Here is a 57,671-nt window from a genome sequence, read left to right as displayed (position 1 = left end):
TGAAAACGCCTTTAAGGAGGTGGGAGCATGAGTGCATCAAATCCAGCCTTTGACCTGAACGAGCAGCAGGTATTCCTGAGCAAACTGAAGATGATAACCTATTTCTTGTGGGGAGTGGGGGAGCTTGCCGAGGGAATCACCCTTGACGGCCCGGCTTTTGAAGCCATGGGGAATGTTGCTCAGGATATGAAAAAGCAGTTTGCGGCATTCGTGAAGGCCAACGAAGCCCTTGAGGGGTGAGACGAGGCCCCAGCCACCAACAAAAAACGGCCCGTCAAGGCCAAGGAGTAAATAAACATGGCAATGGGCCGACCCAAAATAATGCCTCCGGAAAACGCTGTTGAAATCATCGAGAAGACTGCAAGCCACGGGTGCAGCGAGAAAACCATAGCCCGTGCCCTGGGCGTCTCTTTCGATACATGGATGCGATTCAGAGAAGACCACCCAGAACTCAAGGAAGCATACGACCAGGCCCGGGCCGTTGAGCATGACGCACTGGTAGGGGTTTTGTTCGAGAAAGCTATGAAGGGAGACGCCACGGCGGCAATGTTTCTTTTGAAGTGCCGGCACAATTACCGAGACGGCGGCGTCACCATCGAAGACAACCGGCGCGTACAGATGGCTGTTGTTCTCCCCACCTCGTTGAATGCGGATCAGTATAAGCAACTGATTGAAGGAGTCACCGACGATGAATGAAATGAAGTTCAGCGATTTCCAAACCAAAGTCCTCTGCATTCCGGAACAGTATGACATTTTCCTTGGGGGCGGTCGCGGTGGGGCGAAATCGTATTGCATGACGCTTGCTGCATTGAAACACGCCGAGCAGTACCGGGAGAAAGCAAGAATCCTGTATATTCGGCAAACCTACAAAGGGCTCTCTGATTTTGAGAACCTGACTAGGGAGGTGTTCGGTAGTGTCTATGGTCAAGCGGCAAGATACAACGGCTCAGAGCATGTATGGCGGTTCCCGAATGGCGCCTATATGGAGTTGGGGCAGCTCGAGACACCGAGCGACTACCAGAAGTATCAAGGCCGGTCTTTCACCCTGCTTTTGGTGGATGAGGCCGGGCATTATGCAGATCCTTCTCTACTTGACCGTTTACGTTCAAACCTGCGCGGCCCGAAGGATATGCCCATTCGTCAAATCATGGCAGCAAACCCCGGCGACCCCGGCCACCATTGGCTTGCTCAGAGGTATGTATTCAAAAACGCCCCATGGATGCCCTTTGATGAGGAAAAATCAAAAAGACAATGGGTGTACGCTCCCAGCACTTTCCTTGATAACCCTTTCATCGACGTTGAAGAGTATCACAGCCAATTGGAGGCGAGCTGTCCGACTGACCCGGAACTTCTCAGGGCATGGCTTGAGGGAGATTGGGCGATTGCCCGTGGCGCCTTTTTCAGCTCTGTAATAGAGGAGAAAAGAAACGCGGTCGATCCCTGGGAGGAAAAACCCGCCAACAGTTACCGGGATCGGTGGGAATATTTTCTTGCCCATGACTTTGGTTCAAGTGCCCCCTCTGTAACCTTCTTGGTTGCCAAAAGTCCGGGGATAGAGGGACTAGACGGAAAATATTACTCCAAGGACTCTCTTGTCCTGATTGATGAGGTCGCTACCAATGAGCCAGGTAGCCTTTCAAAGGGGATGGGGTACACAGTGCCGGTACTTGCCGAGGAAATACGCCAAATGGCCGATAGGTGGAAGATTAGGCCCGAAGGCGTAGCTGATGACGCATGTTTCAGTAATCAAGGCCACGGGGCTGGAAGCATTGCGGATGAGTTCAGGAAAACAGGTGTCTATTTCATTCCTGCCAGGAAAGGAGACCGGCGCACCGGCTGGGAGATCATGCGGCGTATGTTGCAGGACGCGGGGAAACCGGACAAGCCAGGACTCTATATTGCCCGGAACTGTGAATACTTTTGGCAAACGGTTCCTTACCTGGGGCGAGATCCACGAAAAGCTGAAGACGTTGACACCAAAGGCCCGGACCATGCTGCCGACGCTTGCCGTTATGGGTGCATGTTCCAGAAACATACCGCAAGAACTGGAAACGCCTGGTGATGCGAGAACCAACAACACGAAAATAGGAGTTTCACCTTGGCACAAATTCAAAGAAGTCTGTTCGACCTGCTACTCAAACGCCAGATCAATGTCAGCCGATACGGAGAGCGAAAGGTTCACGATATTATCAAACTGTTGAACCAGGCCGATAAAGAGATCCTGGCAAAAATCGCGGATCGTGGAGAGGTAAAATCATTCACTGGCGCACGGCTTAAAAGGTTCCTGAAAGAGATCAGGGAAATGATTGATGCAGCATACAAAGAAATCGGCGAAACGCTTCATACTGAAATGGTTCCCTTCTCAGAGCATTCAGCCGACTTTGCCAGTTCTACTTTATCATCACAGTTGCCGGTCAAGTGGTCGCCGGTCGCCATAAGTAAAGAGCAGCTTATTGCCGTGGTCGATGATACCCTAATTGCTATTGGGCCAGAAAAGCGGCTGTTGTTTGGCGAACTATTCCCCAGCCTTGCCAGGCACAAAGAAGAGGCCATACGCGGCGCAATTCGTCTTGGAATAGTTCAAGGGGAAACTGTTTCGGAAATGATAACCCGGCTTAGAGGGACACGCACCAGCCAATACAGGGATGGTGTTTTAGAGGCAGACAGGAGAAGCCTTGCGGGGATTGTCCGAACCGTGGTCCAGGCCGTGAACAATAACGCAGTCCATGAGGTGTACAAGAAAAAAGCGGATGTTCTCGACGGCTGGGTATGATGCAGCACCCTCGATTCGAGAACGTGCATTTCTTGCGGCGCATTCAGTGGGAAAGAAACTCAGGTGGAGCTCTTGGGACCAGCCAGAGCTAAACTGTTCAACTCTGGCAAGTTAACCTTGAGTAAGTTAGTTGATGCTTCAGGGCAGCTTTATACGCTTGAGGAGTTGAAAGCTCGTTTTTAGCCTGTCAGTTCTTAATGAAAAAAAGTAAATTTTACGGAAAGTAAATGCTATGCATGGTATTTGACGACATATTGAAATAAATTCTGTCTCTATTTGAAAATCTAACAAACAGGACTGTTATGAATTTAAAATTTCAACCAATAGAAATATACACTGATGACCCATTTGAAAATGACTTGTTAGATAGAGAAAACGAAGTTAAAAATCTTTCCGTTCTTTTGAAAAATCTTAACTCTCCAGCTGTTTTAGCAATAAACTCTCGTTGGGGGACGGGGAAAACAACATTCATAAAAATGTGGGAAAGCTATCTTAAGGGGATAGGTGCACAATCATTATATTTTAATGCTTGGGAAACAGATTTTTCAGAGGAACCTCTGGTGTCATTTTTAGGGGAAATGAATGAAGGCCTTGAAAGCTTAATCGGTACATCTGAAAAGTCGAGAGATGCATGGAAAAAGACGAAGGATATTGGTAAAAAAATTGCAAAAAGGGCTATTCCTGTAGCTGTTAAGTTGACAACACAAGGAATAGTCGATCTTGACAAGAGTATAGAAGACGAGTTGGCGGAAACTACATCCTTAATAGCTGGAGATGCATTTGAAGATTATACAAAAGCGAAGAACTCTATAAAGGAGTTTCATAATTCATTGACAAAATTGATAAAAGAATCATCCGAGGGCAATCCAGTCATATTTTTTATTGACGAATTAGATAGGTGTCGGCCTACATATGCAATCAAACTACTTGAACGTATAAAACACCTATTCAATATTAACGGTTTAATATTCGTTTTAGCGATAGATAAAAAACAACTCGGCCATTCTATCAGTTCAATATATGGGGGCGGTATAGATTCAGCTGGATATTTGAGAAGATTTATCGACTTTGAATATGAAATAAAACAACCTGACAAAGAAACATACATTAGATCATTATTTTCTTCCTTGTCGATGGATGATTATTTTAAAAAAAGAGAAAAATATAGGGATCTTGTTAATGACAAAGGGCATCTGTTAAAAGCGTTTTCCCTGCTTTGTGAGTGTCACCAGTTTTCGTTAAGGGAAATAGAGCAAATGCTCGCAAGTATTAATCTTGCCTTAAGGTCAGCGGCAGAAAATGAATACATTCATCCAGCCCTTTTGGCATTCTTAGTTGTAACAAAAAATGTCGATCCAGAGGAATATCAAAGATATATTTCTAACTCTGAAAAAGAAACTGAAACCATAAATTATCTCTACAGCATCATTCCTGAAAAAAGACGTTTAGAAGATTTTGAATGTGCACGCATTGAAGGCTTTCTTATTGCTGCAAAGTATGGGCGATATAGTGAAGGAGCAAATGAAAGCTTAGTTCGGCATAAAGAAATCACCGAAAACGAAGAGCTTTCGAGAAAAATGCGTGAATATTCGAGAAGGGTTCTACTTGTAGCTTCCGACCCGGTGGGGATGGGGCGGACAATTGATCTTGAATGTCTTGTTGCAAGAATTGAAATGCTCAGTCAGTTTAAATTTTCCGATGAGAAAGAGGGGTGAAACCAGTTGCCGGTTTATTCTTTCCCAAATTCCTGACCACTTAAAAAAAGACCTCCCTTGACCTTAACCGGCAGGGGATTTTTTTGTTGAGAAGTAAATAGGCGGGACAGGGGCGGGACAATGCATTTGAAAATGAAAAAGCACTTAACCCGAAACGAGCTAAGTGCTTGATATAAATGGTGGGCCGTTAGGGATTCGAACCCCAGACCAATTGATTAAGAGTCAACTGCTCTACCAGCTGAGCTAACGGCCCAAAAGCGAAAATGCATATGAGATTGAAGCCGAGACGGCAACATAAACGCTTCTTTTATCATGTCTTCAGGTTGGCGTCAAGAAAAAGTCTTGTGAAATATGATCTGCGCTTTCTCGCACCAGTCACAGAATGAAATGCGGAGAAAAATAGCCTGAGTGGAGGGTGGAATAGTCCTTGACTTTGGCCGTTATGAGCCTAATTTCAGACTAATCTTTTTTGAGGGTGTATAAAATAATATATTCCTGTAAATAAGAATATGATCGTCAATGTCCTCGATACTACGAGGATGGCGATGCATGCAGTTCCCTCTTGTTCACGTAAGGAGATGTGTACAGTACATGGAAAAAGTTGATCCCTCGTCGACAGGATTGGTCCCGTCAGATGAGGAGCCCCCTGGTAAGACGTTTTTTCACAAATTTAAATCTGCTTTAGGTTTTCGTGGCGGCCCTGATACCACAGAGGCACTTGAGCTCGAAATTCAGGAACTCCTGGAAGAGGGCGAAGAACAGGGCTTGATCTCTGTTCACGAAGAGCAGTTAATCAATTCCATATTTGATTTTCGGGAGACCATCGCTTCTGAAATCATGACTCCGTCGGCGGAGATGGTTTGCGCCGATCTGCATTCCTCGATTCCTGAGCTTGTCCGTTTGATCAGCGAGGAAGGCTATACCCGTATTCCCATCTATGAAGAAACCTTTGATCAAATCGTTGGTATTCTCCATGCCAAGGATCTCTTGCGCATTTGTGTGCAGGATTCTGAAACCGAGATTGATCTGAAGCAGGCGCTGAATCCTGCTGTCTTTATTCCCGAATCCAAGCCCATTACCGAGTTGTTGCGTGAGTTTCAGCTCAAGAAAATGCACATGGTCATCGTGGTTGATGAGTTTGGCAGTGTGCGCGGTCTGGTGACGCTGGAAGATGTTATTGAGGAAATCGTTGGCGAGATCGATGACGAACACGACGACGAGGCCAGTGAGCTGCGTATAGTCGATGAGCGTACGGTCATTGTTGATGCCAAGATCGATGTCGAAGAGGTTGAAAACCACTTTCAGGTGAGTCTGCCCGAGGGACCGTACGAGTCTGTGGGCGGGTTTATTATTCACCGCTTAGGAAAGGTGCCTGGCTCCGGTACCCTGGTGCAGGAAAGTGGCCTCTCGTTCAAGGTGCTCGGAGCCGATCCGCGCCGAATCAAGAGTATCCGCATTGTCCGCAATGATGAAACCGCGCCGCAATCCTGATTCTCTTCTTACCCTGATCCCCGCCAGTCTCGCCTCAGCCCTTCTGCTTGCCCTGGCTATGCCGGGCAAGATCGGGTGGTGGCCTCTGCTTTTTGTCGCCCTGGTGCCGCTTTTGTGGGTGGCGCTGTTTGCCCGGCCGGGGCGCAGTGCGCTTGCCGGTCTTGTTTTTGGCGTGTCTTACCATCTGGCGCTGATGTACTGGATTCTTATTGTCCTGGGGCGCTATGGTGGTTTACCCCTGTGGATATCTCTGCCTGCTCTCCTGCTACTCTCCTTGTACATGGCACTCTATCCTGCATTTTTTTGCTGGTTGCTATCCCGGGTGGCGGGGCGCTCCTGGCATCGGGAGCGATCCATAGCCCCCTTAGTCTGGGTGGCGCCGGTGATCTGGGTTGGGCTGGAATATATCAAGGGCGTCGCGTTCAGCGGTTTTCCCTGGATGGATCTGGGATATGGCCTCTTTTCTCAGCCTCAGCTGATTCAGGCGGCTGATATAGGGGGGCATCATCTCATCTCCTTTGTCCTGGTGTTATGCAACACCCTGCTGGTTGCTCTGATTGACCGGCAACGACGGACCGTGCGCTGGGGGGTAAACCTGGAGCGTCGGCTCTTGATCGCAGCCATGGCCTTCCTTGTTTTTGTCGGGGGCTACTCCACGGTGCGTTACCAGGTGGTGCGCACCATAGCCAATCGGTCTTTGCAGGCACAGGTAGCTGTGGTCCAGGGGAATATCGATCAGGCGCTGAAGTGGTCGCCCAGGCGAAAGGCCTCGACTGTCGACACCTATATCGATCGCTCCCGGCAGGCTACTGGAGAGAACAATACTGAGCTTGTCGTCTGGCCGGAAACCGCTTTGCCTTTTTACCCGCAGGATGATCCCCTGATGTTCAAGGTGGCCGATTTTGCCAGCCAAAACAACCTCTGGCTGCTTACAGGGGCCCCGCTTTACACGCTCAAGCCCGATACGGCTGGGGGGCCGCAAATACAGTATTACAATGGGGCGCTCCTGCTTGGTCCGGATGGGAAACTCCATGGCTCGCATGCCAAGCAACATCTGGTCCCCTTTGGTGAATATGTGCCTTTCAGGAAATATCTGCCTTTTCTTGAGCCACTGGTGGAGACCGCTGGGAACTTTACCGCCGGAACCGATAAAAAACCGTTGCAGCTCGGGGCGATGCATCTTGGCATTCTGATCTGCTACGAGTCCATCTTTCCAGAGATTGCCCATGCAAGCGTGCTGGCGGGTGCCAATCTCCTGGTTAATATCACCAACGATGCCTGGTATGGTCGCTCCAGCGCGCCCTATCAATCCCTGGCCATGGCTGTCTTTCGAGCGGTGGAAAATAAGCGCAGCCTGATCCGCTCTGCCAATACCGGAATCAGCGGTTTTATCGATCCTTTGGGGCGTGTGATCAATCAAACCGAAATTTTCAAAGAAGATGCCCGTGTGGCTCGAGTTCCCATGGTGGATATTGTCACGGTGTTTAATCGTCAGGGATTTCGCTTTGGCTCTGCCTGCGCTCTGGCTCTGGCCTTTTTAGTCGTCCTGCGCGGACGTCAAGAAAGGTAAGGGCGTTCCAACAACCAGCGAACGCATGGTTTTTCACCCGTTTCCTGCCTTTCTCTCTTGAGTCTTGGTGCGAATCTGTTTAGTATGAAACCCTTTTTTAGGCGAAGCTCCATCCACGCCAAGGATATTGCACCTCAGCCGCTAAACGGTTTGAGGTTGAACCAATACAGTGGACAACAGCGAGGCGCCACAGGCGTGCTCGTTTCTTTTTTGTTTTTTGTACGAGGTAACCATGGTGGATACAACTGATTCCACAGAAGCACGACAGATGCTCACGCGTCTCCGGGACAAAATGCTTGTCCTGAAGGAGCATCTTTGACTTAGATGGCAAGCGTGAACAGATAGAAATACTGGAAAGACAGACCCTGAGTCCCGATTTCTGGAACGATCAGGGAGAGGCCAAGAAGGTACAACGGCAGCTTGGACAGCTGCAGGACCTAGTTGGTGTCTGGGAGAAGAATTTCGGTGAGATCGAAGATGCCGAAATGCTTCTTGATATGGCCAAGGAAGAGGGCGACGAGGAAACCTGCCAAGAGGTGGTCTCCGGGTTGGATGACCTCAATAACCGGGTCGACCTGGTTGAGCTCGAGTGCATGTTCAGTGGGGAGCATGACACGAATAACGCCATCCTTACCATCCATGCCGGTGCTGGCGGAACCGAGGCTCAGGACTGGGTCAGTATCCTTACCCGGATGTACCTGCGCTGGGGGGAGCTTAAAGGCTTTTCCACCGATATCCTTGACCTCTTACCAGGTGACGAGGCTGGAACCAAAAGTGTGACGATCCTCCTGAAAGGCAAGTATGCCTACGGCTATCTCCGCTCGGAAGTTGGAATTCACCGGCTGGTGCGGATTTCGCCCTTTGATGCCAGTGGGCGTCGGCATACCTCTTTTGCCTCGGTCATGGTCATGCCGGAGCTGGATGACGATGTGGATGTGGAAATCAATGATAAGGATATCCGCATCGATACCTACCGTGCCAGCGGCGCGGGTGGGCAGCACGTCAACAAGACCGACTCGGCCATCCGTATCACCCATTTTCCCACCGGGATCGTGGTGCAGTGTCAGAATGAGCGCAGTCAGCATCGCAATAAAGATATGGCCATGAAGATGCTCGTGGCTCAGCTTTATGAACGGGAGCAGGAAGAAAAACTCAAGAGTCAGGAAAATCTCCAGGGGGATAAAAAAGAAATCGCCTGGGGCAGCCAGATTCGCTCCTATGTGCTTCAGCCCTATCGCCTGATCAAAGACCATCGCACCAACACGGAAGAGGGGAATGTGGATGCGGTGCTTGATGGTCGCCTGGATCCGTTTATCAAGGCCTATCTGCTCTGGCAGCCCTGATAGGTTGTAGGTGGTGTAATGATGGAGACAATCAGGGAGCAGCTCGAGGAACAGGAACGCAAAACCCTCTCGCCCCATGCTTGTCTCAGCAGTCGTTCAAGAGGGCGGCTGTTCGGTGAGCAGGATCCCTGCTGTTTGCGCACGGTGTTTCAGCGGGATCGTGACCGTATCATCCACTCCAAGACCTTTCGCCGGCTTAAGCATAAGACCCAGGTTTTTCTTGCACCGGCCGGGGACCATTACCGTACCCGTCTGACCCATGTGCTGGAGGTCTCGCAGATCGCCCGAACCATGGCGGCCTGCCTGCGGCTGAACGAATACCTTACCGAGGCCATTGCTCTGGGCCATGATCTGGGGCATACCCCCTTTGGTCATGCGGGTGAATACAGTCTGAATCTGCTGCATCCCAAGGGGTTTAAGCATTATCGCCAGAGTCTGCGTATTGTTGATTTTCTTGAGCATGACGGTCAGGGGCTCAATCTGAGCTGGGAAGTGCGCAACGGCATTCTCAAGCATTCCAAGGGCTACGGTGAGATCCTCCCGGATGATACCACCGAGCTGGCAGCTACCCTGGAGGGGCAGTTGGTGCGGGTGGCAGACATTATGGCCTATGTCAACCACGACATGGACGATGCCCTGCGTGCCGACATGCTGGAAAGCACGGATTTGCCCGAGCACCTGCGAGCTGTTTTGGGCGATCGCGCTTCCCAGCGGATCAACAGTATGGTTGTGGATCTGGTGAAAACGACCCTGGAACGGGATGATGGTCGTCTGCACCTCAGTGCGCAAATGAACGAGACCATCACCGAGTTGCGAGGCTTTTTGTATGATCATGTCTACCGCAACTGCCGAGTGCACCGAGAATTTGAAAAGGCTCAGCGTGTCATTCGTGATCTCTATGGTTTTTTCCTGGAGCATGAGTTTCCTGAAAAAGGGATCACGACCTGTTGCCTTTGCCGGGAACCCTCCCAGTCGGTGGAAGAGGAGCAGAAGCGGCACCGCCAGGTCTGTGATTTTATCGCCGGAATGACGGATCGTTATGCTATGGCATTGTATTCACAGATATTTATGCCGAAGCCATGGAGTATGCTCTAACCTTGTATACTGTGAACATTCATCAGCACGCCATTTTCATTACCTGGAACAAACCGATACAGGGTACTGTAATCGGCCTGTCCCAGGCAATGAAACTGACGCACTGCTGAACGCTCATGGGCTGGATAACATTATTCTTTTTTTTTAAACAATTACAATTTCTCCGCTTGAAGCGGCACTTGAACAATCCCTATGAACGAGACTGAGAGCAAACGTCCTGAGAAATACGATCTGCCCAAGGCCTATGAGTTTAATGAGGTCGAGCAGCGTTGGTATACCCACTGGCTGGAAGAAAAAACCTTCAGTGCCCAAATGGAAGAGGGCAAGGATTCCTTTTCCATCGTGATTCCGCCGCCCAATGTCACCGGTGTGCTCCATATCGGTCATGCCCTGAATAACACCCTGCAGGATCTGCTGGTTCGCTATCACCGCATGAAGGGGGATAACACCCTCTGGGTGCCCGGAACCGACCATGCGGGTATCGCCACCCAGAACGTGGTCGAGCGCCAGCTGGCCTCCGAGAAGCTCACCCGGCATGACCTCGGTCGCGAGAAGTTCATCGAGCGTGTCTGGAGTTGGCGGGAAGAGAAGGGCGGCACCATCATCAATCAGCTTAAACGCATGGGAGCCTCCTGCGATTGGGACCGTGAGCGGTTCACCATGGACGAGGGGCTGTCCAAGGCGGTGCGTGAGGTCTTTGTTCGTCTTTATAAAGAGGGGCTCATCTATAAAGGCGACTATATCGTCAACTGGTGTCCGCGTTGTCATACCGCTCTGGCCGATGACGAGGTCGAGCATGATCCCACCGACGGCAAGCTCTATCACATTCGCTATCCCTACGCCGATGGTTCCGGCTATGTGGTGGTGGCCACCACCCGTCCTGAGACCATGCTTGGCGATACCGCGGTTGCGGTTCATCCCGAGGACGAGCGCTACCAGCATTTGAAGGAAATCGGTATCAACCTACCCCTGACAGAGCGCACCATCCCCGTGGTTTTTGATCACCATGTTCAGCGCGAGTTCGGTACCGGTGCCCTTAAGGTCACCCCGGCACATGATCGTGACGACTATGAGATCGGTCTGCGCCATGACCTGCCACGGCTCAAGGTTATGGATGATAAGGGTGTGATGAACGCGGAGGCAGGCAAGTACGCTGGCCTGGATCGATTTGTCTGCCGTAAACAGATCGTCAAAGACCTGGAAGAGCAGGGCTTTCTCGATAAAATCGAGGACTACCAGCACGCGGTGGGTAAATGTTACCGCTGTGCCACCGTGGTCGAGCCCACCACCTCCAAGCAGTGGTTTGTTTCTGTGCGTCCGCTGGCCGATAAGGCCGTGGCCGCTGTTCAGGAAGGGCGGGTCAATCTCTACCCCAACACCTGGTACCGCACCTTTTATTCCTGGATGGAGAATATTCGCGACTGGTGTATCTCCCGCCAGATCTGGTGGGGCCATCGAATCCCCGCCTGGACCTGTGCAAGCTGCGGCGAGGTGATTGTCGAGGTGGACGATCCCGCCACCTGTCCCAAGTGTGGGGCCTCTGAACTCACCCAGGAAACCGATGTGCTCGATACCTGGTTCAGTTCAGCGCTCTGGCCCTTTTCGACTCTGGGGTGGCCGGACCAAACTAAGGAACTGGCGACCTTCTACCCCACCTCGGTGCTGATCACCAGTTTTGACATTCTCTTCTTCTGGGTCGCGCGCATGATGATGATGGGCCTCCATTTCATGGATGAGGTTCCCTTTCATGATGTCTATCTCCACGCGCTGGTGCGGGATAAGCACGGTAAAAAGATGTCCAAATCGACCGGCAACGTCATCGATCCGCTGGTGATGATAGAGCAGTACGGTACCGATGCCTTCCGCTTCACCTTGACCGCCTTTGCTGCACAGGGACGTGAGATCCGCATGGATGAGGAGCGGGTGGACGGCTATCGACGCTTTATCAACAAGCTGTGGAATGCGGCCCGTTTTGCCCAGATGCACCTTAAGGATGTTGAGCCCTCTATTGTTGAGCTGGCCAAAGAGCCTGCTAAGCTGGGGCTCGCCCACCGTTGGATTTTGAGCCGCATCAACGCCACCATCAAGGATGTACGGGCGGCACTCGATGGCTACAACTTCAATGAGGTCGCCTCCGCCTCCTATCAGTTTGTCTGGCACGAGTTCTGTGACTGGTATCTGGAGTGGATCAAGGCGGATCTCTTCAGTGATGATGCCACGGCCCGCGATCAGGCCAAGGCCGTGCTGCTGACCGTGCTTGAGCAGGTCCTGAAACTGATGCACCCGATCACCCCCTTTGTGACCGAAGAAATTTGGAGTCAGCTGCCGGGAACCCGTTCGACCATCATGCTGGAAGCCTTTCCCGAGGAGAATGCTGCCTGGAATGATGCAGAGGCTGAAGAGTCGATGAACCTGCTCATGGGCGTGATCTCCGGCCTGCGGACTATCCGTACCGAGGCGGAGGTGCATCCCAGTGCCAAGATCGAGGCTATGCTCATCTGCCCGGATCAGGCAAAGCGCAACCTGCTCACCGAGTTCGCCGGAGGGGTGCAGGCCATGGTTCGCGCGTCCAACTTTTCCATCGTTGCTGAAGGGACTGTACCCGATGATGCCGGACATGCCCTTGTGCAGGATGTAGAGCTGGTGGTGCCGCTCAAGGGGCTGATCGATGTGGAGGGTGAGCTTGAAAAGCTGGCCCGTGAGAAGGGCAAGCTGGATAAGGAGCTGGCCCGTATCGTTGGTAAGCTGGGGAACGAGAAGTTTATCAACAACGCTCCTGCCGAAGTCGTTGCCAAGGAGCGGGATAAAGAGGCTGAAATCCGTGCCCGCCTGGGGAAAAATGCAGAATCAACCGAACGTCTGAGCAAGCTGCGCTGCTGATATGGATACCTTTTTACTCGATACGCTGCTGCGTGGCTTTTTAAACGAAGACCTCGAGCACGGCGACATCACCACCGAGTCTATCTTTTCCAAAGAAGATCAGTCCGAGGCCTGCTTTGTGGCCCGCCATCCGATGACCGTGGTTGGTATGGGTACGGTGGCCACTCGCGTGTTTCAGCTTCTTGATGGCAATGTTGTCTGTGACAATGCCATTCCCGATGGTATGCGGGTGGAAAAGGGCGAGGTCATGCTTCATTTTCAGGGGGCAACCCGGACGCTGCTGCGTGGTGAACGGGTGGCGCTCAACCTGGTGCAGAGGCTCTGCGGCATTGCCACCCTGACCTCGGTCTTTGCCGATCAGGTCAAGCATACCAAGGCCAAAGTTGTGGATACCCGCAAAACTACCCCCGGATTGCGTATGCTGGAGAAATATGCGGTGCGATCCAGCGGTGGGCATAATCACCGGTATTCATTAAGTGACGGTGTGCTGATTAAAGATAATCACATAGCTGCTTGCGGTTCCATCACCGAGGCGGTTCGGCGGGTACGGCAACGGGTGCCGCATACCATCAATGTCGAGGTTGAGACCGATACCCTCACGCAGGTCGAAGAATGTCTGCTCTGCGGTGTGGGAGTGATCATGCTGGATAATATGGACCTGCCTACTATGCGCGAGGCGGTGCAGCTCATTGATGGTCGAGCTGTGGTCGAGGCTTCGGGTGGGGTGAATTTGGAGACAGTTCGTGGCATCGCGGAAACCGGGGTAGACATTATCTCCGTGGGCGCGTTGACCCATTCGGCCAAGGCCTGTGATATTGGCATGGATTGGCGGGGGTAAGGGGAGGCGTCCTTTACCATTCGAAGGTAACTCGTGATAGGCCACTCCTGTAACTGCCTAACATTTGAGGGCTGTAGGAGCGGGCCATGCCCGCGACCCTCTCTATGTGGGGAAGTGATGGTGATGGATATTGACATCTAACTCGGCCTCCTGCCGGAGGGGCCCCTCTTTTCTTTGTTTGCCCAAAGAAATGACACCGTGTGTGGGCTGCCACACCGCAAAAAAAAGTCCCTCTTCCTCCGGTTTCTTCAAACCCCATTGCCCGGCTTAGCACTTCGTGTACAAGGGTGGGCAGGGCTGTTTCTGCCCACCGTTTACGCATCCAGGTCGAAAACGATCAACTCGCTAACCTTCGTGATTTCCCTACCCCCATGAACAAGCGCCTCTTCATTGCCATCGATCCTCCCCAGGAAGTCTGCGAACAACTCGCCACCCTTTGCTGTGGGCTGCCCGAAGCACGTTGGACCCCTATAGAGCAATTCCATCTCACCCTCAGCTTCATCGGCGAGGTCGACGGCACCACCTTCCTTGATATCCGAGAGAGCCTGGCTGAGCTAGCCCAGCCTTCCTTTGATCTCCGATTCAAAGGTGTTGGTTTCTTCCCTCCTCGTGGTGCCCCCCGTGTTGTCTGGGCCGGCGTTGAAGCAAGCGAACCGCTGATGCAACTGCAGCGCAAAATCACCACCCACCTCCGCCAGCAGGGCATCGAGCTGGAAAAACGGAAATACTCCCCCCATATCACCCTTGCCCGTTTGCGTCAGACAGCGGAAAGCAAGATCGGCAAGTACCTCGCCCTCAACAACCTGTTCAGCTCCTCCCTCTTCCCTGTCAATCAGTTCACTCTCTACTCCAGCATCCTTGGCCGCAAAAGGGCCAGCCATATTTCAGAGCATGAGTATCCACTCACACTCTAAACTGTTCGTTTTGTGTGGCACTCCCTGTGGCTAATTCCGATAGTCGCTGAATTTTTGATAGAAAAAAACGAAAATATTCGGTTTTCTGGAAAAAGTTGCTGGCGTTGTCGGTGATTCTCCTTCAATGTGGTTTTTTGCTAAAGAGTAATATGCCGCATCATTCCCCAATGTACCATTGGTTTGCAAAGATTTCCGATTGGTTGCATTCCTGCTGCGAAGAGAAGGGAAAAATCTGAGGAGAAATAAAAAAAACAGAAATCCGGAAAATTAGGTTTTGAGCGGTTGGGGCTGCTTTTTCGAAGGAAACACTTATCCGGTAAAAAAACTTTTTAAAACATAGTGTTGTGTTTGGCATGACGATATTTTTTTTCTGAGCCTCAAAATTATTCTTTGCCCAAATTTCAGGAAACCGTTCTGGAAAAGGAATGAAAGGGAGGAATCCTTTTATGGTTTTGGATGAAAATGATGTGAGAGGGACAGGAGAACTGGAATTTTATGGTCGTTGATTTTTTGTTAACTAATTGAATTTATAGTAAGACGAACGTTATTAAATTCATAATTTTATATTGATAAACTTTATATGGAGAGTTTTTTGCATGGATCTGGTAAAAGATTGTGGTGTGTGAAAAAAACATAGGGAGGGGGGCATGAAAAGGCTAAGCTCTATTCTAATATTGGTTTCTGGGATTTTCATTTTAACGTCTACTGTACCTGCATATGCTGATTCTCAAGAGTTTTTATTTGGTTACAGCAATGTATTTGGGGCGTGGTCAGGTGATCCGGCGGAAGGGTATGGTTCGGTGACTATTACAGAATATAGTAATTATTTGAATGTATCCATTGCTGCCAATACGGATTATTTTGCTAATGTAAACAATATGGCCTGGGATAAGTTTTTATTCAATTTGTATGAAAATCTTAGCGTTACCACAAATGACATTGAACTCCTGAATGGTGCTGATGGAAACTGGACGATAGTCTACAATAAATCGGATGGTGGGTTTGGGGCCTTTGAATTTTTATACAAGGGGACTGCGATCAATGAAACTGTCAATCCGCTAGAATTTAATATCCTGATTACTGGGCTTACTATTGAAGATATAGCTGTAGAGAATGCTGATGGATGGACCTTTGTAGGGCACCTAAGGGACTTTGAGGCAATGGAGGGTGAAACGAGCACTTTTCTTGCGGTTGGAGAGTATAATCCTGTTCCCGAACCAGCCACAATGCTTCTCCTCGGCACCGGCATCGCAGGTCTAGCAGGAATCGCCCGGCGTAAAAGAAGCTGATTACCTGATTCCAGAAGCAAATACACAAAAGGCAGGCCCCAAGGGCCTGCCTTTTTTTATTCCCAATCCCACCTTACCTTGACCCCGAAGGAGCTATCAGGTAAACTTGTGGGCTTCACACAACAAAAAAGCGGTCACAAAGCATTGCTTTGTGACCGCTTACATGTTTGCTGGAGGCGACGAGCGGATTTGAACCGCTGAATAATGGTTTTGCAGACCACTGCCTTACCACTTGGCTACGTCGCCTTCGATGTGCGGCTTTATACCATAGATTTATTTTTTGACAAGGGGAAATCAAACCCATGGGAACCACTATTTCTAACCTGATCCAGGATAACGAGGAAGGGTTGCACGAGTTGCAGGTCCAAATCGGATATCAGTTCAATGACCTGCGACTGCTGCAACTCTCCCTCGTACATAGTTCTTTTGCTTTTGAGCGGCTTGACGACGGACGCCATAATGAAACCCAGGAGTTTTTGGGGGATGCGGTTTTAGACCTGACGGTCGGGTATATTTTATTTGTTCGCTTTCCGGAAATGCGCGAGGGCAAGCTCACCCGCATACGTTCTGCTCTGGTCAATGAGCAGGGACTGGCTGAACGTGCCCGCGAAATCGACCTGGGCAAGTATCTTCTGCTTGGAAAGGGGGAAGATGCCTCCAACGGGCGGGACAAATCCTCAATCCTCTCCTGCGCCTATGAGGCCCTGGTGGGGGCACTCTTTCTGGACGGAGGCTATGATGAGGCTTTAACCTTTGTTCGCCGCTTTTTTGAGCCGCATATCGATCAGCACCAGGAGCGGCTGGTCTCGGCCGATGCCAAGAGTGCTCTGCAGGAGCTCCTCCAGGAGCGCTACAACGAAGGACCTGAGTATGTGCTGGTCAGTGAAGAGGGCCCTGCGCATGCCCGCTTGTTTTCCATCTCGGTCAACTTTCGGGGAGAATCCCTTGGTAGTGGTCAGGCCTCCAGTAAAAAAGAGGCGGAGCAGCAGGCTGCTCGTTCAGCGCTTGATTCCCTCCAGTCAAACGAGGCCTGATTGCGCACCTCAGTCAGGAGAGAGGCTGCGGCCCCAGCCCATGGTCGATCTCTGCAAAAAAAGCTGCTGGTTATCCCTGTCTTTATCCCCCACGAAGGCTGTCCGTACTGTTGCAGCTTTTGTAATCAACATCAAATCAGCGGACAATCCGCAGACCCAATTGATGCAACCGGGGTAGGGCAGATCGTTGAAACCTGGCTAGACCGCAGCGGAGCAGGGGCTCGTCAGGTTCAGGTTGCTTTTTACGGGGGCAGCTTCACCGGCTTGCCGCTCCAGCGGCAACGTTCGCTTCTGGGAGCGGTTCAGCCCTATCTTCGCCAGGGCAGGGTACAGGAGATTCGCCTTTCCACCCGCCCGGATTATATTGATAGCGAACGCCTGACCCTGCTCAAAGAGTTTGGTGTCGGCGTTGTTGAACTGGGCGTCCAGTCCCTGGATGATCTGGTACTCTGGCAGGCCGGTCGCGGTCATAGCGCAGAGGCGACCATGAAGGCAGCTGAGTTGATCAAATCCTATCAGTTTACGTTGGGTATTCAACTGATGCTTGGCCTGCCTGGCCAGAGTTTTGCCTCCCTGCGACGTACCCTTGCCCAGGTTATTGCCCTCAGGCCGAATCTGATCCGTCTGTATCCGGTGTTGGTGCTTCAGGGGAGCAGACTTGAGAGCATCTATCGCCAGGGACAATTTCAGCCTTTGAGTCTTCATCGGGCAGTGCTTCAGGCGTCCTTCATGAAAAAACGGTTTGACGATCACGGGATCAGGGTGGTACGCATGGGCCTGCAACCGGGGCCGGAGCTTGAAGCATCCCTGGTGGCGGGGCCTTATCACCCGGCCTTTGGGGAGATGGTTCAAGCGCGACTGATGTTCCATGCCACGCGCAGGCTATTAGCCTCTGTATCGGCAGGACAACCGGTACATCTAGTTATAAACGAGCGTGACCAATCGGTATTTCGAGGGCTGCATTCAGCAAACATAAAGCGACTGCGCCAACTCGGCTTGCATAATCGTTTTACCTTGCAGACCGATCCCGACCAGCCGCGGGGTACGGTCCGCTTGACGGAGTAAGAGGATCTTTGGTGGGCAAGCAAACAGCCGCTTGCGCCACCCTACCAGCTCAGCATTTGGTTTATTCCCTGGGGAGAGTAGGGTGGGCACGTAGTTTGTGCCCACCGTCGAGGTGGGGTAACTGGTGTACCGTTAACCCCATAAACGCAAAACAATCCAGGTCATAGACAATGCCCAATTATCGTCGTTCAGATGCAACGGGTGGGACCTTTTTCTTCACCGTAGTAACGTATCGACGTAGGCGTCTGTTTGACTCTCTTGAAGCGCGAAACATCCTGGGAAAGGTGGTACGGGAGACTCGAGAGGCCTGTCCCTTTGTCATTGATGCCTGGGTGTTGCTTCCTGATCATCTGCATTGTATATGGACGTTACCTCCAGGGGATTCTGATTTTTCAATGCGCTGGAGTCGAATAAAATCCACGTTTTCCAAACGCTGCAAACACCTCTTTCATGTAGAAGCCTGGATGAACGCCTCCAGGAAAAAAACGCGAGAATTAACCATCTGGCAACGGCGCTTCTGGGAACACCAGATCACATGCGACCGAGATTACAGAATATATATGGATTATATCCATTACAACCCTGTGAAACATGGTTGGGTAAAGCAGGTGGTGGATTGGCCTTTCTCAACCTTCCATCGGCAAGTTCGCCTGGGGAATTATTCGCCTGATTGGGGCGGGCAGAATCTTGATGCATCCAGTCCTTGCTTTGGTGAATAAAGAGATTGCTGGAGAGGGGGATTCATCGGTGGGCAAGCAAACAGCCGCTTGCGCCACCCTACAGGCTCAGAGGTATATTGTATCTCGGAGTAGGGTGGGCACGTAGTTTGTGCCCACCGGTTACGTGGAATTATGGACGAAAAAACATTTCAACAGCTCAAATACAGACAACATTTTCATGCTCAGTATTAACGATCTCAACCTGCAATACGGCAGTAAACATATCTTTCGCAACGTTTCGGTGCAGATCCATACCGGCGACAAGGTCGGTCTGGCCGGTGTCAATGGTGCGGGGAAATCCACGCTTCTGAAAATCATGTGCGGCCAGCAGGAGGTGGACCCGGGGATCGTCAATCGGGCCTCCTGGTTTTCCGTGGCCTATCTGCCCCAGGAGGTGAGCATTGAGTTGGGCAGCCGTTCACTCTTTGCCGAGGCCGAATCCGCCTTTGACGATGTGCTTGCCCAGCAGGAAGAGCTGGATCAGGTGAGCGCCGAGCTGGCTCTGCTGGATGCGGACAGCCCGGAGATCGAATCGCTCTTGAACCGCCAGGGCGAGTTGCAGCATCAGTTGGAGGGCAGCGATGTCTTTCGCATTCGCCCTCAGGTGGAGCAGGTACTTTTTGGTCTGGGTTTTTCATCCGAGGACCTGGAAAAGGAGGTCAAGAGTTTTTCCGGTGGCTGGATTATGCGTCTGCTACTTGCCAAGCTGCTGCTCAAGCGTCCCTCGTTGCTCCTGTTGGATGAGCCCACCAACCATCTGGATCTAGACTCGCTCACCTGGCTGGAGGATTTTCTTTTAAGTTACCAGGGATCCATGGTGATCATTTCCCATGACCGCTCCTTTCTGGACCGGATCACTTCCACAACCTGGGAGTTGAGTTTGGGCAAGTTGTCCGTCTTTCGCGGTAACTACTCCCATTACCTGGTGGAAAAGGAACAGCGCCTGGAGCTTGAGCGGGCTGCCTACGAAAATCAACAAGCCCAGATTCGGCAGAGTGAGCGCTTTATTACCCGTTTTCGCGCGAAATCCACCAAGGCCAAGCAGGTGCAGAGCCGGGTGAAACAGTTGGAAAAGATGGAGCGGATCGAGCTTTCGGAAACCGATCGTTCTATCCATTTTTCCTTTCCCCCTGCCGCACCTTCCGGGCGCGACGTGCTTAAGCTCGACAATGTCTGCAAGAGTTTTAATGGAGTCAAAGTCTTTGACGGGGTCAAACTCGATCTGCAGCGAGGTGATAAGCTGGCGGTGGTTGGTGTCAATGGTGCCGGTAAAACGACCCTGATGAAGATTATCGCCGGACTGGAGCCAGCCGAGGGGGAGATCAAACCCGGTCATAATGTGATCCTCTCCTACTTTGGTCAGCACCAGGCCCAAGAGTTGCCCGGTGAATTGAGCATTGTCGACACGGTCTATCATACGGCAACCGACATGAGTATTACCCAGGTCCGCTCGCTTCTGGGGGCCTTCCTCTTTACCGGCGATGAGGTGGAAAAGCAGGTGCGGGTTCTTTCCGGTGGCGAGAAATCCCGTGTGGCCCTGGCCAAGATGCTGGTGCGCCCGGCCAATATGCTGTTGTTGGATGAGCCCACCAACCACCTGGACATGAGCTCCCAGGAGATTTTGCAGGAGGCCATGGCCCAGTACGAGGGGACCATTGTCGTGGTCTCCCATAACCGTTTTTTCGTGAACTCCTTTGTCAACAAGGTCCTTGAGATCAGAGACGGCAAGGCAACCATCCATGAAGGGAATGTGGATGATTACCTGGAGTGGCGCAAAAAGATGGAGGCGGGAAAGGCCGAGCAGGCGGTTGCGGCCAAAAAGACCGGTCCCGGTAAAGAGGAAGTTTCTGCAAATCCGGGCTCTGTGGATAAAAAAGCCGAGCGCAAGCGCCGCGCTCAAGAACGTCAGCTTCTTAACAAAAAGATTGGCCCCTGGAAGAAAAAGAGCGATCAGGCCGAGCAGGAGATTGAAAAGCATGAAGGCCGCAAAGCAGAGCTTGAAGCTCTGATGGCCGATCCGGAGCTGTACAACGATCAGGAGCAGTGGAGCGCGACCTCCAAAGAGTACGCCCAGGTGGAGCGCCATCTGGAGCGGGCCTACCAGCGGTGGGAAGAGGCGCAGCAAGCCATTGAAGCAATCGAAGAGGAATTGGCCGCTTCCGAAAACTGATGAACCATAAACCGGAGAAGGCACGGACAATTATGCAGAAACTAATAATCATTCGAAGAAAATGGTTGATGCTGGTGCTTGTCGCCGTCTTTGTCGTCGCTGGCGTGTATTTGAGTTGGTTCGCTCAGGTAGTAGACAATGAGTATGCCCGGTATCTTCCGGACACGACCGTGGCAACGGTCAACCTGCTTCACCTCGCCCGGATGAGTGCGGCCTTTCCAGATACACCCCTTGGCCATTTTTTTTCCAAGGAAAACATGCATGCGGTCATTAAGGATCTGGGAGGAAGCAGGCAGGACCAGCAAGAATACGATCGCATGGCTAATACAGCGGCCGCAGTGTTTTCCACCCCCTCCATTCGGGCGGTCTTTGGCCATGATCTCACGCTGGCCCTGGTGCCTCCATCCGACCAGGGTAGTCCCTCCGCATTCGTGCCCGTGTTTCGCCAATCTCTGGTCGTCCTTGCCCGTACCACTGTGGCCGGTGCTTTGGATCTTTTTAGTCGCATTGTCAAGACAGAGGGGCTAAGCCGTGAGGAGGTCGATGGGCTCGAGTTGGTGCGGGTGGAATTTGAACCGGGCCAGGTTCTCTATGGGTACACCGAGGGGAAGATGCTTTTCTTGGCCTATAACCCGGATACAATTAAACGCTGCCTCCTGGCTGCCGACAAAGAAGGCCGCCCTCTTGCACAGTCATCACCCTTTATTCGCGTCCTTGGCCTCTGGCACAGAGTTGCCCAGGAGCAGTCCTTTTTGCGTGTTTTTGTCAATCCCGTGCATTTACGCGCGTTTATGCAAAACATTCCCGCGCTCGTCCCTTCTGCCCCGTTGCTTGCGGGGGTGCGTGATTTTTCCCTCCTGAGCTACGCGGACAAACATTCCCTGGAAACTGGTGCGCAAGCGACCTACGAGTACCAAAAACTGCATCCCCTGTTGCAAAGCGCGGTTGATTCGGCCTCTTCTCCCAACCAGAGCCTGAGGCTGCTGGAAAACTCCACCCTTGCCTATGGATGGTCATCTTCGCTCAGGCCGGAGTTGATAGAGCATATTCTCCACACGAACAACCTGGATCCTGAGCAGGTGGACGCCCGCCTGCGTGCACAGTTCGGTTTTGATCTCGCCACCCTGCATCGGGCACTCGGCCCCCAATATGGATTTATCCTGGATGATATGGTGCGTGCGGCTCTTTTTCCCGCCCCCAAGATGAGTTTTTTTGCCTCCCTGCGGGATAAAGCCGCGGCAGTGAATATGGTGAAGGGACTGCGTCAGGCCATGAAGACAAATGAGCTTATCCATGAGCAGCAGGAGCAGATACATGGGGTATCCGTCTTCTCCTGGCCACTGCTTGCCGACAAGGATGCTCAGCCAGCCCTGGCCTTGATCGACTCCCTGCTTCTTCTTTCCACCAGTAAGGCCGGAATGGTTTCGCGGCTGCAGGCAGCACGGCAGCCTCCTGGGCTCAACTCTGATGTTGCGACCCAACTGGGAGAAGAGTTGAGCATGCGTCTGAGCAGTGCCAACAGCAGCGCCCTGTTGGTCTATCCGCAGAAAATGGCTCCCAAAATTCGACCGACACTGCACTGGCTTGGAGGTATCTTGTCCAGTACCAGAAATATTTCCCTGACCCGGATCAACCAAGCACTATTTAAGTTGATGGAATCGAGCCCGCTGGTGTTGGCGACAGTTAACCTGGATCAACACCAGGCAACCTGGACTCTGTCTTTACAACAAGCAGCACAAGCCGCTCCGGAAAAACATTGAATGAGCAAAGCCGCATACCTTTGGAAGACAAGGATCTAAGGGAAAAGCAGGGGAAAAAGCACTTGCCTTTGAGGCTTGATTCAAGGTAAGGATGGGGCCTGAAAAATAATCATATCTGATTTTAATCGTTTTCGAGGATGCCTTGAAAACACATCAATAGGGTGACGCGAGCGATCCACTGGGAGGACTCTGTCTGTCCGTCCCGGTCCACTTGCCCTCACCGCATTGTGACAACAGCATTTCGACCCGCCCGTGCAAGGGCGTGCAGAGGAGGAATGACGTGGGGTTTGACAAGGAGAACAAGATGTGGCTTTCCGGTAACGAGGCGATCGCCTTGGGTGCCTGGGAAGCAGGTGTGCGGGTGGCTTCCGGCTATCCGGGAACACCGTCGACCGAGGTCATGGGGAATCTCTCCCGTTATGAGGGCGTGTATACCGAGTGGGCGCCCAACGAGAAGGTAGGACTTGAGGTTGCCATCGGTGCGTCTTTTGCCGGTGCCCGAGCCCTGGCGACCATGAAACATGTCGGCCTCAACGTGGCAGCAGACCCGTTGTTTACTGCGGCCTATACCGGCGTTCGTGGTGGTCTGGTGGTGCTTAATGCAGATGATCCCCAGATGCATAGCTCCCAGAACGAGCAGGATAACCGCAACTACGCCTATGCCGCCAAGTTGCCCCTGATGGAGCCTTCTGACCCGGCTGAGGCCAAAGAGATGATGGCCACCGCTTACCGGCTCAGTGAAGAACTCGATACCCCGGTGATGATGCGTATCACCACCCGTATCGCCCATGTAAAGGGCGTGGTGGAAAAGGGCACGAAACTTGAGCTGCCTGAACCATCGCTGGAAAAAGCTCCGGCCAAAATGGTTATGCTCCCCGGGAACGCCCGCGTTCGTCGCGTGGCCGTGGAAAAACGGATGCAGGCGGCTCGCGAGCTGGCGGAGACCCTCCCCGAAAACCGGATTGAACCTGGAAGCGGCAAGCGCGGCTTTATCACCTCCGGTGTCCCTTACAACTACGTCAAAGAAGCCTTCCCAGACGCCCCGGTGCTGAAGCTAGGCATGGTCTGGCCGCTTCCGGAGCAGATGATCCGCGACTTTGCAGCCAACCTTGATGAGCTGATCGTGGTCGAGGAACTCGATCCCTTCATCGAAACCCATCTCAAAGCCATGGGCATTGCCTGTCGCGGTAAGGATTTGATCCCCAATCAGGGCGAGCTGAACTCTTTTATTGTGCGCAAGGCCATCGAGCCGGATTCCATCGGCGAACTCTTTGAGCCAATCGAGTTGCCCATGCGGCCACCGAACATGTGTGCCGGTTGTCCCCATCGCGGCCTTTTCTTTGGCCTCTCCAAAATAAAAGATGTCTTCATCTCCGGTGATATCGGCTGTTATACCCTGGGATTTCTGCCGCCGCTTTCCGCCATGGATGCCTGTGTCTGTATGGGGGCTTCCATCACCATGGCCCATGGTCTTTCCAAGGCAATGGGCAAAGAGGGCGAGGGCAAGGTCGTCGCCGTTTTGGGCGATTCCACCTTTATGCATTCGGGCATCACCGGTCTTTTGAACCTGGTTTATAATAATTCCTATGCGACGGTGATCATTCTTGATAACCGCACCACCGCCATGACCGGTCACCAGGATAACCCGGCCTCTGGTCATAATATTCGTGGTGAGGCCGCACCGGCACTCAACTTGGAGATGCTTTGCCAGGCTGTGGGCGTCAAACGCGTTACAGTGGTCAATCCCCACGATGTCGAGGCTACTCGCAAGGTGCTCAAGGAAGAGATCGCCGTTGCCGAGCCCTCGGTGATCATCAGTCGGGCTCCCTGTGTGCTGCTGCCTGAAGAGGTGAAACGCAAGAAACCTGTCTACTCCACCAATCTGGATAACTGTACCGGTTGCACCCAGTGTGTGCAGATGGGCTGCCCGGCTATCAGCTGGACACCGCTCACCCCAGAAGAGGCGGTGGCGCGCGGCTACCGTGAAAAACAAAAAGGCGTTGCCCAGATTACCGAGGTGCAGTGTAACGGCTGCGGCCAGTGTGCGTCGGTGTGCAAGTTCGATGCGATCACCAGAAAGGAGGCGAAGTAATGAAACAGAGCGGCAATATTCTCTTTTCCGGTGTGGGCGGGCAGGGCATCCTGCTGGCCAGCGAGTTGACCGCCCATGCCCAGTTGGCAGCCGGGTACGACTGCAAAAAAAGCGAGGTCCACGGTATGGCCCAACGTGGTGGCTCGGTTGAAGCCCACCTGCGCTACGGCCAGAAGGTCTACTCGCCCCTGATCGAACCGGGCAGCGCCGATATTCTGGTCGCCTTTGAGATCCTGGAGGCGGTGCGCTATCTGCCCTACCTGCATAAAGACAGCGCCGTGGTGGTGAACACCCAGAAAATACTGCCGCCTGCGGTTGCTCTGGGCAAGGCCAAGTATCCGGAAAATATTCTGGATGAGCTCAAATCCCGCCAGATCAACGTGGTTGCCATCGATGCTTTTGCCGTGGCTGAATCCGTGGGTGAGCTGCGTACCGCCAATGTGGCCATGGTCGGGGCGATGTCCAACTTCCTGGCGGTCGATCCCAATGTCTTTATCGAGGTGATCGATACCACGGTCAAGGAGCAGTTCCGCGAGGTCAATAAAAAAGCATTCTCCGCCGGACGCGCGGCAGTCTACGCCTGATTGTGTATGCAGGCCAGAAAATAGAGAGGTAATTGAATGATGTGGGTGGAAGAAATCGAATCGTTGCCACGGGCCGGGCTGGAGTCAATTCAGCTCAAACGACTGCAGGCCCTGGTGCACCGCATGTACGACAATGTCCTGCCGTACAAGAAAAAAATGGATCAGGCTGGAGTGAAACCCGGTGATATTCAGTCGCTCAAGGATCTGAGCAAACTGCCTTTTACCACCAAGGATGATCTGCGGGAAAACTATCCCTTTGGGCTCTTCGCCACGCCCATGGATGATGTTATCCGTATCCATGCTACCTCGGGAACCACCGGAAAACCGGCGGTTGTCGGCTATACCCAGGCGGATATCAACCTCTGGGCATCCGTCATAAAGCGTTGTCTGACCATGGCAGGGGTGACCCGGGGCGATATGGTGCACAACGCCTATGGCTACGGGCTCTTCACTGGCGGGCTTGGTGCGCATTACGGCATTGAGGCTCTGGGGGCGACAGTTATTCCTGTCTCCGGCGGTAATTCCAAACGCCAAATTTCGATCATGCGCGATTTTGGTTCAACCGTCCTGCTCTCTACCCCCTCCTACGCCTTGAACCTCGCTGATGCCATTGCCGATGTCGGCGTCGACCCCGAGGAGTTGAAACTGCGGGTGGGCATTTTCGGTGCCGAGGCCTGGAGTGAGAACATGCGCGAAGAGGTTGAGAGAAAACTTGGTCTCAAAGCCCTGGATATTTATGGCCTTTCCGAGGTTATCGGGCCTGGCGTGTCCATGGAATGTACCCATTCCGAGAAAGGCATGCATATTCTTGAGGACAATTTCCTGCCCGAGATCATCGACCCCGATACCCTGGAAGTGCTGCCGTACGGGGAGACCGGAGAGCTGGTCTTTACCACCCTCACCAAGGAGGCCTTCCCGCTGATCCGTTACCGGACCAAGGATATCTCCCGCCTCTTCCTTGAGCCCTGTGGTTGTGGTCGGACCCTGATTCGTATGGAGAAGGTCACCGGTCGTACCGATGACATGCTCATCATCCGCGGGGTCAACGTCTTCCCGTCACAGGTTGAGCATGTTCTCGTCGGGATTGAAGGGGTTGAGCCGCATTACCAGATCGAGGTGACCCGCGAAGGCAACCTGGATGTAATGTCGGTTCTGGTTGAGGTCAGCGAGCAGGTCTTCTCCGATGAAATTCGTGTCCTTGAAAATCTGTCCAAAAAGATTCAGGGAGAGATCAAGGATATGCTCGGTGTCACCACCAAGGTCAAGCTGGTGGAGCCGCGCTCCATTCAGCGTTCCGAGGGAAAGGCGCAGCGAATTATTGATCGCCGCAAAATTTGACCGGAATTTCCACCTAAGATATTGGAGGATTGCATGCGTGTAGAACAGATTGCGGTTTTTTTAGAAAATAAATCAGGACGTCTGGCTGAAATCACTCGTATCCTTGCGGAAAAGGGCATTAATATTCGCGCGCTTTCCGTCGCCGATACGGCTGATTTCGGTATTTTACGTTTAATTGTCGATAAGGTTGACCTGGCCAAGGAATCCCTGCGTGCAGGTGGTTTCACCGTGGGCAAGACCAACGTTATCGCGGTTGAGGTGCCGGATCAAACCGGTGGCCTGGCCAGCGTGCTCAAGGTTGCCCATGAGGCCGAACTCAACGTCGAGTATATGTATGCCTTTGTCAATAAAAGCAGTGACAATGCCGTGCTCATCTTTCGTTTTGATGACATGGACAAGGCCATTGCGGTTATGCAGCAAAGCGGGTTTACGCTGCTCAATGGAGAGCAGATCTGCTCCATTTAACGAGAGCTTGAGTTCATTTTTCTACTCTTGATAAAGAACTGCAGGCTGTAAACGAGGCCTTGCTGCTGCTCTCTGCTGCGGCAAGGCTTCTTCTTCAATCAAAATTACTACACACAAAATGGGGGGAACCATGAAACGTAGTATCAAATGTTTGGCTCTTGGAGGAGCAGCCTGTTGCCTGGCTTTGTCCACCATGCTGGCACCGGCATGGGCCGGTACCGTCAAGGTCGGTGCAATCTTTGCCGTGACCGGACCGGCCTCCTTTCTTGGTGGCCCAGAGGCCAGAAGCGCGCAGATGATTGTGGACGAGATCAACAAGGCCGGTGGTATCAACGGAGATACCATTGAACTTATCGTCAAAGACACGGCGGGACACTCGGAAAAAGCGGTCTCCTTTGCCAAACAGTTGATCGAAGAAGACAAAGTTGTTGCCATCATCGGGCCGTCCACCTCGGGTGAATCCATGGCTGTGAAGAAAATTGCCGAAGCAGGCAAGACCACCCTTATCTCCTGTGCCGCAGCCGAGGTCATTGTCAACCCTGTAGCCAAACATGTGTTCAAGACACCCCAGAAAGATTCCTTTGCCGCCCAGATGATCTTTGAGGAGATGCAGCGGTTGGGCATTACCACCATAGCCATTACCGCGGGCAATGATGGTTTTGGCAAGGCCGGGAAGGCGCAATTGGAAAAAATGGCTCCTACCTATGGGGTCAAGGTTGCGATTTCTGAGACCTATGATAGCAAGGCCACTGATTTGAGCGCCCTGGTGGCAAAGCTTAAATCCGATGTTTCCATCCAGGCGGTCATCAACTGGTCCGTGGTTCCGGCCCAGGCCATTATTGCCAAAAATATGCGTCAGGTCGGATGGGAGGTTCCCCTGTTCCAGTCCCACGGTTTTGGCAACATCAAATATGCCCAGGCCGCCGGTGTGGCAGCCGAGGGGATCATCTTTCCCTGTGGTCGTCTTTTGGTGGTTGATCAGCTCGAAGAGAGCAACCCGCAGAAGGCGCGTCTGGTCCAGTACAAAAGCGATTACGAGACCAAATACAAAGAAGATGCCTCTGCCTTTGGCGGCTATGCCTACGATGCCATGAACATGGTCGTGGAAGCGATCAAAAAAGGTGGGAACGACCGCGCCAAGGTACGTGACGCTGTGGAAGGGTTAGAAAATTTTGCCGGTGTTGGTGGTATGTTTTCCTTTTCTCCTGCAGATCACAACGGGCTCACCATCGATTCCTTTGCCATGATGACGGTCAAAGACGGTGCGTTCATCCTCTACCAGGGGAAATAAGCGGAGCCGATAGAGTTGCAGACCGGCGGGGTGCTCCCCGCCGGTCTGCTTTTTAAGGCCTTATGTCCACTCCCGGCATCTTTGGTGCCTGTAGAGGATGGACATTTTCTAGAGCGTCTTGGAAGCTCCAAGCTGCTCTGTAGACTTTTACGATCCAGTCACTGTTCATGAGTCCGGACCTTTTTTTCCAATACCTCTTTGCCGGCATCACCTACGGCTCCATCTACGCCGTTGTCGCCATCGGGTTCAATATCATCTACAACGCCACCGGCATCATCAATTTCGCCCAGGGCGAATTTGTCATGCTCGGCGGTATGATCTCGATCTCGCTGCTTCATTTTATGCCGTTGCCTTTGGCCATTGCCAGCGCAGTTGCCTTGACCATGCTCATCGGCGCTGCCATTGAGATTCTGTTCATCCGCTGGCTGCAGAGCCCCTCGGTGATGCGGATGATCATCATCACCATTGGTATTTCGATTCTGCTGAAGGAGGTGGCACTGCATATCTGGGGTGAATCCATTCGCAGTCTGCCCTATTTCTACGGCAACGAGATCACCACCTTTTCCATTGGCAGCGTCCACATTTCACCCCAGGTTGTCTGGGTGATTCTTGCCAGCGCAGTCATGGTGGCCGGGTTGAACCTGTTCTTCAAGAGCACGCCCATTGGTCGTGAGATGCGCGCCTGCTCCGCCAACAGGACCGCGGCACTGCTCTGCGGCATCAATGCCCGCAACATGGTCACGCTCTCCTTTATGCTGAGCGCGGGAATCGGCGCCCTGGCCGGTTGCGTAATGTCACCGATCACCTATACCCAGTACGACAGTGGCTCAGCACTTGCTCTCAAAGGGTTTACCGTCGCAATCCTTGGGGGGCTGGGGAACTCTGGAGCTGCGGTACTGGCGGGTATCCTTCTGGGAATCATTGAGGCGTTTTCTGTCTCCGTTGTGCCCCTTGCCTTTCAGGATGCGATCTCCATTGCCATCTTGCTGGTGATTCTTTTTGTTAAACCCCACGGCCTGTTCGGGTCCGGTGACGCTGCTCGATTAAAGGATTTCTGATGAAGACCCGAAACTATCTTCCACTCATTGGTCTCGGGGTGCTTATGGTGGCCCTGCACCTGCTCACGGTGTGGACCGGCACCCAATACTATCTGACCCAGCTGACCATGTCGGCCTACTATGGTCTGGTCATTATCGGCCTGGGGGTGCTCATGGGCTACGCCGGGCAGATTTCCATCGGCCATGCCGGATTTTTTGCCATTGGCGGCTATCTTGCTGCAGCCCTGACCACCCGCAACCTGGAACCCTTTGCCCAAAACTGGTGGGTACAACTGCTGGATAAGGCTGGGGTGATCGTGCATGGGCAGGATATCTATGGCCTAAGCCAGATGACCTTCACCCCCTGGTTGGCGTGCATTGTGGCCGTTACCACCGCCGGACTGGTGGCACTTGTTATCGGCATTCCCGTGCTCAAGCTCAAAGGACATTATCTGGCCATGGCTACTCTGGGCTTTGGCACCATTGTTTACCGCATCTTTCTGGCCATGCCGTATTTTGGTGAGTCCGATGGCATTACCGAGGTCCCCGGTTTTGATATGCTGCCTTTTCTCACCATCAGCGGCGATATGAGTCATCGGGTGCTGAACTTTTACGCCTCCTGGACCTTGCTTATTGTGGGCATGCTTTTTCTCATTAACCTGATCGGTTCCCGGGTGGGCCGGGCGCTGCGCTCCCTGCACAGCTCGGAGGAGGCTGCCGAGGCCTCTGGTATCAATGCCGGACGCTTTAAACTCAAAGTCTTTGTTCTCAGTGCCATCTACGCAGCCGTGGCCGGTGTGCTCCTGACCCATTACAACGGGGGGATCGGGCCTTCCGAGGCCTCGATGGCTAAGTCGGTGCGCTATGTGGCCCTGGTGGCGGTGGGCGGAATGCTCAATCTCTGGGGAACGCTGATCATGGGTGTCGGCCTGACCTTTCTCTCCCTGCGCGGAGTCTTTGGCAGTTTTGATGACGCTGTTTTTGGCACCATTCTCATTCTCGTGATGCTTTTTTCGCCGGAAGGTATACTTGGCCTCAAGCTGCGGCCACTGTTACGGCAGCTGATTATTGGAGGTCGAGCATGAGTCCCAAGACTTCTCCGGCAAACGAGACCATGCTGGAACTCTCCGGGGTGCATAAACGCTTTGGTGGTCTGCATGCCGTTAATGACGTCAGCTTCAAGGTGCCGACGGGCAGCATCAAGGCATTGATCGGGCCAAACGGTGCCGGTAAGACCACGCTGTTTAATCTCATTGCCGGCAACCTGCCGGTGAGCGAGGGGAGTATCCACTTCTGCGGCCAGTCTATAGAGGGGCAAAAGACCTATGAGATAGCGCGCATGGGCATGGCCCGTACCTTTCAGAACATCAAACTTTTTCATGGGATGAGCGCCCTTGAATGTGTCATGGTGGGGCGACACAGTCGCAGCCGCAGCGGATTCTTTGCCGGGATGCTCTCGCTGCCCACGACCTGGAAAGAAGAAAAGGCCATTCGCGCCCGCTCTATGGAACTGCTCGATTTGCTGGGGATTGCCGATCTAGCCGATACCGAAGCCACCAGTTTGGCCTTTGGTCAGCAGCGGGCTGTGGAGATGGCCCGTGCCCTGGCCTTAGAGCCCAAGCTGATCCTCCTGGATGAGCCTGCTGCCGGATTGAACATCTACGAGACCGCCGAGGTTGCCCGGTTGATCAGCGCCATCCGCGATATGGGCATCACCGTGCTGCTGGTGGAGCACGATATGTCGCTGGTAATGGATATTTCCGATGAGATCGTGGTTCTGAGTTTTGGTTCCAAACTGGCAGAGGATACGCCGGCCAATATTCAGCAAAACGAAGAAGTCATAAAAATTTATCTGGGTGAGGATGAAACCGTGTAAATGGTTTTGTCGTTTCCCGCACTCAATATCTCATGCTCAAGATTCGAAACCTCGACGCTGGCTACGGTAAACTCCGGGTCCTGAAGAATATCTCACTCCATGTTGATCCCGGAGAGATTGTCACCATGATCGGTGCCAACGGTGCTGGCAAGACCACACTGTTGCATACCATTATTGGCCTGATTAAGCCGACCAAAGGGGAGATCAATTTTCTCGATACGCCCTGTTGCCGCAGTTCCGTGGGCCAGATCGTCGCCTCCGGCTGTGCTCTGGTTCCGGAGAACCGCCAGGTGTTTGCATCCATGTCGGTGGAGGAAAATCTCCTGCTTGGAGGCCATGTGTTGCAGAAACGGGAAGGGCGGGCCGCCGTGCATAAAGAGCTTGCGCATCAGTACGAGCTCTTTCCCATTTTGCGTGAACGACGCAACCAGTTTGCCGGAACGCTTTCCGGTGGTGAGCAGCAGATGCTGGCCATGGGGCGGGCGCTGATGTCCAAGCCACGACTGGTGATGATGGATGAGCCTTCCACAGGGCTGGCACCACTGATTGTCCGTGATATTTTTCAAATTATTCTGCGTCTGCGGGAAGAAGGCAATACCGTGCTTTTGATCGAGCAAAACGCGAAAGCCGCCCTGGGGATTGCCGACCGAGGCTATGTACTTGAGGTGGGCAAGGTTATTGTTCAGGGGCCAAGTGATATCTTATTGGCCAACACCGATGTGCAGCGGGCGTATTTGGGCCGGGAGAAAGTCACGGAGTAGCAACAGCTTTAAAAATATATGATTACCATTAAAGCTCCGCTGGAAAAGAAGAATTTGTGCCAAGTGCCACTTCTTTTCCACAAAAGACAAAGAGTCGGTAAACCGTTCGCCCTGTCGCGGGCATGGCCCGTCTCCTACAGCCTCCCAAATGTTATCGGAATCGTAGGAGTGGGCCTTGCCCGCGACAAATATTGCAGCTGAGTTTCTGTGGTAATCAAATGGGAATCTCGAATAATTGCTTTTTCTTCCAATCTCGGCGTTATGCTTAAAATTTTATCCTCGGAATATCAATCATATGCCTGTGGTAAAATTTTAAGCATGCCTTGACCTTGATTGAAAAATCTAATTATTCAAGACACCCAAATAAAAAATATGCGGTGTCCCCGCCCATCAAGCATGGACGAGGGCCATTACTCAAAAAATTAGACAAGAAAGCGATTATGTACTGGGAACCGGAACGCGAATGTATGGCAAGGGAGGATTTGGAACAACTTCAACTGGAGCGTCTGCAGTCGACGCTGTACCGGGTTGGCACCAACGTCCCCTTCTATAAAAAGAAATTTGACGAGATCAAATTTAATTACGAGGGCATTCGTTCGCTTGACGACCTGCGCCGTCTTCCCTTTACCGAGAAACAGGACCTGCGGGATAACTATCCCTATGGGCTTTTTGCGGTGCCCCTGCGTGATGTTGTGCGGGTACACTCCTCCTCAGGAACCTCCGGTCAGGCAACCGTGGTGGGCTACAGCCGCAATGACATCAAAAACTGGTCGAACCTGGCGGCACGAGTGATTACCGCTGCCGGTGTGACCAAAAACGATGTCATCCAGATTGCCTTTGGCTATGGCCTCTTTACCGGTGGATTTGGTCTCCACTATGGCGCGGAAACCGTTGGCACCTCGGTTATCCCCATCTCTGCGGGCAATACCAAGCGCCAGATTCAGATCATGCAGGATTTCAAGACCACCGCGCTTGTCTGTACGCCTTCCTATGCCCTGGTCATGGCGGATACCATGATGGATATGGGGATCAACCCCAACGGGCTTTCTCTGCGCTATGGTCTCTTTGGTGGCGAGCCCTGGTCTGAGGGAATGCGCCAGGAAATTCATCAGAAGCTGGGCATTATTGCCACCGATAACTACGGCCTTTCTGAGGTCATGGGTCCAGGTGTCGCTGGTGAATGTTTGGAGTGTAACGGTCTGCATATTAATGAGGATCATTTTATTTTGGAGATTCTCAACCCGGAAACTTTGGAACCCGTCCCGGAAGGGGAGGTGGGCGAACTGGTCATCACCACCCTGACCAAAGAGGCTTTTCCCATGATTCGGTATCGGACCCGCGACCTGACCCGGTTTATTCCCGGCCCTTGCGGTTGCGGGCGAACTCTCAAGCGTATGCAGCGGGTTATGGGACGTTCTGATGATATGCTGATTATCAAGGGCGTGAATGTTTTTCCGATGCAGATTGAAAAGGTGCTCTTTGAGGTTGAGGAGACCGAACCCCATTACCAAATCATCGTCGATCGCGAAAACCATGCGGACAAGATCACGGTGAAGGTCGAGGTTATGGAGTCAATTTTCTTTGACCAGATGAAGAAGCAGCGGCAGGTGATCGATACCATCAAAAGTCGCCTGGCCTCAGAGCTTGGGCTCAGTGTCGATGTGAAGCTGGTGGAAGAGAAAAGTCTGGAACGCTTTGAGGGTAAGGCCAAACGGGTTATTGATCGACGGGAGCTCTAAGCTACAGGGTGTTTTGAATAATTAGATTTTTCAATCAAGGCCAAGGATTGCGCAAAATTTTACCGCAGGCATATATGTGATATTCCGAGGATAAAATTTTAAGCGTGACGCAGGGATTGGAAGAAAAAGCAATTATTCAAGATTCCCTAAAGGCTGCATCCGGCGGATTTGAGTTTGTACAAAAAGAGGGAGCTGTCTTGTGATTATGCAATCAACAAGAGTGGTTTCCTCTTTTTTTATTCGGGCTACGGTGCAAGAAAAAGGTGGACAGGGGAGGGGGAAGAATGCTTAGCTCTATGGAACTCTTGAAAAAACAGGTCGTGTGCATGATCTTTTTCTGGGTACACAGTGCCTGTCCTTTCCACAAATTTGAACAAGGAGTCATTCTATGAAAGTATTCATGACCGGCTTGCTGTCAGTCTTGCTGACAACAAGCGCGGCCTGGGCTGCTGATCAACCCGTTGAGCTGCAAACAGATGAGCAGAAATTGAGTTATGTTATGGGGCTTGATCTTGGCGAGTATTTTAAAGGTCTCGATGAAAAATTCGATTTTGACATACTCAACCAGGGCATTGTGGACGCCTACAGCGGCAAGAAGCCGCTTATAGCCAAAGAAGAGGCAGATGCCATTCAAAAGGGTTTTGCCCAGCGCCAGCAGCAACGGCAGATCAAAGCCAAGGTTACCATGATTCAAAAGAACCGGTTGGCAGCTGATACCTTTCTTAAAGAAAATAAAAGCAAAGAAGGTGTGACTGAAACCGAGTCCGGACTGCAGTATAAGGTCGTGAAGAAAGGTGAGGGAGCAAAACCTTTGCCTACGGATACGGTGAAGGTGAATTACAAGGGAACCCTCCTTGACGGCACCGAGTTTGACAGCTCCTACAAAAGAAATGAGCCCGCTGTTTTTCAAGTCAATAAAGTTATCCATGGCTGGCAGGAGGCTTTACCGTTGATGCCTGTGGGCTCAACCTACGAGCTTTTTATTCCACCGGATCTGGCCTACGGTGATCGTGGTGCGCCTCCTGTGATTGAGCCTGGCTCCATGCTCAAGTTTGAGGTTGAATTGCTTGAGATTATCAAACCAGCTGAGGAGCAGCCGAAGGCAAAGGCTGACCAGTAAGGAGAAAACAAGGGATTCGGGAGAGAATATCGAGTCCGCCAATTTCCCAGGCAATCTGCCCGCCCACTGGCGCAGGAAAATTTGGCCCTGCGTGGAAAATGAGAATTATTCTCTTTTCAAAAGCTGAATTCAGCTCTATTGTGTACCTTAAAGAGTTGAAAGAGGCACCTGAATCCTGACGACGGGTAAGTGCTGAACAGTGTATCCTCTTAAGTAAACAAGGATTCATTGAAATAAACTTTTTTTCAGCTTTACCCGCCGCTCCAATGGATGCTCACGGATTCGGGGATACCCTTCAGTTTTGAATAAGGAGGAGCATAGTGGGCAAGAAGAAATGTTGTGGTAAGTATGCTAAAAAAGGGAAAATGTGTGGAAGCTGTCCTTTAAAAAAAGCACTGAAGAAAAAGAAAAAAAAGAAAGATAAAAAGTAAGAGGTCGATGACCTGATTGTTTATCTTTCTTTTAATTTGCACATACAAAAAAAACGGGTTCAGAAGAACCCGTTTTTTTTGTATGTGCATGAACTCCAACAATCTCTACGTTTCTTTCAATGTGGACAACAAGCCTTCAAGGAGAATGAAACGTCCCAGAGGGATCACATCGCAGGGAAAACTGCGCACAAAGAGAGGGTTGTCACATAACCCTCCAGAGAGATACAACCGTTCCGGCTCTTTGGCGAAGCGGTAGGCATTGAGCGCTATGCCACGTACAAATTTTGCCACAGCTTCTGCCTCTGAAGCACCGGAAACCACCGCATCAAAGATATGGCTCATGCCCAAAACACCGCAGGTGATGGAAAACCCGGTGCTGGGGACCGGCAGGCTTTTGTAGTCGATCTGGTAGTAGGTGGCCAACAGTTCGATGGTGAACCCCATTGAGGCTCCGCATTCCGCATTCCAGCCCATATCCACCACCTCTCCATCTGCAAAGCGGACAAACTTAATATCACGGCTTCCGCAGTCAAGCAGGACAAAGTCCTCCTCTTCAATGATCGAGCGTCCCCCACGTGCAAGGGCTGTCAGCTCGTTAATACTCTTAAAACTGCGGCGGGCAGCGTTGTGTCCGGTGGCAAGATCCGCCTTGAAATCGCGAGGCAGAGAACGGGTGGGGACAATGCGTGGCTCAGTCTCCTTCTCAGGCTCAAAAATTTTGCAGTAGGAGGTGCCAAAATCTGCCAAAATCATCAGTTGCTGCTCCGCTTGGGTTCAATGCCGGAAAGCTCCAAAAAAGCCTCTATTTTGGCTCGTGTTGAGCTTCCGGGGGTGACATCACAGTCAATGGCGATGGCGCGGGGGTGTTTACTGGCCAGCAGCTTAGCCAGGGCCGACTTTGCACAAAACGATTGGGCAAAAAAGACCGTAGGGATGGAGAGATCAACCACCTTTTCCAGTTCCAGGTCTGCAGGCGTCTTGTTTTCCATGCAGCGGGTCCAGCCAAAAACGTGGGTCGTGTCCGGGAAAGGCGCCAGCAGCGAAAAATCACGGGGCGGGACCCCCCAGAACCCGCAGGTGGGCTCACAGGGGCTCAATGGTTCATAAGGGGCTGCTGACTGGACCCCTTGGGTGATGCGGCAGAATTTTTCCATGAGTGGAATCTCTGCCGTGCACAGGGGGGTGCCAAAACTTGCGGTGTCCTGATTGCGGGTTCGAAGAATGGGAATACCGAGCATATCCTCCAATACCTCGCTCACATGCAGGGCACAGTCGCATTTTCCCGGGCCCACATCGATCACAATCCGATCAAGCTTGAGGTGGAGTGCATTCAAGACAACAGTGCGCAAGATGGCGCAGTAGACCCGGGGAATAAACGGTGCGCTCTGGTCGATGGAGGCCGTGACCTGAGGTTCGTCCAGATCCAGGATGGTGTGTCCCTGTTGATTGATCTCCGCTATTACGGCTAAGGGGGGAACCCCAACAATACCTACACGTTCCACTCTCAGAGATCCTCCCGAACCAGCAGCCAGAGGCCAATTGAGCCCACCAGCAGATGCACGGTAACCGCAGCCAGAAGGGGCGGCATGTAGCCTGCCTTTGCCATGGATTGCAGGGTGTTGTAGACGCCCCAGCAGACAAAGGCCATGCCACAGCTTACCGGAATAGCCAGGGAGAGGTCCCGTCCCCAGGTGCGGTACACCATCAAAAGCACCGGCAGTCCCAAGAGCAGCAGGGGCAGGCCAAGCAAAGTGTAGCTGATTTTGCCGTAAAAGTTGGAGAGTGCCTGGTTACGCTCGGTTTCCGAAAGGCTGTGCCGGGTTTCCTGGTAGAGCTGGACCAGAGAAAGTTCCATGGTGTGATACACCGGCACAAAGAAATCGGATGGAGTCTCAGGAAAATTAAACTGTCTGGTGGTGAACACCTCGGTCTGCATGCCTGCTTTGTTGGCCTGCTGGAGTTGTCCATGTTCAAGCGTCCAACCTCGTCCGTCCCAGGAGGCAAACTCGGCAGTGATCAGGGTCTGGGCCGCATACTTCTTGCTCCAGATGGTATAGGAAAAATTTTGAAACCGATCAACTGTCTTGTCGGGCCGGGCAAAAGAGTAAAATCCCTCTACGCCTCGGTAATAGTAGCGGCCATTACGGTAAATCCCCAGCGGGACCTTGCCCCGAACTTCTTTGTTCCAGATCTCATTGGTTAAGGAGATGGTCGTGGGCAGCACCATCTGCGCCATGGTCAAAAAGAGGAAAATACAGGCCATGCCCGCCCCGATTATGGGCAGGGTAATTTTTTTGAGTGGAATACCACAAGCCTTCAAGGCAATCAGCTCATTGGAATGGTTGAGCACACCCAAGGTAACCACACCGGCAAGCAGAATGCAGACCGGGCTCATCAGATCCAGGATAAAGGGAATATTTGCGAGAAAAAATTTGGCCACCAAGGCCAGGGATTTTCCCTTTTCCATGAAATCATCGATTTTCTCAAAAAAGTCGATCAGGAGATAGAGGGAAGTGAATCCGGCCATGATCAGCACAAGGTTGCGCATGAAATGGACCAGAATATAACGATAAAGCAGTATCATGAAAGGTGTCGGTTAATTCGGGGTATCCCGGAAAAGTCGTTTTTGAAATAAGAGAGAAAACAGTGAGTTGAAAACTATACACCAATGGGAGGCCTGGGGTGTGCTCACCGGGTTCTCCTTGTTCGTGAAAAATCATGCATTGACTTTTTTTCTGATCAATAAAAAAATGTCAGAAATAAAGGTAGTACTTGGTGCTGTAGTACCCGCTGCATGGGGTTCCGTCAAGAAAGAAGCTTGGTCGGATTGCTGTACAAAGGGTATTCTTGCATAAGACGATGCTTGCACTTCTGAGAGTTGCTGTGTAAGGTGCCGCCTTGGTCTTGTTTGTATTGTATCATTGACCTAAGTCAATGCATAGGAAGCTAGAACCTGAATTTGTGAGCAATCCAGGTGTTGTCAGCTTCGTTGATTGTGACATACCGATGAAAGCCTCCTGTGCATAGCCGTAAGCGGCGGTGCCTCTCGCGCCAATGCTCTGGAAATTAATAACAAAAAAAACGGCGGATTAGCCCCTTACACTGTGTTCGCATGAGTTGAGCATCGTGTCACTTTTCCGAACCTTTTCTATGCAGAAACGACTCGAGAAAATTGCCGACGACAATATAACGCGCAGCGCCAGTAAAAACTCTGCCATTGCCCGCTTGAACGGGTTTTGGGCCATTTTTGAGCGAAGCGATACCGTGCTAATCGTGATCAATGCCGATCCGGATGCCATCGCCTCTGCCATGGCTCTCAAGCGTTTGTTGAGTTACCGGGTGCAGAGCGTGACCATCGGCTACCCCAACGAGATCCGCAGGCTCAACAACATCACCATGGTGGAGAGCCTGAAAATCCCCATAGAGCGCCTCCACACCCTCTCTGTCAAAGATTACTCCAAAAAGATTCTCGTCGATTCCCAACCCAACCATCTGGCCTGCTTTGAAAAGATGTCGTTTAATGCGGTCATCGACCACCATCCGGTGACGACCGGATGGGATGCCGATTTTATTGATATTCGGCCGGAGTATGGTGCGGTCTCTTCGATGATGGTGGAGTATCTGCGAGCAGCCGGAATCAAGACCTCGGTTGCCCTGGCAACAGCCCTTTTTTACGGGGTGAAGGTCGATACCCAGAATTTTCAAAAGCAGAACATGCAGGCTGCCGACGGCACCAGCTTTCGTTATCTGTTTAATATCGCCAACCTCAATCTGGTTCGTAAGTTTGAACTGACGCAACTCCGACGTTCAGAACTGCGTTATTTTCGTATTGCCTTAAATGAGGTCAAGGCAAGTAAACGGCGTGCCTACGTCCATATCGGCAAGGTGAGTACACCGGATATCCTGGTGATTATCGCTGATTTTTTTAACCGGGTCGATGCCTTCGACTGGGTGATTGTCTCGGGGATTCATGGGGAGAAACTGGTTGTGATTTTCCGCTGTGACGGTTATCGCAAAAACGCTGGCAAGCTTGCCAAGACGAGTTTTGGCGAATACGGCCCAGCCGGTGGGCATAAAGAGGCAGCCCGCGCCGAATGCCCGGTAAAAAATCTCCCCCTTCGCGAGGGACAGGAGTTCACCTCCAAAACGCTGATTCGCATACTAACTCAACATTCCAAATAGTGCCTATCCACAAACGGTCTTTTCGGAGTCTGCGCTTACCTGCCCAATTTCGGCGTTATGCTCAAAATTTTATCCTCGGAATATTTCTACTCAACATTCCAAATAAGCATTCTGTCTGGTCACTCCGGTGCAGGTTTATGAGATATTGCTTGCACCTTACGGGGGGTTAGGCATATTATGCGCGCAACTCTTTCTTTGTCTGAGCCTGCTCCTCGACCCAGTGGTTGCAGTGGCGGCCCGACCTTCCAGCAACACGGTGTTCTATGTACAGACCCTCGACCTTGGCGATGATCCTGGCGGGTGGCCGCGTCGATGAATTGGGTGTGCTGACGCATTACCGGCCTAAATCTGCTGTGCCTTTTGGCGGATTTTCCCGCGTTATCGATTTTCCCCTTTCCAATTTGCTCCATTCGGGCATTGAACGGATCGCAATCTTAAGCCAGTATCGCTCCTATTCCCTGATCAATCATATCGGCACCGGTGCTGCCTGGGATATGATTGGGCGGAATCGTGGCATTTCGATCCTGCCGCCGTTTAAAGACTACGAGAATCCCCACTGGTATCGCGGCAGTGCCGACGCGGTCTACCAGAATCTTGATTTCATCCAGTACTACGGTCCCTCTGTTGTCCTGATTCTCTCCGGTGATCACATCTACCAGATGGATTATCGCAAGATGATCCGCTTCCATAACGAGCACGATGCCGATCTCACGGCTGCCTTTATTAAGGTAGATCAAAAATGTGCCTCGCGCTTTGGTGTGGCCGAAATCAGTGATGATTTTGCAGAGGGCGGACCTCTCATTTCGTATGAGGAAAAACCCTCCGATCCCAAAGGAAACTGGGCTTCGCTCACCGTGTTCTGCTTTCGTCCCTCGGTTCTCTTTGAGATGCTCAAAAGGAACCAGAGCGGTGAATCGTATGAATTCGGGCGGGATATCATCCCCATGATGATGCGCGAACAGTGCAAGGTCTACGGCTATAAATTTCAAGGCTACTGGGGCTATACCCGCACAATCGACGAGTACTGGCAGACCTCCATGGATCTCCTGGGCGCAAAGCCTAAAATTGATATGGAAGCCTGGGGCGTGCGCACCAATCTGCATCATCGCGGTATCGCCGATCGGCAGCCCCTGAAGATAGGTCCCCAGGGGGGGCTGGAGAATTCCATGGCCTACAACGGCTGTATTGTTGAGGGCAAAGTACGCAACTCCATCCTTTTTCCCGGCGTGCACGTTATGCCGGGGGCTGAGATCAACGACTCGATCATCTTCTTTGACAATATCATCCATGAAAATGTGCAGCTCAATCGGGTGGTCAGTGATGTGAATACCGTGTTCAACCGGAATGTGCGTATCGGGCGTCCGGAATGTGATGGAGAGCCCCGGACCAGTGTTATTGGCTGGAATAATTCGATTCCCGAAGGTTTTGAGATCGGTTGCGGTTGTCGGGTGAACCCACGTATTCCGGCAGATCGTTGGCCCAAGAGTAAACGGCTTGCAGATGGGGAGGAACTGTGATGAGAGAAAGTGGCGACGCTTTGGTTCTCCTGCTGGCAGGCGGTATCGGCAGCCGGTTGAATCTGCTGGTCGGGCACCGGGCAAAACCAGCGGTTCCCTTTGGCGGTATCTATCGCATTATTGATTTCAGCCTCTCCAACGTCATGAATTCGGGCCTGACCCGCGTTGGTGTGCTCACCCAGTACAAGCCGCTCTCGTTGATGGCCCATATCGGTGACGGCTCGGCCTGGGATTTCACCGGACGGACCCGCGGAGTCAAGATTTTACCGCCGCGCACCGGAGAGCAGGATTCCGACTGGTATAAAGGGACCGCCGATGCCATTCGTCAGAATATCGATTTTATTCGGGCCAATCCCTCGGAGCAGGTGGTGGTGCTCTCTGGTGATCACATCTACCGCATGGATTTTGATGCCATGCTCTCGTACCATCAGCATAAACGGGCCGATATAACCATTGGCATGATGGTGGTGCCCAAGTCCGAGATTCATCAGTTTGGTGCCGGTATTATCGATAACGAGAATCGTATTGTCGACTGGGAGGAAAAACCCCAGGTGCCGCGGACCAACCTCGCCTCCATGGGTATTTACGTGTTTGATACCAAGTACCTGTTGAAGATCCTGGAGCGTGATCGCAAAGAGAGCGATTTTGGTATGGATATCATACCAAGGGCAATCAACGAGGATCGGGTCTACGCCTATCCCTTTTATGGTTACTGGCGCGATGTGGGCACAATTCAGTCCTACTGGGAAACCAATATGGACATCATTCGGGAGAACTCGGGGATCTCTCCCGAGGAGTGGGAGATACATCCCAACCCGGAATATGGCGGGCGTCCCATGGATCGGGCGGCGGCACGCTTTTTTGGTGGGAGCAATGTCTCCTCATCGCTGGTTTCAGCAGGCTGTGTCATCGAGGGAACCGTGATCAACTCGGTGCTCTCGCCGGGGGTGCAGGTGAAGAAGGGGGCGGTGGTCAGCAATTCCGTCATCTTTGAAGACTGCGTGCTGGAGGAGGGGGCCAAGGTCGATTTGGCCATCCTTGATAAGCGGGTGCATGTGGGCAAGGGGGCTGTGATTGGCAAAGGGGAAAACCTGACCGAGGCCAATAAAGCGTACCCCAAACACCTCTACACCGGCATCTCGCTTGTGGGCAAGGAGGCTCGTATTCCAGCCCAGGTCAGCGTGGGCCGTAACTGCATCGTTAATTTTGGCTACGATAAGCCAGATTTCAACGGGCAGAATTTTCTTGCCGATGGCGAGTCGGCCTGAGTCCAAAAAGAAGAAGAATTTCTTGCATGCTGGCACTGAAATGGGTATTTTCAGCCGCCTGATTGGCCTTTTCGTCCCTTCCAGCTGACGAGGTCATCGGTTTTACAAATCATATCACCAATGCTCCAGTAGCTCAGTAGGATAGAGCACAGGATTCCTAATCCTGGTGTCGGAGGTTCGAATCCTCTCTGGAGCACCATAAAATCAATGGGTTAGTCAATTGAGCAAAATGTAAAAATTGACACTAATTGACACATGTTGAAAGCCGTGGCATTTAAGCTACGGCTTTTCTTTTTTTCCACTACTCCATCTTCTCAACGCCGCCGCTTCGGCTTCCCGTCTGAGAACCAGCCCGGGCAGTATCCTGCCTCCGCCACAAACCCATTTCTTGAGCTCGGCTCGTGCTCCCTCAAAATCGCCGGCATTGATTTTCCTGCGCAAGGTGGAGCCGGCTAAACGAGTTGCCCCGAGGTTGTAGGCAAAATCGGCAATGGCTCCGATGTTCTGATCGTTCGGCCCGGGGCAGCTAAGCAGTGCCGGACAGAGCTGGCCTAGTGGCCACCATAAATTTTTCTGCATCACCCCGCATCCACTCCTCTGCTTGCTGCTTGGTTCAGACCGTTGTTTTTTTGATATCCTTTCCGGTCGAGCCGTAGCCGCAGGTCAACACCCCTGCCGGCGTGTAGTCATCGTCCTGATATTGGAATACGAAAAAGATCGTAAATATTGGATAAGGCTAAATAGCACCATTCTGCACTCCGGGCTGCCGGTTGACACTTGGCAGATGCAGTAAATGGATCTGTCTTCCCTCATATCTCACATAAAGAACTTATCTGTAAAATGAATAGGTAATGTTGCTTAATTGCCAAATAATACGGCAAATATTCCCTGTTTTTTGTAAAAAAAAGTTGCACTTTGTCTCCTTCGTGCTACAGGTTAACTATTGATTTTGTGGTATTCCGAACGGTCGTGATGAATCTGGCATTATAGAAAAATCCGCAAGAGATTAGGGGGAGGGGGCGATGTATAAATACGTCAACTGTGGAGCCGAGCTAGCTCTTGAGCCTGAGTACCCCAATTGCCATCCAATCCATAACTGGGTTGAAGCCCTTTTGAAAAAAAGGCAAACCAAGTTAACGTCAAAATCAAAACTCCTCCCATGCCCAACCTGCGGCAAAGAAATCCCTAAGATCGCTCCTGCTTGGCCTACCTTTTACTGGAAAATTTCCAGTTTCTCACCACCCCCATAGGATAAACAATACCAAGATCATTGGATGCCTGTGTGCAGGCTGGTGATTGGCAGGATGTGTTTGACCCATATCAACCAGGATTTGCCGAGGATTGGGTGCTGACGACAGAAACGAATAACCCAAACGCATTCGCCCTAGTCATCCATGGGGATTCGATGGAACCTGAGTTCCTGGAAGGAGATATTGTTACTGTAGATTCAGGTCGTGATGCTATCAACGGTAGTTATGTGATCGGTAAGAATGCGAGGAAGCCACATTCAAATAATTAGTGATTAACGGCAGTAACGTCTATCTGAAGCCACTCAATGCCCGTTATCCAATTAAGGATATGACAGGAATTCAAATCAAAATAGTCGGTGTGGTGGTGGAAAAACGCAAAAGGTACTAAGCAATATTTAATATATGAAGAAGGGGGGTCGTATGGATTTTGCAGATAAACTCGTATCACTTGCCTCAAGGATTAATAAACAAAAAGAAGCTATTCAGACGGAGGAGGCTGCAAAAACGGCTTTTGTGATGCCGTTCATTCAAACCCTCGGCTATGACGTTTTTGATCCGACTGAAGTTGTCCCTGAATTCATAGCAGATGTGGGCAGCAAAAAGGGAGAAAAAATCGATTATGCAATAATGGTAGAAGGAAAGCCATCACTGCTGATCGAGTGTAAGTGTTGCAACGCTGACCTCTGCGATAACCATGCCGCTCAACTAAGACGCTATTTTCACGTTACTGCAGCAAGAATCGGCGTGCTCACCAATGGGCACAAATACCAAATTTTTGCTGATCTAGATGAACCAAATATAATGGATGAAAAGCCGTTCATGGAGATCGATCTTCTTGATCTTGACGAACAGCTTGTCCCTGAGCTCAAAAAACTTACCAAATCGTCCTTCGAGCTCGATCAAATGCTCTCAACCGCTAGTAATCTTAAATATACTCGTGAAATAAAGGGCTATTTAGAGCATCAGCTAAAATCGCCTGATCAAGATTTTGTTCGTCTTGTTTTGGCAGACTTTTACACTGGGATGAAAACCCAGATCATCATCGAACAGTTCACACCGCTAGTGAAACAAGCATTCTACGCCGTCATCAATGATCAGATCAATGCACGGTTAAAGTCAGCGCTTTCAAGCGAGAGCCAGTTGCCTGAACAGAATACAAACGAAGAGCAACCTGACGAGCCTGTCGTAGAAGAGACAGCCAAGGGCATAGTGACCACAGGTGAGGAGATGGAAGGCTACTATATTGTTCGCGCAATTTTGAGACCTGTTGTTGATATCGAAAGGGTGGCAATGAGAGACACAAAAAGCTATTGCGGCATTTTGCTGGACAACAATAATCGAAAGCCGATCTGCCGTTTACATTTTAATTCTCAGCAAAAATATATAGGCATATTTGACGGTCAGAAGAATGAGACAAGGATGCCAATCGATAGCCTGAATGAGCTCTATGACTTTACCGATCAGATCAGGACGACCGTCAGCTTCTATGAAGGATAGATGCGGAAATTCGGGTCAACCACCAATTCCGTTCCCATTTTAAGTCGAGTGCCATCATATTCAGGGGCTAAGCCGGAGATTGGAGCGAGGCCGTAGACCATTTTCAACCAGGATTCGCTGAAGAATGGATCAATACGACGGTTGCGAAGCACCCGAATGCCTTTGCCCTGGTGGTTCATGGTGATTCGATGGAGCCCGAATTTATCGAGGGGGAAATCATCACAGTGGATCCAGGCCGCGATGCGGTTAACGGCACGTATGTGATCGCAAAGAATGGGGAAGGGGAAGCCACGTTCAAGCAACTGGTGCTTGATGGATCAAGTGTTTTCCTGAAACCGCTGAATGCGCGCTACCCAATCAAGGATATGACCGGTGTAGAGTTCAGAATCATCGGTGTGGTTGTGGCTAAAGAGAAGAGGTATTGACTTAATAAATAAGTAACGAATTGCAAAGAATGAAGATTATCTGCCCAAAATGTTATAAAGAAAATGAAGTTTCGATATCAAATGGAACAGTCTGTGTCCATTGTCAAAAATCCCTCGAAAAATATACGTTTAAAAAAACATTAATCCCAGGAGCCCTGCTCGTGGCAATGGGCGTAGGAATCTCACATGGATATGAATACTATAAGGATTCACACATTGTTGAATACCAACGGTATCCTGTCAAAATCGAATATGCTCTCGTTGATAAATGTCTTACGTCGTATAACTCGCCAATGAGTCGGATTTCTTTCAACAAGAAAAGGGATGCGTGCATAAATGCGGTTGAACAGGTTCAAGAGGAAATTTCCTACCCGCAATTTCAAAAAAACCAAAAAGCATTCATGGAAGCTTTTAGTCTTTATGCAGCCGGTTTTGTGGAAAAATAGAAATGGAGCAGGCACGATGCCTGCTCCCCAAGGCTGGGAGGCGCTTGGTTAATCGCCTAAATAATCCTCATTGTTTGGATTATGAACATCTGCCCAATCGTCCATATCCGCTTCATTGTTGGGGTTGTTGATATCGGACCATACATCGAGTTCTTCTTGGCTCATGTTTGATGTATCAGGCATTTTATTCTCCAAGTCGTATAATTAATTATCGTTGTTAGTTGCGGCGACCCGTGCTCTTCTCGCGAAAGATTTCTCAGGAATTTGACCTCCATGAGTTTTTTTCGTCGCTTCTTCAATCCGCTTGACATCCTTCATGGTCATGCGCTTTTTGCTTTTTTTAGTCATATTCATCTCCTGAATTTTTTTTAGCCTCCCAGCTTGAGGAGACTATACAAGGGGCACCGGGGACAAATGGGGACAGAGCATGGAATTGGATGAGGTTTCCAGAAAACAATCGGAAATAAAGAGTTGGCTCAAGAAAATCAGATTAAGCCAAAATGAATTTGCAGCTCTTTTTATGGACAGCGTAGATGAAGAGGCAGCCGAGGAAGAGATCAAAAAATTTCAGGAAAGTTTCAAAAAGCAACTGAAGAGAAAATCAACGAGCCTTGAACGTCTAGATACCTATCTCAATTTTTTATTTTCACTGGAAAAATTCAAAGAGGCCGGTTTCATCAGGCCGCAAAGTTATTCTGACGATATACTTGAGCTGGCAGCGGCAAAGATGATGGAAAATATTTCGAAAAAATTGACCCAAAAATATCAAGAGGAAGAATTCGACGATCAATAGTTTTTTTGAGCAATATTCATCGGAGAATCGGGGGCAGGTCCCAAATTTATTGCATGATTCGGGTGAAATTACCTATACGATAAATGGGTAATGTTGCCTAATTGGTGAATAAAGCATTAAGTATTTCCTGGTATTTGTTAAAAAATATTGCACTTTGTCTCTCCCGCGCTGCAGGTTCGTTTCGGTTATTAGGATGTATGGAATATGAAAATAAGAAGATAGAATAGTAGACCGTCCTTTCACTGAAACCATGCCACCATCAGACTCCTTCACTCATTGCATTAAATGCGGCGCAGAGAAAAACGATGGGGAAGAATGCCTCAAATGCGGTGTTATTTACGCAAAGGCCGAACGTGTATTTCTGAAAAAAGAGCAGGAGAAGGAGGAAGAAAAAGAACGGGAAAGACGATGGGCGGAAGAGCAAGAACGCGCCAACGCAAATAGATGAGTATTCCAGATGATCCCGGCCAGTGATTCCACTCCATTCCGGCCACCCATTCCATTTGATCCCGGCCACTGATTCCATTTCATTCCGGCCACCGATTCCATTGGATCCCGGTCACGGTTTCCAGATGATCCCGGCCACCAATTTCGGAGAGTAGCGACGCATAGAACCAAATGGTAGAAGACCTCTTTTTATAATGATTTTATCAAGGAGGGTTTCATGCCAGGCAAGAGGTTATCTATGCGAAAGATACGAGAGGTATTGCGCCTCAAATACGAATTAAACCGAAGCAACCGTGAGATCGGATTGAGCTGCGGGATTGGCAGCAGCACGGTCAGCGATTATATCCAGCGAGTAAGAAATGGAGGCTTCACCTGGCCTCTTCCCGAAGGGCTGAGCGACACCGCTCTTGAGCAGTTACTTTTTCCGCCTCCGACACCGCGAAACAGCTCGGGGTTATTGCCTGATTTCCATGAAGTCCATAAAGAACTACAGTCGCGCAAACATGTAACTTTAAACCTGCTGTGGCAAGAATACAAAGAACGGCATCCGGACGGCTACCAGTACAGCTGGTACTGCCATAATTATCGGGGCTGGGCCGCCAGGCTGGATGTGGTGATGCGTCATGAGCACCGCGCAGGCGAGAAAATGTTTGTCGATTATGCCGGACAAACGGTCGATGTAATTGACGGGGAAACCGGAGAGATACATAAAGCGCAGATCTTCGTCGCTGTCCTGGGTGCCAGTAATTACACCTACGCTGAAGCCACGTTGAGCCAACAGATTGAAGACTGGATAGGTTCTCACGTCCGGGCTTTTTCTTTTTGTGGAGGTGTTACGGAGGCGGTGGTTCCCGATAATCTGAAGAGCGGTGTCAGCAGAGTCTGTCGCTACGAACCGGATATCAACCCGACATATCACGCCCTGGCCAACCATTACCAGACTGTGATCATTCCAGCCCGGGTCAGAAAACCACGGGATAAGGCCAAAGCTGAAGCCGGCGTCCTGCTGGTAGAACGCTGGATTTTGGCACGACTCCGAAAGCACACCTTCTTCAGCCTTTTAGAGCTCAACAAGGCCATAAAAGGGCTGCTGGACATCCTCAACAACAAGCCTTTCAAAAAGCTTCCCGGCAGCAGACAGAGTCGCTTTGTTGAAATAGACAAACCGGCAATGAAGCCGCTTCCTGCAGCGCCATACGAAATGGCCTACTGGAAAAAGGTCACCGTCCACCTCGATTATCATGTGGAGGTGGAAGGCCACTATTACTCTGTCCCATACACCCTGGTAAAAAAGCAACTGGAGGTCCGTTACACCAAGACAACGGTGGAATGTCTCTACCGAAATCAACGGGTAGCAAGCCATCTCCGCAACCAGTCCCGGGGCCGCCATACAACCATCAGAGAACATATGCCGCCGAAGCATCAGAAGTACTCGGAATGGACTCCCGAAAGATTTACCAGATGGGCGGCAAAAATCGGCCCACAAACAAAGGTGCTCACAGAAACACTCCTGGTTCAAAGGGCACATCCACAGCAGGCCTACAGGACTCTGCTGGGGATTTTACGGTTAGGTAAATCTTATGGCGAACCAAGACTCGAAGCAGCATGCGACCGTGCTCTGCAGATCAATGCACTCTCTTACCGGAGCATAGAATCGATACTCAAAAACGGCCTGGACCAAAAGCCTCTAAGAAGTAAAGAAGATAACAGCAAACCCCTGAAGCACAATAACATCCGGGGTCCTGAATACTACGACACTACAATCCATTAAAGGAGAAAACAATGCTGCTTCATCCAACACTTGAGAAACTGACTACCCTACGCTTCACCGGCATGGCGGCTGCTCTTGATGAACAGATGCAGATGAACTCCCTGGACGACCTGGGCTTTGAAGAACGGCTAGGTCTCCTGCTTGATCGCGAGATGGCCGTCAGGCAATCCAGAAGAATGAATACACGTTTACGAAAAGCCAAACTTCGCCAGGAAAGCTGTATAGAAGACATAGACTTCCGCCATCCGAGGGGCCTGGATAAATCACTGGTCATGAGACTAGCTGGCTGTGAATGGATTAAAGAGCACAACAACTTAATAATCACTGGACCCACCGGCGTTGGCAAAACCAACCTGGCATGTGCCTTTGCTCAAAAAGCATGCCGGGAAGGGTTCAACACCCTCTACTTGAGAATGACCAAGCTCTTTGAGGATCTGAGCTTGTCAAAAGGTGACGGCCGGTACCTGAAACTGCTGGCGTCTTTTGCCAAGGCTGATTTGCTAGTGCTCGACGATTACGGTCTCGATGTACTGAACAGGGAACAACGACACGATTTGCTTGAGATACTCGAGGACCGTCATGGGTTAAAATCAACCCTTGTCACCAGTCAGTTGCCGATTGACCTCTGGCATGAACAGATCGGCGACCCGACGCTTGCCGATGCCATTCTCGACAGGCTGGTGCACAACGCACATAAAATAAAACTTAACGGAGATTCTATGAGAAAAAAGAATGCAAACTTGACGTAAACGGCAACGACGAGGTAAGGGATAAATAACAGCGTCGCTTCGCTCCGATTACCTGGCCGCGATCATCTGGAATGAGTGGCCGGGATCACGTGGAATGACTGACCGGCTTCGACTGGAATGGGTGGCCGGAATCAATGGAATACGCAAATAGACGACCGTCTTTAATTGCTTTTGACTATGAAGATGCAGGGGAAAGCCGTACCTCGAGGGAAGTTAAAGAACCTGTACGTTTTTTGTTTTCAGATCAATGGTACATCAACGGCTATTGCCTCTTAAGGAAAGAGGCGCGAACCTTTCGAGTCGATCGAATACTGGGTGACATAGCAGATGCCGAAACAGGTGAGGTTATTTCCATTGACCGTATCATGGAAATCGATCCACCGGATAATCTTTTCATCGATCCCAGGAGCGAAAATAGCAGTTCCGATCTTATTGATTGTTCGATTTGTGGATTGCCCATTTCGAAAAATGCGGAAACCTGCCCACATTGCGGTGAACCCGTCAATAAAGAAAATCCGAGCAGTCAATCGTCCAGGCCCTCGCCCAGTCGAAAGCCGATGGGTTGTTTGGGATGGAGCGTAGTAATCATATTTGTGCTCTATCTCATCGGACAATGCAATCACCCACCTTCATCAACTAAACCACCAAAATCCTCCTCTTCTTCTTCGCCTCCAATCTCCACGCCACGAAGCACCGAACGATACCCGGCTCCTACTGCCAGTTATGCGGACACTTTTGTAACTGTCCTAAACACCATGTATGGAAATGTCTCTCGAGCCGAGCTCAATGGATTTTTCAGCAAAACGTTAAAGGTCGACTGGACTGGTAATACACAGAAAATTCATGCAATAAAGGTAATTGCCGAGGTCGGTAACGCCAAATATCGCCTTTATGAAGATGGCGTGCGCTACTTTCAGTTCCCCAATGACTCAGGAACGTACAACGTCATCGATTGGAAAACAGGGAGTAAGCGATCAACCTCTGAGCGTGCACAGTATTATTTTAGGTAATAGAAAGCTCAGAGCAATCTCTCAATTATTAATCCAGACAAGAAAACATGCCAGCATTATCCAGATATTGGAAAGTGAAAGAGAGCGGAAATGCTTGATAAAGCTGAATAGAACTGTTCTGTATTTGAGAAATCGGTCTGCTAAACCCAACTATATTTTACACAAATGTGAATGAATTTTTATTTTGACCTAGTACATACAATAAAAATTAAATAACGAGGTTGTTCTATGGCAAGAAAGGACGGACCAATTACTGTCTGCGTTATTAATTTAAAGGGAGGTGTCGGTAAATCTACAATTGCGACGCTCTTATGTAGGGAAGCACTAATTAATCGCAAGAAGGACGTGTTGGCCATAGACCTGGACCCACAGGCAAATTTGAGTCAGGCGCTAATGCACTATAGCTACAATCAATTCCTGTCTGAACAATGGCCCTCAGTCGTCGAGTTGTTTAATGGCTACCAACCACCTTCGGCATCTACAGGAGGTCCGACAGGACTTACAAATAATAGCGTAGTTCAGACGATCACCACGATTGGGGATAATACGCTACAAATAATTCCATCAAGGTTTGATTTCTCTGACAACTTGATCGACTCGGCGCGCCCAGATCCAAGGGTTCTCGCTCGATTTCTTGCTAAAAATTTCAAGAAAAAAGATCTGATAATCATAGATTGCGCACCAACTGAATCGATTTTAACGCGAGCAGCGTACCATGCGAGCCGGCTAGTTTTGATTCCGGTAAAACCAGAGTATTTCGCCACCATTGGTTTTCCGTTATTGCAAGAATCATTGACTTCTTTCAGAAAACAAAATCGAGGGCACCGAATCGATGTGTCTGGTATCGTGATCAATAATGCTTTTTATGATGGAGGTAACAATGGTGGTCCTGAGAAAAAAAGAGCACTTGGGGATATTGAGTCAGAAGCGCTGATAAATGGGTGGCGAATATTTAATAACGAAATCCCATTTTCACGCGGATTCCCAAAGATCACGCGGGGTGATCACAGTTATACTGGAAATGCTGTGATGTTTCGTTATTTCGCAAATGAATTTTTCGATCAAATTGGTCTGTAGAAAGGTATTATGACTGTTACAAGTAAAGTAAAAAATAAGAACCAGCGGCTGCTCAGGGAGTTACTTTCCGTGCTCGTAAAGGAATGGGGCCACGATGAGGTTAAATGTGCTCTTGAGGATATTAACAACGAGGCAGCGTCTGGTGTTACTTCTCGGCAAGCCCGCGCACGTGTTTATAAGAAACCAAATGCTGAAAATTTAGTCAAGCGCCTGGATGTGCCAAAAGAACAAAAAGCCCTACTGATGGATTTTGCTTCTAAATTTGACAATAAGGAGATTCTTCCCAAAGTGGGTGATGTGCGGTATTTCCTAGAAATGCAGGGAGAAAAAGCTGAAAGTATCCAACAACGATCCAAAGCGTTTTCGGCAATACTCAACGTCCTGTTGCAGATGTCTTGCGAGAGTTTAAACTCAGTGGTCCGAGGTTTTTCATACTCTGGCCCGTCAGCGCTTGGCCCTTTGTCAGACGCGATTAAGGCTACAAGTGCAGCCCTTAGATCTAATGAGGAGAACAAAAGTGATGAGACAAAGATCGAAAAAGCTAATGCTGAAGGTAACACAAATAACGAGTTCGCCCCTAATGATGCGAATGATATTGAGAAATCACAAGAATGATTCTTTGGGAATGTGAGGCACTAAAAAAAACTGAAGTTCGCCAGTGGGTAGCATCTTAAATACAAGCAACTGTGAGGGGAAATGACACAGCAACAAATTGAGATACCCGTCATATTAAATAATGGTGTTATCGGAACAGCTGTAGCAACAGGCAATAATGCAAGCTGGCATTGCTATTGCCAAAGAAACATCCCTTTACTTGGCAAGTCTGGACAAGTGAAAGGGCCAAGTGAAAACTTAAAAATCGTTTGTCCCGACTGTGGGGCAGAATATTTCGTGGAGCCTGATGGCGGGGATTATAAAAAGGCTGTTAGGGTAATTGAGTTGTAATCCTATTTGATTCCTCAGATGGTTATCGAGGAAAAGATGAATCAGATTGTTTGGCTTGAAAAATTTAGCTGAGGTCAAGCAACTTCTTGCGGAAGATTGGGAGGAGTAAAAAAATTTAATTAAAGACGTGCCCCAAATATAAATACTATCGATTCACTTTGTCCAAATGGACTCGTTGAAATTCAAATATAAATTTATAATTAGCAATTGTCTATACATTTAGTTGATTATTTAACTTCATTGAAAATGTAATTTTGCAGTTTTGTAAAACTAAAAATTATAATTATTCAAAACGTTGTTCATTAAGTTAGCATAAAATTTCGGATGAGGATTTTAAATTAAATGGATAATCTTCCAAAAGTTTTCGTATCTTATACGCATGAAGATAAAAAACATAATAAATGGATTAAGAGTTTGGTTAGTCGTCTAGAAGATGCTGGGATTGATGTTATATATGACCAAGAAGATTTGCGTTCTGGTGAAGCAATAACAAAATTTATGTCAGATTCTATAAAAAATACTGATCATGTATTGATGATATGCACGCAATGTTATTGTGAAAAAATAGAAAAAGGAACTGGTGGTATAAATACAGAATATTCTATTATAGCAAGAGAGCTTTCGCAGAGTAGATATAGGCGAAAATTCATTCCGATTTTGCGGTATGGGAACAACGATGAATCAGTTCCTCCTTTATTTAGTGATATAAAATATTTGGACTTTAGAAAACCAAATAAGTCTACTTATATAAAATTGATTAAAGAGTTGGGTGGAAATATAAATTATAATGATAGTAAGAATAAAATTGACCATAGATATAAATACAGCAATAGTAACTTTAAAAATATAATCAAATATGAACCATTTTTGGTAATGCATGGTTACGATGTGAATTTCACGATGAACGATGAAAAGACAGTTAAGGAAATAAAAATATTACAGAAGAAATGTGGGGAATACGAAGATGGTTATATTGAAGCTGAAACGTTGAGAGCAATTGATAAACTCGTTAGCGAAAGTGAATTTTTTCCTATTTATTTAGGTGACTACGCAAATTCAACTTATGAAACTCCTTTTCAAAGAGATCGCCGCCAAGGATTTCAATCATGGTTTGGTGTTGGAAAATTTTTTTATAAAAATATACCGTTTGTTGCAAGCGAACAGCTAGTCAGTTTTACTGATGATGAATTGTCTATTAATATTAACAGTGAAATTGAATGTATACATATAATTTATACAGGAGCTTGGATCTACAGCGTGGAAGGTGAATATGTTGTTGTAGATGTTGTATTGAAAAACGGTGATGTCTTAAAAACTGAGCATAAAATATTTGATTGGACATGGCATAAAAATGACGCAACGGTTGTTGATACGTTTTCAGCTTGTTGTGATTCAAAAATAACAGAAGCTAATGTGTATTATCTTAAAATTAACCCAAAAATTGGACTGTGCCATGTAAAAGAAATTAAATTTAACAAAATATTTAATATGTATATTTCTATAGTTTCAATTACTTTGCAAAAGTCAGTCAAGTCGTAATCATTGCATAGTTAAAGCAAATATATTTCTTAAGTTGCTGTTAAGTCAATAAACCTTGCGGGAAATAGCAACGTTGTAAAAGATGAGCAATACGTAGGTCGGCAGGCTATTTCATCGTTGGATATAACAGAGGGAGAAGTAGTCTGCCCAGTATTCTTAGCGTACTTTTTGAGGAATAACTGATCCAGGGAAAAGAGGATTACAGGCAAAAATGGCTGTTAAGTTGGTAGACAAAGGTGCCGCACCAGGCCATCCTGGAAGCGCATCGGTAAATTCAGCGGCTAAAGTCGAGGCAAGGAGTCTCATTTCCCAACTTACGCTGGACAGAATATTTGGCGAGGCTGGTACAATCAACTCTCTTAAATGCTGTCGTATAGATAGGCAACCTCCACCGGGAGGTGGTGCGAATATACAAGTGCAGCTTAATGGTTTAACCGGTGATTCGACAATATCTACCTGTATAGTTCATCCATCTGTTCTGGCTTCATTGGCTACATGGCCGGAGGGACTCAGAAAACACCAGGATAGTTGGCTCGCTCGGCAGATAAGAATTGCATTAATGAACAGCCTAGAAAGTGGTCATATCTTACATATTTCTGGTTCTTTCTACGATGATGACAATCCTGCTAATTTAACCGAAAGAACAAGGGGGAATTACAAAGAGCCACGAGGTGTCACAAAGTTCAGCAACAAATGATTTCGACAATGAAGAGGCTGCTAATTGTTAAACCATTAAGGCCCGCAACACAAGCACACAAATCTAGTGTGTGCTTGTGTTGCGGGCCTTAGCGGAAGGTATGGGATTCGAACCCATGAATAGGTTGACCTATCACTGGATTATACATCCAGCCCAATAAGCCTCTCTGGCAACCTTGGAAAATTCACACCCATTGGTATGCGCTTCCCAAGAACGCCAAGATTGCGTAAAGTTTACTTTATCCTGTGTGTGGCTGTCAAGGAATGGCTGGAGGATAAAAAATGTCGCGTCTACATATTGACTAAGATGAAATTGAGGCCCCAATAGGGCTCAAAACCGACCACTGTAAATTCCTGGGACACGAAACTAAATTCCAACATTAACATCTGCGAAAATGCCGCAGATGTTCCCTTTAGCTACCATGAGCTACGAAGATCATTGGGAACTGCTTGTCCAGCTCGATGAAGAGCTACTAAAAGGCGGAGTGATTCTCTCGGAGTGGTGTAGGTTCATCGTCCGTGAAGCAGACACGGCATATTGTGCTGGCGCACATTTAGCATCAATTTTAATATCCGTATCGGGTATTGAAACCTATCTTCGGTCTGAGTATTCCAGAACAGGAAATGAACGCTTAGTTGAATTGATCCACCAAGCGCCTATTGATAACGCTCTGAAAGTGGATCTTCATATTCTTCGCAAGTATCGCAACAAGTGGGTTCATATAGATGTCCCTTGGGATGACGAAGATCTAATACAACACCCAGAAAATACAGAACAAAAACTTGAAGAGATGGCATTCTTTGCCGCACGTACCTTACGAAGAGTTATCTATGAAAACCAATGGCTGTAACTTGACTTTGTGCAGAACAAGTGGATACAAAGTTAAGAGTGTTTAGGATGCTATTAGGTAGCAGAGGTTGGAGAAATTGTGAGAACTAGGCGCATTGTATTCGTCGCGGGGGTACATGGAGTCGGAAAGGGTTATCTTTGTGACAGGCTTACGTCAATGATTGACGGTGAGCACGTTACAGCAAGTGGTCTGATAAAAGGTCGTAAGGAATTAGGTGTAGCAAAGGCAATTTCTGGCATCGACGCAAATCAGGCAATTCTGGTTGAAGAACTGGCTAAATTTAAGACAACCAGTCCGTTTGTACTTTTAGATGGCCATTTTTGCCTATATAATCAAGAGTATGAAGTGAGTTCGATTGCCCCGCGTCTTTTTAAGGAGCTTAATGTTGCTTATATCGTAATGATAACATGTGCTCCTTCTGTAATTTTAAACAGATTGATCAATCGAGATAAAAATGTATCTAATTTAAGCACCACTCAACTTGAAAAGTTGCAAAATTCTGAGGTCGAACATTCTCGTTTGGTTGCAGAGGAAATCAATGTTCCAATTACATTTTTAGATGTATCTGGGGATAATCTAAGATACCTGCCAAAACTTGCAGAAATGATAATATCTTATTTTTTAACTCTATAGAGTGAATTGATTATTTATAATGAATTTTCTTATAGATACAAACATATTGATCCCCCTTGAACCTGCGTCAAGATATGATTTAGAGGCAAATACAGAGATAGCTCTCAATTTCTGCAGCCTGTGCTCCAAATCTGGAAATAAACTGTTTGTTCACCCTGCAGTCTCCGTCGATATCGGCAAAGACAAAGATAGCGAAAGAAAAGCGCTCCGAGCGACTCTTGTCGGACGATACAATGTGCTTGCATCTCCTCCTCCTCCAACGATTTTAGATTCATCTATTGTCTCCCCGGCCGAAGAAAATTCAAATAACTGGGTGGATAACTGCCTTTTGGCGGCCCTGCAGGGGGACTTAGTCGATTATCTTGTTTCTGAAGATATTGGGGTTCATAAAAAAGCAAAACTTCTCGGCCTGGGGCCACGGGTCTTACTTCTAAGCGATGCGGTCACACTACTTCAGGATCTGTTCGACAAAACTCCTCCGCCGCACCCAATCGTCAGTACCCAGTACATCTATGAAATTGACACAGATGACCCCATCTTTGAATCATTACGGGCTGATTACGGAGGCGAACAGTTCGATCAATGGTTGGTAAAGTGCAAAAAAGAACATAGGCAGGCTTATGTCGTCAGGTCGACAACAGGAGCATTGTCCGGAATTCTCATATGGAAGCCTGAAGATTCTTTGCCAAATGGGCAAAAAGGGAAGGTTTTAAAGATTTGCACATTTAAAGTCTCAAGCTCTCACGGAGGAAACAGAATAGGCGAGCTTCTCTTGAAGCCATTATTCGTAACCGATCAGGGGGTACCCCTCAAGTAGCCGCCCTGATCCACTCCAGGTCTGGCTGTTGATCTTTGAAAAAAGCATCCATCGCGTCCACGAGGACGTGGAAGGATGATTTCCCCTGCAGGCGGCAGGTTTGCCTGAGCGAAACGATGCGTTCCACCCAGCGATTGCCTTTATCACTGCTGGTCCCTTGGCTGCGTTTTCGCCAGAGTACGGCATAGCGCAGCATGCGCTCCCCGAAGTTGTTGGTCGGGTCAACACCTTCCTCGAGCAGGAAGGTAAATAATGAACCCATTTCCGTATCGAGATGGCGGACAAGCTTCCCCGCTTCACTGTCGGAATCGATATACAGCGCGATCAACCGGTTGAGCCGGGCATAAAATGCGTTCCACTCGGCTTTT

At 49.9% G+C, this 57,671-nt stretch carries 55 protein-coding genes, 4 tRNA genes and 1 pseudogene (1 of these 60 running past the window's edge); 49 read left to right on the top strand and 11 right to left on the bottom strand.

Going from position 1 to position 57,671, the window contains the following annotated elements; translation table 11 throughout:
- The 6 genes from JWJ90_RS10755 to JWJ90_RS10730 form a co-directional block, all read left to right on the top strand.
- Positions 1-31 carry the end of a hypothetical protein gene (locus JWJ90_RS10755; RefSeq protein WP_205227223.1) on the top strand. It extends 212 nt beyond the left edge of the window, so 31 of the gene's 243 nt are visible here — the last part of the coding sequence; its start codon lies off the left edge, out of view; its stop codon occupies positions 29-31.
- Complete coding sequence (locus JWJ90_RS10750) at positions 28-240, top strand: hypothetical protein (RefSeq protein ID WP_205227222.1); 213 nt, start codon at positions 28-30, stop codon at positions 238-240. Before JWJ90_RS10755 ends, JWJ90_RS10750 begins: the two co-directional genes overlap by 4 nt.
- Before the next feature lie 57 nt (positions 241-297).
- Complete coding sequence (locus tag JWJ90_RS10745; protein ID WP_205227221.1) at positions 298-696, top strand: hypothetical protein; 399 nt, start codon at positions 298-300, stop codon at positions 694-696.
- A complete protein-coding gene (locus tag JWJ90_RS10740) occupies positions 689-2,062 on the top strand; it encodes a phage terminase large subunit (RefSeq protein WP_205227220.1) in 1,374 nt (457 codons plus the stop codon). Before JWJ90_RS10745 ends, JWJ90_RS10740 begins: the two co-directional genes overlap by 8 nt.
- A gap of 36 nt (positions 2,063-2,098) precedes the next feature.
- Positions 2,099-2,773 carry a hypothetical protein gene (locus tag JWJ90_RS10735; protein WP_205227219.1) on the top strand — a complete coding sequence of 225 codons (675 nt, stop codon included), beginning with the start codon at positions 2,099-2,101 and terminating at the stop codon, positions 2,771-2,773.
- A gap of 302 nt (positions 2,774-3,075) precedes the next feature.
- Positions 3,076-4,488: a KAP family P-loop NTPase fold protein gene (locus tag JWJ90_RS10730; protein WP_205227218.1), complete on the top strand. Its 1,413-nt coding sequence runs from the start codon at positions 3,076-3,078 to the stop codon at positions 4,486-4,488.
- A 177-nt stretch (positions 4,489-4,665) separates the two neighbouring features.
- Here JWJ90_RS10730 and JWJ90_RS10725 read toward each other — a convergent pair.
- A tRNA-Lys gene (locus tag JWJ90_RS10725) sits at positions 4,666-4,741 on the bottom strand.
- Between the two features lie 338 nt (positions 4,742-5,079).
- Here JWJ90_RS10725 and JWJ90_RS10720 point away from each other — a divergent pair.
- The 8 genes from JWJ90_RS10720 to JWJ90_RS10685 all read left to right on the top strand — a co-directional run bounded on the left by JWJ90_RS10720 (position 5,080) and on the right by JWJ90_RS10685 (position 15,908).
- A complete protein-coding gene (locus tag JWJ90_RS10720; protein ID WP_205227217.1) occupies positions 5,080-5,979 on the top strand; it encodes a hemolysin family protein in 900 nt (299 codons plus the stop codon).
- Positions 5,954-7,549 (top strand): apolipoprotein N-acyltransferase, encoded by a 1,596-nt coding sequence (gene lnt, locus JWJ90_RS10715; protein ID WP_205227216.1) that lies wholly within the window; start codon positions 5,954-5,956, stop codon positions 7,547-7,549. The genes JWJ90_RS10720 and lnt overlap by 26 nt, the downstream gene beginning before the upstream one ends.
- 232 nt (positions 7,550-7,781) lie before the next feature.
- Positions 7,782-8,892 (top strand): peptide chain release factor 2 gene (prfB, locus tag JWJ90_RS10710; protein ID WP_240194881.1). Its coding sequence is split into 2 segments (ribosomal slippage): positions 7,782-7,865 and positions 7,867-8,892, totalling 1,110 coding nucleotides; the frame shifts between segments, so codons are not numbered across the junction.
- Between the two features lie 21 nt (positions 8,893-8,913).
- Entirely contained in the window at positions 8,914-9,987 is a 1,074-nt protein-coding gene (locus tag JWJ90_RS10705) for a deoxyguanosinetriphosphate triphosphohydrolase (protein WP_205227259.1), read from the top strand.
- Positions 9,988-10,179: 192 nt separating this feature from the next.
- Positions 10,180-12,867, top strand: coding sequence for a valine--tRNA ligase (locus JWJ90_RS10700; RefSeq protein WP_205227215.1), 2,688 nt, complete (start codon positions 10,180-10,182; stop codon positions 12,865-12,867).
- Between the two features lies 1 nt (position 12,868).
- A complete protein-coding gene (gene nadC, locus JWJ90_RS10695; RefSeq protein ID WP_205227214.1) occupies positions 12,869-13,705 on the top strand; it encodes a carboxylating nicotinate-nucleotide diphosphorylase in 837 nt (278 codons plus the stop codon).
- A 287-nt stretch (positions 13,706-13,992) separates the two neighbouring features.
- Complete coding sequence (gene thpR / locus JWJ90_RS10690; protein ID WP_338032319.1) at positions 13,993-14,619, top strand: RNA 2',3'-cyclic phosphodiesterase; 627 nt, start codon at positions 13,993-13,995, stop codon at positions 14,617-14,619.
- 647 nt (positions 14,620-15,266) lie between these two features.
- Positions 15,267-15,908, top strand: coding sequence for a PEP-CTERM sorting domain-containing protein (locus JWJ90_RS10685; protein ID WP_205227213.1), 642 nt, complete (start codon positions 15,267-15,269; stop codon positions 15,906-15,908).
- A gap of 171 nt (positions 15,909-16,079) precedes the next feature.
- Here JWJ90_RS10685 and JWJ90_RS10680 read toward each other — a convergent pair.
- A tRNA-Cys gene (locus JWJ90_RS10680) sits at positions 16,080-16,154 on the bottom strand.
- Positions 16,155-16,210: 56 nt separating this feature from the next.
- Between JWJ90_RS10680 and rnc the strand changes: the two genes are divergently transcribed.
- The 16 genes from rnc (at position 16,211) to JWJ90_RS10600 (ending at position 34,959) form a co-directional block, all read left to right on the top strand.
- Positions 16,211-16,942: a ribonuclease III gene (gene rnc / locus JWJ90_RS10675; RefSeq protein ID WP_205227212.1), complete on the top strand. Its 732-nt coding sequence runs from the start codon at positions 16,211-16,213 to the stop codon at positions 16,940-16,942.
- Positions 16,943-18,007, top strand: a complete 1,065-nt coding sequence (locus JWJ90_RS10670) for an elongator complex protein 3 (protein WP_205227211.1) — start codon at positions 16,943-16,945, stop codon at positions 18,005-18,007.
- Positions 18,008-18,177: 170 nt separating this feature from the next.
- Positions 18,178-18,726: an REP-associated tyrosine transposase gene (locus JWJ90_RS10665; RefSeq protein WP_205227210.1), complete on the top strand. Its 549-nt coding sequence runs from the start codon at positions 18,178-18,180 to the stop codon at positions 18,724-18,726.
- A 178-nt stretch (positions 18,727-18,904) separates the two neighbouring features.
- Positions 18,905-20,896, top strand: a complete 1,992-nt coding sequence (locus JWJ90_RS10660) for an ABC-F family ATP-binding cassette domain-containing protein (RefSeq protein ID WP_205227209.1) — start codon at positions 18,905-18,907, stop codon at positions 20,894-20,896.
- Positions 20,897-20,928: 32 nt separating this feature from the next.
- A complete protein-coding gene (locus JWJ90_RS10655; RefSeq protein WP_205227208.1) occupies positions 20,929-22,656 on the top strand; it encodes a hypothetical protein in 1,728 nt (575 codons plus the stop codon).
- Between the two features lie 304 nt (positions 22,657-22,960).
- A complete protein-coding gene (gene iorA, locus JWJ90_RS10650) occupies positions 22,961-24,748 on the top strand; it encodes an indolepyruvate ferredoxin oxidoreductase subunit alpha (protein WP_240194884.1) in 1,788 nt (595 codons plus the stop codon).
- Positions 24,748-25,332 (top strand): indolepyruvate oxidoreductase subunit beta, encoded by a 585-nt coding sequence (locus JWJ90_RS10645; RefSeq protein ID WP_205227206.1) that lies wholly within the window; start codon positions 24,748-24,750, stop codon positions 25,330-25,332. Before iorA ends, JWJ90_RS10645 begins: the two co-directional genes overlap by 1 nt.
- Before the next feature lie 36 nt (positions 25,333-25,368).
- Positions 25,369-26,670 (top strand): phenylacetate--CoA ligase family protein, encoded by a 1,302-nt coding sequence (locus JWJ90_RS10640; RefSeq protein WP_205227205.1) that lies wholly within the window; start codon positions 25,369-25,371, stop codon positions 26,668-26,670.
- Positions 26,671-26,703: 33 nt separating this feature from the next.
- A complete protein-coding gene (locus tag JWJ90_RS10635) occupies positions 26,704-27,135 on the top strand; it encodes an ACT domain-containing protein (RefSeq protein WP_205227204.1) in 432 nt (143 codons plus the stop codon).
- Positions 27,136-27,265: 130 nt separating this feature from the next.
- Entirely contained in the window at positions 27,266-28,426 is a 1,161-nt protein-coding gene (locus JWJ90_RS10630) for an ABC transporter substrate-binding protein (RefSeq protein ID WP_205227203.1), read from the top strand.
- A 167-nt stretch (positions 28,427-28,593) separates the two neighbouring features.
- Positions 28,594-29,484 (top strand): branched-chain amino acid ABC transporter permease, encoded by an 891-nt coding sequence (locus tag JWJ90_RS10625; protein WP_205227202.1) that lies wholly within the window; start codon positions 28,594-28,596, stop codon positions 29,482-29,484.
- Positions 29,484-30,548: a branched-chain amino acid ABC transporter permease gene (locus JWJ90_RS10620; RefSeq protein ID WP_205227201.1), complete on the top strand. Its 1,065-nt coding sequence runs from the start codon at positions 29,484-29,486 to the stop codon at positions 30,546-30,548. Before JWJ90_RS10625 ends, JWJ90_RS10620 begins: the two co-directional genes overlap by 1 nt.
- 29 nt (positions 30,549-30,577) lie before the next feature.
- On the top strand, positions 30,578-31,339 hold the full coding sequence (locus tag JWJ90_RS10615; protein WP_205227257.1) for an ABC transporter ATP-binding protein: 762 nt from the start codon (positions 30,578-30,580) through the stop codon (positions 31,337-31,339).
- Positions 31,340-31,371: 32 nt separating this feature from the next.
- Complete coding sequence (locus JWJ90_RS10610) at positions 31,372-32,100, top strand: ABC transporter ATP-binding protein (RefSeq protein ID WP_205227200.1); 729 nt, start codon at positions 31,372-31,374, stop codon at positions 32,098-32,100.
- A 440-nt stretch (positions 32,101-32,540) separates the two neighbouring features.
- The gene (locus tag JWJ90_RS10605) at positions 32,541-33,839 is read left to right on the top strand and encodes a phenylacetate--CoA ligase family protein (protein WP_205227199.1); all 1,299 of its coding nucleotides are present in this window, start codon (positions 32,541-32,543) and stop codon (positions 33,837-33,839) included.
- A gap of 388 nt (positions 33,840-34,227) precedes the next feature.
- Entirely contained in the window at positions 34,228-34,959 is a 732-nt protein-coding gene (locus JWJ90_RS10600; protein WP_205227198.1) for a BamJ family beta-barrel-assembly machinery protein, read from the top strand.
- Between the two features lie 536 nt (positions 34,960-35,495).
- On the opposite strand, the gene JWJ90_RS10595 is transcribed toward JWJ90_RS10600, so the two are convergent.
- From JWJ90_RS10595 to JWJ90_RS10585, 3 genes are read right to left on the bottom strand one after another with little or no spacing between them, the layout of a single operon-like run.
- Positions 35,496-36,143: an ATPase gene (locus JWJ90_RS10595; RefSeq protein WP_205227197.1), complete on the bottom strand. Its 648-nt coding sequence runs from the start codon at positions 36,141-36,143 to the stop codon at positions 35,496-35,498.
- Positions 36,143-36,892, bottom strand: a complete 750-nt coding sequence (locus tag JWJ90_RS10590) for a hypothetical protein (RefSeq protein ID WP_205227196.1) — start codon at positions 36,890-36,892, stop codon at positions 36,143-36,145. The genes JWJ90_RS10595 and JWJ90_RS10590 overlap by 1 nt, the downstream gene beginning before the upstream one ends.
- 2 nt (positions 36,893-36,894) lie before the next feature.
- Positions 36,895-37,974: an LptF/LptG family permease gene (locus JWJ90_RS10585; RefSeq protein WP_205227195.1), complete on the bottom strand. Its 1,080-nt coding sequence runs from the start codon at positions 37,972-37,974 to the stop codon at positions 36,895-36,897.
- A 566-nt stretch (positions 37,975-38,540) separates the two neighbouring features.
- Here JWJ90_RS10585 and JWJ90_RS10580 point away from each other — a divergent pair.
- The 4 genes from JWJ90_RS10580 (at position 38,541) to JWJ90_RS10565 (ending at position 42,556) form a co-directional block, all read left to right on the top strand.
- Positions 38,541-39,572 (top strand): DHH family phosphoesterase, encoded by a 1,032-nt coding sequence (locus JWJ90_RS10580; protein WP_205227194.1) that lies wholly within the window; start codon positions 38,541-38,543, stop codon positions 39,570-39,572.
- Between the two features lie 263 nt (positions 39,573-39,835).
- A complete protein-coding gene (locus tag JWJ90_RS10575) occupies positions 39,836-41,089 on the top strand; it encodes a glucose-1-phosphate adenylyltransferase family protein (protein WP_205227193.1) in 1,254 nt (417 codons plus the stop codon).
- Positions 41,089-42,357 (top strand): glucose-1-phosphate adenylyltransferase family protein, encoded by a 1,269-nt coding sequence (locus tag JWJ90_RS10570; RefSeq protein WP_205227192.1) that lies wholly within the window; start codon positions 41,089-41,091, stop codon positions 42,355-42,357. The genes JWJ90_RS10575 and JWJ90_RS10570 overlap by 1 nt, the downstream gene beginning before the upstream one ends.
- Before the next feature lie 122 nt (positions 42,358-42,479).
- Positions 42,480-42,556 (top strand) — tRNA-Arg (locus JWJ90_RS10565).
- Positions 42,557-42,636: 80 nt separating this feature from the next.
- Here the strand turns inward: JWJ90_RS10565 and JWJ90_RS10560 are convergent.
- Positions 42,637-42,936 carry a lysozyme gene (locus tag JWJ90_RS10560; RefSeq protein WP_205227191.1) on the bottom strand — a complete coding sequence of 100 codons (300 nt, stop codon included), beginning with the start codon at positions 42,934-42,936 and terminating at the stop codon, positions 42,637-42,639.
- A 703-nt stretch (positions 42,937-43,639) separates the two neighbouring features.
- Here JWJ90_RS10560 and JWJ90_RS10555 point away from each other — a divergent pair.
- The 4 genes and pseudogenes from JWJ90_RS10555 to JWJ90_RS10540 all read left to right on the top strand — a co-directional run bounded on the left by JWJ90_RS10555 (position 43,640) and on the right by JWJ90_RS10540 (position 45,975).
- The gene (locus tag JWJ90_RS10555; RefSeq protein ID WP_205227190.1) at positions 43,640-43,876 is read left to right on the top strand and encodes a S24 family peptidase; all 237 of its coding nucleotides are present in this window, start codon (positions 43,640-43,642) and stop codon (positions 43,874-43,876) included.
- Between the two features lie 151 nt (positions 43,877-44,027).
- Positions 44,028-45,104, top strand: coding sequence for a type I restriction endonuclease (locus tag JWJ90_RS10550; protein ID WP_205227189.1), 1,077 nt, complete (start codon positions 44,028-44,030; stop codon positions 45,102-45,104).
- 83 nt (positions 45,105-45,187) lie between these two features.
- Positions 45,188-45,529, top strand: a pseudogene (locus JWJ90_RS10545) (LexA family protein); the annotation flags it as partial.
- Between the two features lie 29 nt (positions 45,530-45,558).
- Complete coding sequence (locus tag JWJ90_RS10540) at positions 45,559-45,975, top strand: hypothetical protein (RefSeq protein WP_205227187.1); 417 nt, start codon at positions 45,559-45,561, stop codon at positions 45,973-45,975.
- A gap of 48 nt (positions 45,976-46,023) precedes the next feature.
- Here the strand turns inward: JWJ90_RS10540 and JWJ90_RS23570 are convergent, their stop codons facing one another.
- Positions 46,024-46,158 carry a hypothetical protein gene (locus JWJ90_RS23570; protein WP_275889101.1) on the bottom strand — a complete coding sequence of 45 codons (135 nt, stop codon included), beginning with the start codon at positions 46,156-46,158 and terminating at the stop codon, positions 46,024-46,026.
- Between the two features lie 21 nt (positions 46,159-46,179).
- Positions 46,180-46,323 (bottom strand): hypothetical protein, encoded by a 144-nt coding sequence (locus JWJ90_RS10535; protein ID WP_205227186.1) that lies wholly within the window; start codon positions 46,321-46,323, stop codon positions 46,180-46,182.
- Positions 46,324-46,402: 79 nt separating this feature from the next.
- Between JWJ90_RS10535 and JWJ90_RS10530 the strand changes: the two genes are divergently transcribed.
- Complete coding sequence (locus JWJ90_RS10530; protein ID WP_205227185.1) at positions 46,403-46,768, top strand: hypothetical protein; 366 nt, start codon at positions 46,403-46,405, stop codon at positions 46,766-46,768.
- Positions 46,769-47,027: 259 nt separating this feature from the next.
- Here the strand turns inward: JWJ90_RS10530 and JWJ90_RS10525 are convergent, their stop codons facing one another.
- Positions 47,028-47,294 (bottom strand): hypothetical protein, encoded by a 267-nt coding sequence (locus tag JWJ90_RS10525; protein WP_205227184.1) that lies wholly within the window; start codon positions 47,292-47,294, stop codon positions 47,028-47,030.
- A gap of 138 nt (positions 47,295-47,432) precedes the next feature.
- Between JWJ90_RS10525 and istA the strand changes: the two genes are divergently transcribed.
- The 7 genes from istA (at position 47,433) to JWJ90_RS10490 (ending at position 54,306) form a co-directional block, all read left to right on the top strand.
- The gene (istA, locus tag JWJ90_RS10520; protein ID WP_205227183.1) at positions 47,433-48,986 is read left to right on the top strand and encodes an IS21 family transposase; all 1,554 of its coding nucleotides are present in this window, start codon (positions 47,433-47,435) and stop codon (positions 48,984-48,986) included.
- Positions 48,987-48,997: 11 nt separating this feature from the next.
- On the top strand, positions 48,998-49,735 hold the full coding sequence (istB, locus tag JWJ90_RS10515; protein ID WP_205227182.1) for an IS21-like element helper ATPase IstB: 738 nt from the start codon (positions 48,998-49,000) through the stop codon (positions 49,733-49,735).
- A gap of 134 nt (positions 49,736-49,869) precedes the next feature.
- Entirely contained in the window at positions 49,870-50,745 is an 876-nt protein-coding gene (locus JWJ90_RS10510) for a WYL domain-containing protein (protein ID WP_205227181.1), read from the top strand.
- 228 nt (positions 50,746-50,973) lie between these two features.
- Positions 50,974-51,822: a ParA family protein gene (locus tag JWJ90_RS10505; protein WP_205227180.1), complete on the top strand. Its 849-nt coding sequence runs from the start codon at positions 50,974-50,976 to the stop codon at positions 51,820-51,822.
- 9 nt (positions 51,823-51,831) lie between these two features.
- Positions 51,832-52,437 (top strand): hypothetical protein, encoded by a 606-nt coding sequence (locus JWJ90_RS10500; RefSeq protein ID WP_205227179.1) that lies wholly within the window; start codon positions 51,832-51,834, stop codon positions 52,435-52,437.
- Between the two features lie 81 nt (positions 52,438-52,518).
- Entirely contained in the window at positions 52,519-52,767 is a 249-nt protein-coding gene (locus JWJ90_RS10495; RefSeq protein ID WP_205227178.1) for a hypothetical protein, read from the top strand.
- 342 nt (positions 52,768-53,109) lie between these two features.
- Positions 53,110-54,306 carry a toll/interleukin-1 receptor domain-containing protein gene (locus JWJ90_RS10490; RefSeq protein WP_205227177.1) on the top strand — a complete coding sequence of 399 codons (1,197 nt, stop codon included), beginning with the start codon at positions 53,110-53,112 and terminating at the stop codon, positions 54,304-54,306.
- Positions 54,307-55,095: 789 nt separating this feature from the next.
- Here the strand turns inward: JWJ90_RS10490 and JWJ90_RS10485 are convergent.
- A tRNA-Ile gene (locus tag JWJ90_RS10485) sits at positions 55,096-55,180 on the bottom strand.
- 244 nt (positions 55,181-55,424) lie between these two features.
- On the opposite strand from JWJ90_RS10485, the gene JWJ90_RS10480 reads away from it, so the two are divergent.
- From JWJ90_RS10480 to JWJ90_RS10470, 3 genes are all read left to right on the top strand, one after another.
- Positions 55,425-55,853 (top strand): hypothetical protein, encoded by a 429-nt coding sequence (locus tag JWJ90_RS10480; protein WP_205227176.1) that lies wholly within the window; start codon positions 55,425-55,427, stop codon positions 55,851-55,853.
- A 78-nt stretch (positions 55,854-55,931) separates the two neighbouring features.
- Positions 55,932-56,486 carry an AAA family ATPase gene (locus JWJ90_RS10475; RefSeq protein ID WP_205227175.1) on the top strand — a complete coding sequence of 185 codons (555 nt, stop codon included), beginning with the start codon at positions 55,932-55,934 and terminating at the stop codon, positions 56,484-56,486.
- Positions 56,487-56,505: 19 nt separating this feature from the next.
- Positions 56,506-57,303 carry a PIN domain-containing protein gene (locus JWJ90_RS10470; RefSeq protein ID WP_205227174.1) on the top strand — a complete coding sequence of 266 codons (798 nt, stop codon included), beginning with the start codon at positions 56,506-56,508 and terminating at the stop codon, positions 57,301-57,303.
- Here JWJ90_RS10470 and JWJ90_RS10465 read toward each other — a convergent pair.
- The coding region (locus tag JWJ90_RS10465) for an IS66 family transposase (protein ID WP_205227173.1) at positions 57,296-57,671 on the bottom strand (376 nt) is incomplete at its 5' end. The genes JWJ90_RS10470 and JWJ90_RS10465 overlap by 8 nt on opposite strands.

Origin of the sequence: Desulfobulbus rhabdoformis (assembly GCF_016919065.1) — a bacterium.
GTDB classification, from domain to species: domain Bacteria; phylum Desulfobacterota; class Desulfobulbia; order Desulfobulbales; family Desulfobulbaceae; genus Desulfobulbus; species Desulfobulbus rhabdoformis.
The sequence above is the reverse complement of the archived record's forward strand: the minus strand, read 5'-3'. Positions and strand labels throughout refer to the sequence as shown.

Excerpts from the sequence above, each read along its gene's own strand:
- JWJ90_RS10750 (WP_205227222.1), top strand. The coding sequence starts at position 28 with ATGAGTGCATCAAATCCAGCCTTTGACCTGAACGAGCAGCAGGTATTC.
- JWJ90_RS10745 (WP_205227221.1), top strand. The coding sequence starts at position 298 with ATGGCAATGGGCCGACCCAAAATAATGCCTCCGGAAAACGCTGTTGAA.
- JWJ90_RS10740 (WP_205227220.1), top strand. The coding sequence starts at position 689 with ATGAATGAAATGAAGTTCAGCGATTTCCAAACCAAAGTCCTCTGCATT.
- JWJ90_RS10730 (WP_205227218.1), top strand. The coding sequence starts at position 3,076 with ATGAATTTAAAATTTCAACCAATAGAAATATACACTGATGACCCATTT.
- JWJ90_RS10720 (WP_205227217.1), top strand. The coding sequence starts at position 5,080 with ATGGAAAAAGTTGATCCCTCGTCGACAGGATTGGTCCCGTCAGATGAG.
- lnt (WP_205227216.1), top strand. The coding sequence starts at position 5,954 with ATGATGAAACCGCGCCGCAATCCTGATTCTCTTCTTACCCTGATCCCC.
- JWJ90_RS10705 (WP_205227259.1), top strand. The coding sequence starts at position 8,914 with ATGGAGACAATCAGGGAGCAGCTCGAGGAACAGGAACGCAAAACCCTC.
- JWJ90_RS10700 (WP_205227215.1), top strand. The coding sequence starts at position 10,180 with ATGAACGAGACTGAGAGCAAACGTCCTGAGAAATACGATCTGCCCAAG.
- nadC (WP_205227214.1), top strand. The coding sequence starts at position 12,869 with ATGGATACCTTTTTACTCGATACGCTGCTGCGTGGCTTTTTAAACGAA.
- JWJ90_RS10685 (WP_205227213.1), top strand. The coding sequence starts at position 15,267 with ATGAAAAGGCTAAGCTCTATTCTAATATTGGTTTCTGGGATTTTCATT.
- rnc (WP_205227212.1), top strand. The coding sequence starts at position 16,211 with ATGGGAACCACTATTTCTAACCTGATCCAGGATAACGAGGAAGGGTTG.
- JWJ90_RS10665 (WP_205227210.1), top strand. The coding sequence starts at position 18,178 with ATGCCCAATTATCGTCGTTCAGATGCAACGGGTGGGACCTTTTTCTTC.
- JWJ90_RS10660 (WP_205227209.1), top strand. The coding sequence starts at position 18,905 with ATGCTCAGTATTAACGATCTCAACCTGCAATACGGCAGTAAACATATC.
- JWJ90_RS10655 (WP_205227208.1), top strand. The coding sequence starts at position 20,929 with ATGCAGAAACTAATAATCATTCGAAGAAAATGGTTGATGCTGGTGCTT.
- iorA (WP_240194884.1), top strand. The coding sequence starts at position 22,961 with ATGTGGCTTTCCGGTAACGAGGCGATCGCCTTGGGTGCCTGGGAAGCA.
- JWJ90_RS10645 (WP_205227206.1), top strand. The coding sequence starts at position 24,748 with ATGAAACAGAGCGGCAATATTCTCTTTTCCGGTGTGGGCGGGCAGGGC.
- JWJ90_RS10640 (WP_205227205.1), top strand. The coding sequence starts at position 25,369 with ATGATGTGGGTGGAAGAAATCGAATCGTTGCCACGGGCCGGGCTGGAG.
- JWJ90_RS10635 (WP_205227204.1), top strand. The coding sequence starts at position 26,704 with ATGCGTGTAGAACAGATTGCGGTTTTTTTAGAAAATAAATCAGGACGT.
- JWJ90_RS10630 (WP_205227203.1), top strand. The coding sequence starts at position 27,266 with ATGAAACGTAGTATCAAATGTTTGGCTCTTGGAGGAGCAGCCTGTTGC.
- JWJ90_RS10625 (WP_205227202.1), top strand. The coding sequence starts at position 28,594 with ATGAGTCCGGACCTTTTTTTCCAATACCTCTTTGCCGGCATCACCTAC.
- JWJ90_RS10620 (WP_205227201.1), top strand. The coding sequence starts at position 29,484 with ATGAAGACCCGAAACTATCTTCCACTCATTGGTCTCGGGGTGCTTATG.
- JWJ90_RS10615 (WP_205227257.1), top strand. The coding sequence starts at position 30,578 with ATGCTGGAACTCTCCGGGGTGCATAAACGCTTTGGTGGTCTGCATGCC.
- JWJ90_RS10610 (WP_205227200.1), top strand. The coding sequence starts at position 31,372 with ATGCTCAAGATTCGAAACCTCGACGCTGGCTACGGTAAACTCCGGGTC.
- JWJ90_RS10605 (WP_205227199.1), top strand. The coding sequence starts at position 32,541 with ATGTACTGGGAACCGGAACGCGAATGTATGGCAAGGGAGGATTTGGAA.
- JWJ90_RS10600 (WP_205227198.1), top strand. The coding sequence starts at position 34,228 with ATGAAAGTATTCATGACCGGCTTGCTGTCAGTCTTGCTGACAACAAGC.
- JWJ90_RS10595 (WP_205227197.1), bottom strand. The coding sequence starts at position 36,143 with ATGATTTTGGCAGATTTTGGCACCTCCTACTGCAAAATTTTTGAGCCT.
- JWJ90_RS10585 (WP_205227195.1), bottom strand. The coding sequence starts at position 37,974 with ATGATACTGCTTTATCGTTATATTCTGGTCCATTTCATGCGCAACCTT.
- JWJ90_RS10580 (WP_205227194.1), top strand. The coding sequence starts at position 38,541 with ATGCAGAAACGACTCGAGAAAATTGCCGACGACAATATAACGCGCAGC.
- JWJ90_RS10575 (WP_205227193.1), top strand. The coding sequence starts at position 39,836 with ATGTACAGACCCTCGACCTTGGCGATGATCCTGGCGGGTGGCCGCGTC.
- JWJ90_RS10570 (WP_205227192.1), top strand. The coding sequence starts at position 41,089 with ATGAGAGAAAGTGGCGACGCTTTGGTTCTCCTGCTGGCAGGCGGTATC.
- JWJ90_RS10560 (WP_205227191.1), bottom strand. The coding sequence starts at position 42,936 with ATGCAGAAAAATTTATGGTGGCCACTAGGCCAGCTCTGTCCGGCACTG.
- JWJ90_RS10550 (WP_205227189.1), top strand. The coding sequence starts at position 44,028 with ATGGATTTTGCAGATAAACTCGTATCACTTGCCTCAAGGATTAATAAA.
- JWJ90_RS10540 (WP_205227187.1), top strand. The coding sequence starts at position 45,559 with ATGAAGATTATCTGCCCAAAATGTTATAAAGAAAATGAAGTTTCGATA.
- JWJ90_RS23570 (WP_275889101.1), bottom strand. The coding sequence starts at position 46,158 with ATGCCTGATACATCAAACATGAGCCAAGAAGAACTCGATGTATGGTCC.
- JWJ90_RS10535 (WP_205227186.1), bottom strand. The coding sequence starts at position 46,323 with ATGACTAAAAAAAGCAAAAAGCGCATGACCATGAAGGATGTCAAGCGG.
- JWJ90_RS10530 (WP_205227185.1), top strand. The coding sequence starts at position 46,403 with ATGGAATTGGATGAGGTTTCCAGAAAACAATCGGAAATAAAGAGTTGG.
- JWJ90_RS10525 (WP_205227184.1), bottom strand. The coding sequence starts at position 47,294 with ATGGAATCAGTGGCCGGGATCAAATGGAATGGGTGGCCGGAATGGAGT.
- istA (WP_205227183.1), top strand. The coding sequence starts at position 47,433 with ATGCCAGGCAAGAGGTTATCTATGCGAAAGATACGAGAGGTATTGCGC.
- istB (WP_205227182.1), top strand. The coding sequence starts at position 48,998 with ATGCTGCTTCATCCAACACTTGAGAAACTGACTACCCTACGCTTCACC.
- JWJ90_RS10510 (WP_205227181.1), top strand. The coding sequence starts at position 49,870 with ATGGAATACGCAAATAGACGACCGTCTTTAATTGCTTTTGACTATGAA.
- JWJ90_RS10505 (WP_205227180.1), top strand. The coding sequence starts at position 50,974 with ATGGCAAGAAAGGACGGACCAATTACTGTCTGCGTTATTAATTTAAAG.
- JWJ90_RS10500 (WP_205227179.1), top strand. The coding sequence starts at position 51,832 with ATGACTGTTACAAGTAAAGTAAAAAATAAGAACCAGCGGCTGCTCAGG.
- JWJ90_RS10495 (WP_205227178.1), top strand. The coding sequence starts at position 52,519 with ATGACACAGCAACAAATTGAGATACCCGTCATATTAAATAATGGTGTT.
- JWJ90_RS10490 (WP_205227177.1), top strand. The coding sequence starts at position 53,110 with ATGGATAATCTTCCAAAAGTTTTCGTATCTTATACGCATGAAGATAAA.
- JWJ90_RS10480 (WP_205227176.1), top strand. The coding sequence starts at position 55,425 with ATGAGCTACGAAGATCATTGGGAACTGCTTGTCCAGCTCGATGAAGAG.
- JWJ90_RS10470 (WP_205227174.1), top strand. The coding sequence starts at position 56,506 with ATGAATTTTCTTATAGATACAAACATATTGATCCCCCTTGAACCTGCG.